The 57,671-nt window shown below is 45.5% G+C and carries 51 protein-coding genes and 1 pseudogene (1 of these 52 running past the window's edge); 36 read left to right on the top strand and 16 right to left on the bottom strand.

The annotated features are described in order from the left end of the window. From BM283_RS19865 to BM283_RS05350, 4 genes are all read left to right on the top strand, one after another. Positions 1–2,077, top strand: the final stretch of a protein-coding gene (locus BM283_RS19865; protein ID WP_139225197.1) for a calcium-binding protein. 5,585 nt of this gene lie to the left of the window's left edge; the window shows 2,077 of its 7,662 coding nt (coding positions 5,586–7,662); its start codon lies off the left edge, out of view; its stop codon occupies positions 2,075–2,077. A gap of 295 nt (positions 2,078–2,372) precedes the next feature. Further along, positions 2,373–3,173 (top strand): alpha/beta fold hydrolase, encoded by an 801-nt coding sequence (locus tag BM283_RS05360; protein ID WP_090690484.1) that lies wholly within the window; start codon positions 2,373–2,375, stop codon positions 3,171–3,173. Between the two features lie 308 nt (positions 3,174–3,481). Further along, positions 3,482–4,693 carry a cell division protein ZapE gene (gene zapE, locus BM283_RS05355; RefSeq protein WP_090690482.1) on the top strand — a complete coding sequence of 404 codons (1,212 nt, stop codon included), beginning with the start codon at positions 3,482–3,484 and terminating at the stop codon, positions 4,691–4,693. 390 nt (positions 4,694–5,083) lie between these two features. After that, complete coding sequence (locus BM283_RS05350) at positions 5,084–6,286, top strand: type 1 periplasmic-binding domain-containing protein (protein WP_139225196.1); 1,203 nt, start codon at positions 5,084–5,086, stop codon at positions 6,284–6,286. Positions 6,287–6,734: 448 nt separating this feature from the next. On the opposite strand, the gene BM283_RS05345 is transcribed toward BM283_RS05350, so the two are convergent. After that, on the bottom strand, positions 6,735–9,443 hold the full coding sequence (locus BM283_RS05345) for a UvrD-helicase domain-containing protein (RefSeq protein ID WP_090690476.1): 2,709 nt from the start codon (positions 9,441–9,443) through the stop codon (positions 6,735–6,737). Between the two features lie 375 nt (positions 9,444–9,818). Beyond that, the gene (locus tag BM283_RS05340) at positions 9,819–10,613 is read right to left on the bottom strand and encodes a class I SAM-dependent methyltransferase (protein WP_090690474.1); all 795 of its coding nucleotides are present in this window, start codon (positions 10,611–10,613) and stop codon (positions 9,819–9,821) included. A gap of 583 nt (positions 10,614–11,196) precedes the next feature. Between BM283_RS05340 and BM283_RS05335 the strand changes: the two genes are divergently transcribed. From BM283_RS05335 to bfr (BM283_RS05320), 4 genes are all read left to right on the top strand, one after another. Beyond that, positions 11,197–12,867 (top strand): protein kinase domain-containing protein, encoded by a 1,671-nt coding sequence (locus BM283_RS05335; protein ID WP_090690472.1) that lies wholly within the window; start codon positions 11,197–11,199, stop codon positions 12,865–12,867. 175 nt (positions 12,868–13,042) lie between these two features. Beyond that, the gene (locus BM283_RS05330) at positions 13,043–13,324 is read left to right on the top strand and encodes a cupin domain-containing protein (protein WP_254776197.1); all 282 of its coding nucleotides are present in this window, start codon (positions 13,043–13,045) and stop codon (positions 13,322–13,324) included. Positions 13,325–13,990: 666 nt separating this feature from the next. Next, a complete protein-coding gene (gene bfr / locus BM283_RS05325; protein WP_090690465.1) occupies positions 13,991–14,455 on the top strand; it encodes a bacterioferritin in 465 nt (154 codons plus the stop codon). A 16-nt stretch (positions 14,456–14,471) separates the two neighbouring features. Beyond that, complete coding sequence (gene bfr, locus BM283_RS05320) at positions 14,472–14,939, top strand: bacterioferritin (RefSeq protein ID WP_090690462.1); 468 nt, start codon at positions 14,472–14,474, stop codon at positions 14,937–14,939. An 88-nt stretch (positions 14,940–15,027) separates the two neighbouring features. Here bfr (BM283_RS05320) and BM283_RS05315 read toward each other — a convergent pair whose 3' ends face one another. Continuing rightward, a complete protein-coding gene (locus BM283_RS05315) occupies positions 15,028–15,513 on the bottom strand; it encodes an LEA/WHy family protein (protein WP_175492040.1) in 486 nt (161 codons plus the stop codon). Positions 15,514–15,935: 422 nt separating this feature from the next. Further along, entirely contained in the window at positions 15,936–19,322 is a 3,387-nt protein-coding gene (locus BM283_RS05310) for a M20/M25/M40 family metallo-hydrolase (protein ID WP_090690456.1), read from the bottom strand. A 147-nt stretch (positions 19,323–19,469) separates the two neighbouring features. Between BM283_RS05310 and BM283_RS05305 the strand changes: the two genes are divergently transcribed. After that, on the top strand, positions 19,470–20,588 hold the full coding sequence (locus BM283_RS05305) for a TolB family protein (RefSeq protein WP_254776195.1): 1,119 nt from the start codon (positions 19,470–19,472) through the stop codon (positions 20,586–20,588). Between the two features lie 261 nt (positions 20,589–20,849). Here BM283_RS05305 and BM283_RS05300 read toward each other — a convergent pair whose 3' ends face one another. After that, positions 20,850–21,125 (bottom strand): RNA recognition motif domain-containing protein, encoded by a 276-nt coding sequence (locus tag BM283_RS05300; RefSeq protein ID WP_090690449.1) that lies wholly within the window; start codon positions 21,123–21,125, stop codon positions 20,850–20,852. 1,105 nt (positions 21,126–22,230) lie between these two features. Here BM283_RS05300 and BM283_RS05295 point away from each other — a divergent pair. The 4 genes from BM283_RS05295 (at position 22,231) to bamC (ending at position 28,517) form a co-directional block, all read left to right on the top strand. Next, a complete protein-coding gene (locus tag BM283_RS05295) occupies positions 22,231–23,709 on the top strand; it encodes an FMN-binding glutamate synthase family protein (RefSeq protein ID WP_090690447.1) in 1,479 nt (492 codons plus the stop codon). Between the two features lie 79 nt (positions 23,710–23,788). Beyond that, positions 23,789–26,389, top strand: coding sequence for an ATP-dependent chaperone ClpB (gene clpB, locus BM283_RS05290; RefSeq protein ID WP_090690445.1), 2,601 nt, complete (start codon positions 23,789–23,791; stop codon positions 26,387–26,389). An 82-nt stretch (positions 26,390–26,471) separates the two neighbouring features. Then, complete coding sequence (gene dapA / locus BM283_RS05285; protein ID WP_090690442.1) at positions 26,472–27,350, top strand: 4-hydroxy-tetrahydrodipicolinate synthase; 879 nt, start codon at positions 26,472–26,474, stop codon at positions 27,348–27,350. Between the two features lie 9 nt (positions 27,351–27,359). Continuing rightward, positions 27,360–28,517 (top strand): outer membrane protein assembly factor BamC, encoded by a 1,158-nt coding sequence (bamC, locus tag BM283_RS05280; RefSeq protein ID WP_090690440.1) that lies wholly within the window; start codon positions 27,360–27,362, stop codon positions 28,515–28,517. 168 nt (positions 28,518–28,685) lie between these two features. On the opposite strand, the gene BM283_RS05275 is transcribed toward bamC, so the two are convergent. Beyond that, positions 28,686–28,904: a hypothetical protein gene (locus BM283_RS05275; protein ID WP_090690438.1), complete on the bottom strand. Its 219-nt coding sequence runs from the start codon at positions 28,902–28,904 to the stop codon at positions 28,686–28,688. A 422-nt stretch (positions 28,905–29,326) separates the two neighbouring features. Here BM283_RS05275 and BM283_RS05270 point away from each other — a divergent pair, with 422 nt between their 5' ends. Together BM283_RS05270 and BM283_RS20490 are read left to right on the top strand one after the other, a co-directional pair. Then, entirely contained in the window at positions 29,327–29,614 is a 288-nt protein-coding gene (locus tag BM283_RS05270) for a plasmid stabilization protein (protein WP_090690436.1), read from the top strand. Then, positions 29,581–29,745 carry a transposase gene (locus tag BM283_RS20490; RefSeq protein WP_139225194.1) on the top strand — a complete coding sequence of 55 codons (165 nt, stop codon included), beginning with the start codon at positions 29,581–29,583 and terminating at the stop codon, positions 29,743–29,745. Before BM283_RS05270 ends, BM283_RS20490 begins: the two co-directional genes overlap by 34 nt. A gap of 268 nt (positions 29,746–30,013) precedes the next feature. Here BM283_RS20490 and BM283_RS05265 read toward each other — a convergent pair whose 3' ends face one another. Then, a complete protein-coding gene (locus BM283_RS05265) occupies positions 30,014–30,463 on the bottom strand; it encodes a hemerythrin domain-containing protein (RefSeq protein ID WP_090690434.1) in 450 nt (149 codons plus the stop codon). Between the two features lie 253 nt (positions 30,464–30,716). On the opposite strand from BM283_RS05265, the gene BM283_RS05260 reads away from it, so the two are divergent. Then, on the top strand, positions 30,717–31,493 hold the full coding sequence (locus BM283_RS05260; RefSeq protein ID WP_090690432.1) for a tellurite resistance TerB family protein: 777 nt from the start codon (positions 30,717–30,719) through the stop codon (positions 31,491–31,493). A 256-nt stretch (positions 31,494–31,749) separates the two neighbouring features. Here BM283_RS05260 and BM283_RS18680 read toward each other — a convergent pair whose 3' ends face one another. The 3 genes from BM283_RS18680 to BM283_RS05245 form a co-directional block, all read right to left on the bottom strand. Continuing rightward, positions 31,750–31,905: a hypothetical protein gene (locus BM283_RS18680; RefSeq protein ID WP_175492039.1), complete on the bottom strand. Its 156-nt coding sequence runs from the start codon at positions 31,903–31,905 to the stop codon at positions 31,750–31,752. A 44-nt stretch (positions 31,906–31,949) separates the two neighbouring features. Further along, positions 31,950–33,674: a DNA polymerase/3'-5' exonuclease PolX gene (polX, locus tag BM283_RS05250; RefSeq protein ID WP_090690428.1), complete on the bottom strand. Its 1,725-nt coding sequence runs from the start codon at positions 33,672–33,674 to the stop codon at positions 31,950–31,952. Between the two features lie 178 nt (positions 33,675–33,852). After that, a complete protein-coding gene (locus tag BM283_RS05245) occupies positions 33,853–34,602 on the bottom strand; it encodes a Mut7-C RNAse domain-containing protein (protein WP_090690426.1) in 750 nt (249 codons plus the stop codon). 163 nt (positions 34,603–34,765) lie between these two features. Here BM283_RS05245 and BM283_RS05240 point away from each other — a divergent pair. Further along, positions 34,766–34,912, top strand: a pseudogene (locus tag BM283_RS05240) (transposase); the annotation flags it as partial. Between the two features lie 79 nt (positions 34,913–34,991). Here BM283_RS05240 and BM283_RS18675 read toward each other — a convergent pair. After that, the gene (locus BM283_RS18675; RefSeq protein WP_175492038.1) at positions 34,992–35,156 is read right to left on the bottom strand and encodes a hypothetical protein; all 165 of its coding nucleotides are present in this window, start codon (positions 35,154–35,156) and stop codon (positions 34,992–34,994) included. Positions 35,157–35,389: 233 nt separating this feature from the next. On the opposite strand from BM283_RS18675, the gene BM283_RS19860 reads away from it, so the two are divergent. The 17 genes from BM283_RS19860 to BM283_RS05160 all read left to right on the top strand — a co-directional run bounded on the left by BM283_RS19860 (position 35,390) and on the right by BM283_RS05160 (position 52,076). Then, a complete protein-coding gene (locus BM283_RS19860) occupies positions 35,390–35,962 on the top strand; it encodes a YukJ family protein (RefSeq protein ID WP_254776193.1) in 573 nt (190 codons plus the stop codon). Then, positions 35,931–36,425, top strand: coding sequence for a lamin tail domain-containing protein (locus BM283_RS19855; protein WP_254776192.1), 495 nt, complete (start codon positions 35,931–35,933; stop codon positions 36,423–36,425). Before BM283_RS19860 ends, BM283_RS19855 begins: the two co-directional genes overlap by 32 nt. A gap of 119 nt (positions 36,426–36,544) precedes the next feature. Beyond that, positions 36,545–37,225: an ABC transporter ATP-binding protein gene (locus BM283_RS05230; RefSeq protein ID WP_090690656.1), complete on the top strand. Its 681-nt coding sequence runs from the start codon at positions 36,545–36,547 to the stop codon at positions 37,223–37,225. Next, the gene (locus BM283_RS05225) at positions 37,222–39,771 is read left to right on the top strand and encodes an ABC transporter permease (protein ID WP_090690424.1); all 2,550 of its coding nucleotides are present in this window, start codon (positions 37,222–37,224) and stop codon (positions 39,769–39,771) included. The genes BM283_RS05230 and BM283_RS05225 overlap by 4 nt, the downstream gene beginning before the upstream one ends. A 6-nt stretch (positions 39,772–39,777) precedes the next feature. Beyond that, positions 39,778–40,848 (top strand): lipocalin-like domain-containing protein, encoded by a 1,071-nt coding sequence (locus BM283_RS05220; RefSeq protein WP_090690422.1) that lies wholly within the window; start codon positions 39,778–39,780, stop codon positions 40,846–40,848. Positions 40,849–40,880: 32 nt separating this feature from the next. Beyond that, positions 40,881–41,075 (top strand): hypothetical protein, encoded by a 195-nt coding sequence (locus tag BM283_RS05215; protein WP_139225193.1) that lies wholly within the window; start codon positions 40,881–40,883, stop codon positions 41,073–41,075. A gap of 262 nt (positions 41,076–41,337) precedes the next feature. Further along, positions 41,338–42,018: a hypothetical protein gene (locus BM283_RS05210; protein ID WP_217646445.1), complete on the top strand. Its 681-nt coding sequence runs from the start codon at positions 41,338–41,340 to the stop codon at positions 42,016–42,018. Positions 42,019–42,216: 198 nt separating this feature from the next. Beyond that, on the top strand, positions 42,217–42,672 hold the full coding sequence (locus BM283_RS05205) for a type VII toxin-antitoxin system MntA family adenylyltransferase antitoxin (protein ID WP_090690418.1): 456 nt from the start codon (positions 42,217–42,219) through the stop codon (positions 42,670–42,672). Then, positions 42,669–43,082 (top strand): type VII toxin-antitoxin system HepT family RNase toxin, encoded by a 414-nt coding sequence (locus BM283_RS05200; protein ID WP_090690416.1) that lies wholly within the window; start codon positions 42,669–42,671, stop codon positions 43,080–43,082. The genes BM283_RS05205 and BM283_RS05200 overlap by 4 nt, the downstream gene beginning before the upstream one ends. A 117-nt stretch (positions 43,083–43,199) precedes the next feature. After that, positions 43,200–43,856 carry a DUF938 domain-containing protein gene (locus BM283_RS05195; RefSeq protein WP_090690413.1) on the top strand — a complete coding sequence of 219 codons (657 nt, stop codon included), beginning with the start codon at positions 43,200–43,202 and terminating at the stop codon, positions 43,854–43,856. Continuing rightward, positions 43,856–44,590: an SDR family NAD(P)-dependent oxidoreductase gene (locus tag BM283_RS05190; protein WP_090690412.1), complete on the top strand. Its 735-nt coding sequence runs from the start codon at positions 43,856–43,858 to the stop codon at positions 44,588–44,590. The genes BM283_RS05195 and BM283_RS05190 overlap by 1 nt, the downstream gene beginning before the upstream one ends. 20 nt (positions 44,591–44,610) lie before the next feature. Next, the gene (locus BM283_RS05185; RefSeq protein ID WP_090690409.1) at positions 44,611–45,219 is read left to right on the top strand and encodes a DUF1326 domain-containing protein; all 609 of its coding nucleotides are present in this window, start codon (positions 44,611–44,613) and stop codon (positions 45,217–45,219) included. Between the two features lie 215 nt (positions 45,220–45,434). After that, positions 45,435–46,190, top strand: coding sequence for a DUF2182 domain-containing protein (locus BM283_RS05180; RefSeq protein WP_090690407.1), 756 nt, complete (start codon positions 45,435–45,437; stop codon positions 46,188–46,190). Between the two features lie 95 nt (positions 46,191–46,285). Then, positions 46,286–47,254: an ankyrin repeat domain-containing protein gene (locus BM283_RS05175; protein ID WP_090690405.1), complete on the top strand. Its 969-nt coding sequence runs from the start codon at positions 46,286–46,288 to the stop codon at positions 47,252–47,254. A gap of 231 nt (positions 47,255–47,485) precedes the next feature. Then, complete coding sequence (locus BM283_RS05170) at positions 47,486–49,894, top strand: DNA translocase FtsK (RefSeq protein ID WP_090690403.1); 2,409 nt, start codon at positions 47,486–47,488, stop codon at positions 49,892–49,894. Between the two features lie 252 nt (positions 49,895–50,146). Then, complete coding sequence (lolA, locus tag BM283_RS05165; RefSeq protein ID WP_046851421.1) at positions 50,147–50,761, top strand: outer membrane lipoprotein periplasmic chaperone LolA; 615 nt, start codon at positions 50,147–50,149, stop codon at positions 50,759–50,761. After that, positions 50,754–52,076: a replication-associated recombination protein A gene (locus tag BM283_RS05160; protein WP_090690401.1), complete on the top strand. Its 1,323-nt coding sequence runs from the start codon at positions 50,754–50,756 to the stop codon at positions 52,074–52,076. Before lolA ends, BM283_RS05160 begins: the two co-directional genes overlap by 8 nt. A gap of 56 nt (positions 52,077–52,132) precedes the next feature. On the opposite strand, the gene BM283_RS05155 is transcribed toward BM283_RS05160, so the two are convergent. Together BM283_RS05155 and BM283_RS05150 are read right to left on the bottom strand one after the other, a co-directional pair. Then, positions 52,133–53,344 (bottom strand): CapA family protein, encoded by a 1,212-nt coding sequence (locus BM283_RS05155; RefSeq protein WP_254776190.1) that lies wholly within the window; start codon positions 53,342–53,344, stop codon positions 52,133–52,135. Between the two features lie 24 nt (positions 53,345–53,368). Beyond that, a complete protein-coding gene (locus BM283_RS05150) occupies positions 53,369–53,908 on the bottom strand; it encodes a THUMP domain-containing protein (RefSeq protein ID WP_090690399.1) in 540 nt (179 codons plus the stop codon). A 481-nt stretch (positions 53,909–54,389) separates the two neighbouring features. On the opposite strand from BM283_RS05150, the gene BM283_RS05145 reads away from it, so the two are divergent. Both BM283_RS05145 and BM283_RS05140 read left to right on the top strand, forming a co-directional pair. Beyond that, positions 54,390–54,908 carry a DUF2780 domain-containing protein gene (locus BM283_RS05145; RefSeq protein ID WP_090690397.1) on the top strand — a complete coding sequence of 173 codons (519 nt, stop codon included), beginning with the start codon at positions 54,390–54,392 and terminating at the stop codon, positions 54,906–54,908. A 309-nt stretch (positions 54,909–55,217) separates the two neighbouring features. Beyond that, a complete protein-coding gene (locus BM283_RS05140; RefSeq protein ID WP_090690394.1) occupies positions 55,218–56,540 on the top strand; it encodes a pyridoxal-dependent decarboxylase in 1,323 nt (440 codons plus the stop codon). Between the two features lie 38 nt (positions 56,541–56,578). On the opposite strand, the gene BM283_RS05135 is transcribed toward BM283_RS05140, so the two are convergent. From BM283_RS05135 to BM283_RS19265, 3 genes are all read right to left on the bottom strand, one after another. Beyond that, positions 56,579–56,911, bottom strand: a complete 333-nt coding sequence (locus BM283_RS05135) for an SMR family transporter (RefSeq protein WP_090690393.1) — start codon at positions 56,909–56,911, stop codon at positions 56,579–56,581. Between the two features lie 37 nt (positions 56,912–56,948). After that, positions 56,949–57,332: a hypothetical protein gene (locus BM283_RS05130; protein WP_175492037.1), complete on the bottom strand. Its 384-nt coding sequence runs from the start codon at positions 57,330–57,332 to the stop codon at positions 56,949–56,951. Between the two features lie 155 nt (positions 57,333–57,487). Continuing rightward, a partial coding sequence (locus BM283_RS19265) for a hypothetical protein (RefSeq protein WP_217646444.1) occupies positions 57,488–57,671 on the bottom strand: 184 nt, incomplete at its 5' end.

Here is a 57,671-nt window from a genome sequence, read left to right as displayed (position 1 = left end):
AGATGACACGCTGAGCGGGGGCGCAGGTGCCAACGACTCTCTGACAGGCGATGCCGGCAACGACACCTATTTATTTGCCGCTGGCGAAGGCAATACCAGCATCAATAACTATGACACTGGTGTGGGCCGCCATGATGTGTTGCACTTTATGCAAGGGATCAATCCTGGCGAGGTAGCTGTAACGCGTGATAGCAGCAATCTCTACCTGACTCTGACTAGTACCGGCGAAAAAATTACTGTCGGCAGCTACTTTTACCAGGATGGAGCCGGCCCTTATGTCCTGGATGCGATTGAGTTCAGTGATGGTACCAGCTGGGATGTCACCACTGTCAAACAGAAAGTACTGCAGGGCACGACAGGAGCTGACAACCTCACCGGCTTTGCCAGCAACGATACGATTGACGGCCTGGAAGGCAACGATAACCTGAATGGCGCGGCAGGCAATGATACCTTATTGGGTGGTGCGGGTAACGACACTCTGTCTGGTGGTAATGGCAATGACATGCTGGAAGGAGATGACGGCACTGATATGCTGTATGGTGGTGCTGGAGATGATACGCTGAGCGGGGGCGCAGGTGCCAACGATTTTCTGACAGGCGATGCCGGCAATGATACCTATTTATTTGCTGCCGGAGATGGCAACACCAGCATCAATAACTATGACACTGGTGTGGGCCGCCATGATGTGTTGCGCTTTATGCAAGGGATCAATCCTGGTGATATTTTAGTAAGCCGTGATAGCAGCAGTCTCTACCTGACCCTGACTAGTACCGGCGAAAGAATCACCGTCAACAGCTACTTTTACCAGGATGGAATGGGTCCTTATGTCCTGGATGCGATTGAGTTCAGTGATGGTACCAGCTGGGATGTGTCCACCGTTAAGCAGAAAACGCTGCAAGGGACGAGCGGAGCTGACAACCTCACCGGCTTTGCCAGCAATGATACGATTGACGGCCTGGAAGGCAACGATAACCTGAATGGCGCGGCAGGCAACGATACCTTATTGGGTGCTGCGGGTAACGACACTCTGTCTGGTGGTAATGGCAACGACATGCTGGAAGGAGGCGACGGCACTGATATGCTGTATGGTGGTGCTGGAGATGATACGCTGAGCGGGGGCGCAGGTGCCAACGATTCCCTGACAGGCGATGCCGGCAATGATACCTATTTATTTGCTGCCGGAGATGGCAGCACCAGCATCAATAACTATGACACTGGTGTGGGCCGCCATGATGTGTTGCGCTTTATGCAAGGGATCAATCCTGGTGATATTTTAGTAAGCCGTGATAGCAGCAGTCTCTACCTGACCCTGACTAGTACCGGCGAAAGAATCACCGTCAACAGCTACTTTCACCAGGATGGAGTGGGCCCTTATGTCCTGGATGCCATTGAGTTCAGTGATGGCACCAGCTGGGACGTTACCACCGTCAAACAGAAAGTACTGCAGGGTACGGCAGGAGCTGACAACCTCACCGGCTTTGCCAGCAATGATACGATTGACGGCCTGGAAGGCAATGATAGCCTGAATGGCGCGGCAGGCAATGATACCTTATTGGGTGGTGCGGGTAATGATACCCTCTCCGGAAGTGATGGCAACGACGTGCTGGAAGGAGGTGACGGCACTGATATGCTGTATGGTGGTGCTGGAGATGATACGCTGAGCGGGGGCGCAGGTGCCAACGATTTTCTGACAGGCGATGCCGGCAACGACACTTATTTGTTCAAAATTGCCGATGGGAAAGATACTATCAATAATTATGATACCGATGTAAAAAGTTTTGATGTTTTAAGAATTACTGAGGTGTCTTTTGAAAATCTTTGGTTCAGCCGCAATGGGAGCAACTTACAGATAAATATAGCAGGCACAGATGATCAATTAACAATAACTAACTGGTATAGCGGTAACACTTACCAATTGGATCAGATCACTGCTGACTCTTCCTCCTTATTGAAGGAACATGTTGATCAGTTAGTTTCCGCCATGTCTTCGTATAAGGTGCCAAGCGGTGAAGGCAATATCATTTCTCAAGATGTGATGAATGCATTGCAACCAGTATTCAATGAAGTATGGCTGTAAGATAGAGATAATCAGCTTACACACAAGGATAAAACAAATTATTTTGTACGCAGACGAGATTATATGAATATAACGATTTTATTTGACAATTTTGATAAATTGATATGTTTTCAATGTATTGCTGATGATTCTACACACGAAGTGACATTCCCTGCCCATTATAGATAGGTACAAGTATGCCAAATAATTAAACTTAAAATAGATAACTCCTTAACTACTCAGCAGTAAGTTTGACCAAATATACAACTTTACGTATATTGCACTTGTGCAAAAAACGCTATTTTTCCTACCTCTCATGCCAAAAATTCAAGTCAACGGAGCGAAATTACATTACACAGAAGAGGGAACGGGGTCAGAGACTATCCTGTTTGCCCATGGCCTTTTGTGGAGTGGGCAGATGTTTGAGGCACAGGTCAATGCGCTTAAAGATCGCTACCGTTGCATCACGTTTGATTTTCGCGGACAAGGGCAAAGTGAAGTCACACGAGGCGGCTATGACATGGAGACTCTCTATCAGGATACGGTTGCTTTAATTGAGGCGTTGGGCTGTGCGCCTTGTCATTTTGCCGGGCTTTCGATGGGTGGATTTATGGGGATGCGGTTGGCAGCCCGACGGCCAGAACTTCTGCGATCGCTGATCCTGCTGGGAACGACAGCTGATGCTGAGCCAAAAGAAAATATTCCGCGCTATAACCGGCTCAACTTTATTGCGCGCTGGTTCGGCTTGAGATTGGTCGCTGCGCCGGTTATGCGCATCCTGTTCGGCCAGTCCTTTCTTGCCGACCCTAACCGTGCCGCATTGCGTGATGAGTGGAAAAAGCATCTGATCGCCAATCATCGCATCGGCATCACGCGTGCGGTCAAAGGCGTAATAGATCGCCAGGGCGTTTACGATGAGATTAACAAAATTACTACGCCTACCCTGATCATGGTCGGTGAAGAAGATGTCGCCACGATACCGGCCAAAGCCGAGCGTATTCAAGCTCGGATTGCTGGATCACGTTTAGTCAGGATTCCCAAGTCAGGACATTCTTCCACCATAGAAGAGCCTGAAGCGGTTAATGAGACTATTAAAACATTTTTGAACAGTCTGTGAAGACAATACCTCGGTCTTCCCTTTGTGCTAATCAAAACCAAGAATAAATTTTATCTGTAAAAGCACTCCCCATTGCTAGAGACTATTTCTTGGATTTATACCGATATCATGAATAACATGATTTTTGACTGAGAAAAGATGTTAGCTGGCCGATATCGAGCTGATTCTAGTGAGGGAGCCATGCTAGATGGAATCTTTGTGGCCTTAGGAGATTTATGACTGTAATTCTCATCCCAAAACACTGAACTCTTTCGTTATTTCCCCTCATGTTAAAATTGCTGATCCTTTTTGCTAAAAGGTAGCACCTCATGAAACACCCCATAGAAGAAAATGGACCTGAAGCTGAATATCAAACATTGATGCAGACTGGGGAGCTCAAGCCTGATGCTGATCAGGCCAGAGCAGTCGCTTCATTGGAACGATTGCACCGTGAGTTGGTTATTTACCCGGCGATAGGGAACCAGAACAATAAGTTCTCGTTCAAGAATTGGTGGCCGACTGGCTGGTTTCGTAAGTCAGGCAATAAACCCGCTCCCAAAGGGATTTATCTTTATGGGGGGGTAGGGCGCGGTAAATCGATGCTGATGGATCTGTTTTATTCTGTCGCTCCAATGACATTCAAACGACGGGTGCATTTCCATGAATTTATGTTGGATATCCACGCCCGGCTTAAGCAGGCGCATGATCTTTCTGCACAGAAACGAAGGCAGCATGGCGGAGGACGTGCCAGTGCTGCTGATCCCATTCCGGTTATTGCACGGCAAATAGCCGGTGAAGCGACCCTGCTGTGTTTTGATGAGCTGCAAGTGACCGATATTGCAGATGCCATGGTACTGGCCAGGCTGTTCAATGCGCTGTTTGAGCAAGGTGTCATTGTGGTGGCGACTTCTAACAGGCCGCCTGACGAGCTTTACAAGCATGGCCTCAACCGCCACCGCTTTCTGCCTTTTATCGAGCAAATCAAGGAAAGGCTTGAGCTGGTTGCGCTTGAGGGGCCGGTTGATTATCGCTATAACCGTCTAAAGGGTGCGCAAACGTATTATTTTCCGGTCAATGAGGAAACGACAGCTCAATTATCTGCCACCTTTTTCCGCCTGACCGATCGGCGCATAGAAGACCGTGCGAAGGTGCCCAGTGAAACGCTGAATGTGCAGGGGCGTACGTTGTTTGTGCCCAAAGCAGCACGCGGTGTAGCCGTCTTTTCATTTAAACGGCTATGCGCAAACCCGGTAGGTTCGGCAGACTATCTGGCCATTGCCAGAACTTATCATACCGTTATCATGGTTGCGATTCCGCAATTTACCCCGGAAAACAGCGACCAGGCTAAGCGCTTCATCACTTTTATCGATGCGCTTTATGAGCATAACGTCAAATTCTTATGCTCGGCCGCTGTACCTCCTCAATCGCTTTATGCAGGGGGAGGGATCAGTTTTGAATTTGAACGCACGATTTCCCGTTTGATGGAAATGCAATCGGAAGATTACTTGACGAGAGGGCATGGTAAGGTTGTAGCCGAGTAAAAACTCCTGTTTTGATTGGTGGCAGCGAATCCTCAATACTCGAGATTAAGGCAAACCGATAGCAAAACAAGAAGAAATAATCGAATCTTACCCTTTGTTTTATTTTATGAAAAGAAATTGTATGCCTTTGTATGATTGCGTTTCTCTTGTGATTTCTTATCATATTTAGAGAAAATGGATGGATCAGCTAACTCTTTTTGCTGTGCTTCCAATGTCAATCAGAAAATTACCGTTAATCATTGGATCAGTCTGTCCATCAATTCATAAATTTATGTGCGTTAGTTTTTCTGGTGCTGGTCAAAAAAAGAACACTTCACACCTATGCTAGATGCGACCAAAGGACTATTTAAACGCGTTTGGACCATTTTCTGGAAATGGATCCTTACCCCTATGTTATCTATCATCGTGGGTATAGCAATTATTCGCCCGCTAATTGATAATTACGTGCGGCCTGAGTCTTACACAATTTATTTTGTTGGCAATTTCGATAATGATGATGTTAATAAAATATGGAAAAAATTTAACCAGGAATATAAAGATGACTTAGAGATCGATGGTGTCAAGATTAAGCTACGGAAATTCGATGGCAAGGAAACGGATGCAAAGCGTATTTCCGAAAAGCTTGCCAAGGAGCACGACACTTTGATGGTAATTGGGCATCTCTACAGCACTCCCACTCAAATTGCACTACCCAACTATTTACAAGCTGATCCGCCTATTCCCGTTATTCTGGCTTTTGAAAGCAACCCGAATGTGCTTCCACCAAGAATTCCCATCGATACCTTCTATCCAGTATTTCGTCTCTCCCCGACTGATGACAAGCAAGCAGAAACGGCCGCAGATTTTATAATTAGCAATAAAGGTAAAAAAATCTGGGTAGTGGAGGATGCCTCTAACAATGTTTATTCCAGTTATTTGGCAAGTGAATTCATTAAACAAATTCATATAAAGAATGAATCCAGTAAGGTAATCCTCTGGAGCATGGATAAAGAAATTCTATCCTTTGATACTGTGAAAACGTTAGGGATCGACTGGATTTTCTATGCTGGGAATTGGTCAAACAGCCTTATTTTGATCCATCAGATCAGTGAAATATGGAAGAACCAAACCATGCCATCAATTTTATTAAGTGACTGGAATGTCGATAAGGCTTTTCTCAATCAAGAAGCAGTTAATATGAAAAAGGTATTTTTTACCCATACCATGAAAGCTGAAGACTATAATAAAGAAGGCTATGGCTACTGGGGTAAACTTGCTCATCAGTTATTAAAACAATTGGTTCAAAACGCGGATGAGGAATTCGATGAACTAGTAAGCGAGAGAAGTGGGCCTGCATACTATATACGCCGGTTGGTTAATTTCCGTGATGTAGCTGATGCACGTAACGCCCTGTATAGGGTGATGGAAAAATCAGTAAATCTGGAGAAACCCTTTGATTTAGGGGAACAGCAATATATATTTAGGAGAGATGGGGCAGGAATAAAAAACTTGTACCATGTGTGGAGAGTGTGTAAGCATAAATTTATAGATTTTCCACGAGAAAACTGGGAAATTCATGGAATAGAAGAGTGTGACCCCGATGTATCCCCATGAAATCAACAGCCTTCGTTAAAAAAGCCTTACTCAATTGAGTAAGGCAGCGCATTACATCGACGTCGCATTTTGAGAAGCGCGATACTTCCTATTTTGCTGATTTCGATATTACAGCACGGGTTTTCCTATAGCTAATACATCATAAAGATTGAGTTATTCATCTTCCACTTTGAGCAAACGTAGGGAGCGGTCGTTATTGTACCTAATTAAAAAAATACGGGTGCAATGCGCTTCGCTTATTGGCACCCTACGTCTACAAATCATTAGCTGCAATCGAATAGTCGGACAAGATCCATCGTTTGAAGTAGATTAAATCTACTACTGATTCAAAGATTCAGCCAATAATTATCCCACCTGTATCAACCCGATCTGCACACTGATAGTGTAATTCGTTTTTTTGTTCGTATCTCAGCCGGGCTAGAAAGTAAGGTCCGATAAATTTCAGTTATTACAGTACCGGTTTATCAATGGCCAATAAATCATAAATATTGATCCATTCTCCTTCCACTTTGAGTGCCAGACAAGGATTGAAAACATAAATACCGCGCATGACACGATAAAACAATTTGCGGTTGTATTTATCGTCTTTGTTGATTTCGTTCTTTGACAGAATACTGGACAGATAAGTCCGTTGTTTGCGCCGCTCCGGCAAAATGCTATAGGGAATGTGCTGCACTGCATTGATAAAATCCTGGCTGGAGAATCCTGCTGGTCGGTAAAATAATTTTTTCGACATGACGCGATAAGACATTGCGACCATCAGATTGAGCATGAAGAACTCCATAGTGTGCTGGTCGAGCTTCACCAGGCGCCCATCGACCTGAATACTCATGCTGGTGGGTTCGAGCTGCTCATAGATGTCGGCCAGTTTCTTTTTGGCGTAGCTTTCGTTGCGAACCGTTTGCGCCAGAGCGATTTGAAAAGCTGTGAGACCATTGCCATCTACTTTTTCAGTATCAGCGCCCAGCTCAATCAGCGCCTTGATTACTTCGGTATTGCCCATCCAGGCAGCGACCATTAATGACGTTTGATTAAACATATTGCGAAAATCCGGGCCATATTGATCTACCTGCCTGAGGACGGCATCGGGTTTTTTAAAGCTATAGGCGCTATAGTGCTTCTGTTGCAGTAGCTGCAAGCTTTTTTCAGGGTGTTGCGCTGCTTTGAACCCGGCTTTCTGCAGGCTATCTAGAATGCCTCGATCTTCATAGACTAAACCATACTCAAGCAGGGTCATTCTGGCGTTTTTGTCGGCATTGTCAATGGCTTTTTGTTTTAGCTCAGCCAGGACAGATCCAGCGATGACTTGCCAGTCTGGTGTTTTTTGTTTGAGAATTTCCTGGCGAATTCGCTCAGCTTGCTCCTGCTTGCCCTGAAGTTCGAGTTTATGGGCTTCCTGACGCCAGGCATCCAGACTGGAATTCTGGCTGGCAAGCTGCAGGCTTTCCTGAGCATTACGCAAACCTAACAGATCCAATAAAGATTGTTTGGGATTGTTTTCAATCCAGTACAGGTTTTTAACTGCTCTTGTCAGCGCAACGTACAGGGCATTGATATAAAATTTGTAGACTTCCAGTGATTTGTCAGTTTTATCCTTGGCACGGGCATATTTAATGTCTTGATCGAGATCAGCCAGACTGACGCCTTTGCTGATTTCACGATAGCGGCTTTCTTCCTGACTCAGAAAGTTATAGAGAATGATGTTTTCATATTCCAGTCCCTTGGCTTCCTGAATGGTAAAAACCAACGGCGTGCTGAAATATTGTTGTGCGGCTGGTTTTTGGTCGGCCGTCATTACGATGACGGCAAAAAGAGTGGAAGTTCTGGTTTTGCTGTCCAGTTCCTTGCGAACCGAAGCTGTGTCCTGCAAAAACAATACTTCGCCCTGGTTGTGGCCGTTGCTTTCTACTAAATAATGACTTTCCTTGTCGATGGAGCCAAAGCGCTGGTTTTTTATTTTCAGAATCTTATTTGCAATATCAGTGACTTGCGGGGAATTGCGGTAATTGGTATTTAGAATCCGGATCAGCTCATCGGATGTCTGGAGATCATCCTGCCGGTAAAACAGGCTTTTGACTTTCGACCAGGAAAAGAAGTTGGGGTGGACGATCTGGTTGGAGTCGCCACACAAGATAAAATTCTGCGTTTCACGCAGCGATTTGATGATCAGATAGAGTTGAATATTGGTCAAATCCTGTACTTCATCCACTACGACAAAGTCATAACATGGCTGAATGTATTGAAGATACTGATGGCTGACGATATTGCTATCATAAAATTGTTCTTTCTGAAGGAAAGCCAGGTATTTTTCAAACACGTCATAGGCTAATTCGCGTTCTTCCGCCAGAAAAATCGATTCTTTGACGCCCAGATTCAGATAATCTTCACGGCTTAACCAGCTTTTATCGGTGGCAGGGCCAGTAATGACGCCGCGAAACTCCTCGAATAATTTGTGCGCATCTTTCAATGGACCTTGGCGATAACGGCCAAACCACTGCTGGAAAGCCTGAAAGGTGACAGGCTTGCCTTCCGGTACGCGAATACTTTCCAGAAATTCCTGGAGCGATAAAAAATCAATCTGCTGATCGGGGTTATCGTAATGGTGCGCATAATATAAATCGCGGGAATTTTTAACCAGATAGGCTGATTGAGTGACATACAGGACATCGCCTATGGCCTGTTTCATTTTTTCCAACGTCAGGGCCGTCTTGCCGCTGCCAGCTGAACCTATCACAATGAGCGGTGGATGTAAGTCATAAACCGATTGTTGGTAATCATCAAATGAGATGATTTTGTCCAACAGATTAAATGAGTTATGGTTAGGATTAAGATAAACCAGTTGCTTTCCAGCAGGCTCTTCGAGTTTGGATATGACTGGAATTTTATCTTCATCAATATTGCTAACCTGACGCAGAAAACGCGAATCCTGATAAGCATGGCTTTTGATAAATTCCAGAATCAGCGCATAATTTTCTTCCTGATAACGATACACCGAAAATAGCAGCCGATCACGTTGATTAAGCTTGGCTCGATACAAATTCTCCCCAATCTTTTTAACTTCGGCTGATTTGAAGTTATCTTCTTCCAGGTATTGTTGTAACTTGGAGAAACCAGGGATAGTATTGGGGTTAAGCTCGTTGTAGAGAAGTACTTTCATAACAACCTACTGATAAAAGTCATGCGACGAGGATGAGAAGGTGATTAAGCAATGCGGGGTATTCAAGAAAAATGAATATACGCAAAGCGGGTTGTTTAGTCAAAGCACATTGCTGAATGATCAAAATGGGTTCTGTTTTCGATTGAGGGTAATCTTTAGAACTTGAAAAAAGTTCCCATAACCCTCCTTGAATTCCATTTCTAAATCAAAACTGACTTGGTCGGCTTTACCTGGCTGTATTATTGATTCTGTCTGCAGCTCGCCTTCGTGTCATTTTTGATTTGCAAATGGAACAAGAAAATACTTGAAGACGGTAGATTGCATCAGTTTTTAATAGTTTGGTGCTCGTATTGCCAAGTATTGGCGAACCCAAATTCAGGATTTTTCCGCTTCAAACAGTATAGCTTGCATCGGATAACGTGTGGGATTGGAACCAAACTTCTGGATCAGTGCTTGCGTTAGCGCCTGTGCGATTTCCTCGGGGTCGACGTCACCGCGCTCTCTTATTTCAAAGATGACCGGACTGAAAATAAGCGCCCGTGCGAAGGATGACACATCCATAATATCATGTTCACGTGGCTGAATCGAGATGGTTATTCGCTTAAAGCCGGAACCCACAAGTTTTTCTTTGATGGGATCAATTTCATGACAGGAAACAGGATCAAACAGGAACCTTGGGGTATCCGACGGGAAGAACTGCTTTAGCACCTCAAAACTTAGACTCGCGAAAGGATTGTAGTACTCTGAGTCCCAGACACTGAACAAGTAGCACCCTCCGCCCCTCAGCGTCCGGTTAGCTTCGCGAAAGGCGGCATTTTGATCGAAGAACATCACTCCAAACTGGCAGACCACCGCATCGAAGGTTGCATCGTCGAAAGGCAGTGCTGTAGCATCTGCGATTTGAAATGTGACCTGCTCATGAGGAAGAAATTTTGCGCGCGCGACGTCTAGCATGGCATCGCTGATGTCAACTGCAGTCAGCCGCGCATCCTTGCTCAGCACGTCGCGCAATTTCCGCGTGACTATTCCCGTACCTGAGGCAATTTCGAGTACATCGCGCACCGATCTTTGCGTGGTGCGTTGCGCGATGTCGGCTCCATAGTGTTCGAAAAGCACAGGGCCAAGATCTTGGTCGTAAGGGGTGGCGACATCGCCCACATAACCTGCCATTGCAACTCTCCAGAAAGATAACTAATTATAAAAACCAAATAAACACCTGATTGACCTTCTCAACGAATCATAAATTTCAAGTAATGAAATGATAACCAGATAAAACCAGATTGGTTATTTTGAAAGGCATACTAATTAATTCAGTGATAAGTTACAAGAAAAGTTCTATTATCTAAGAAATAGTCGATTACCTGTTAGCGGTAAAATATTATTTATGGATTACCCCAAATATCCTTACAAAAATGCTTGAGTAAATAATACTTTAAAGATCAAGTCTGATGCGAATGGATCCGAAAAGTTATCTCATCAAATAACTCATAAATAAAATCACTTTATTTGCATCTACGATCTCAAAAGCTACTTAAAATGCTGCGAAAATGAATGATCGCATCGTGCTCAGATGGCAGCGATAAGGAAATAAAATAGCAAATTTCACTAAAATTCTTTTAGCGAAATGCATTTCGGGGTAGTCGCCTATCCAATAGATAGGTGGAGAAGGGAGCACGAAGTAACACTGTGGAGAGTGTCACAGTAGTTTTTAACAGTTTCATTGAACGAGATTAGGGAAAGAGATATAAAAACCATGGCATCTATACACGATCAAATTCTGCCTGAGGGGACCCAAATCGGTGTCTTCGAAATTAAAGATACCTTAAAAATTGGCGCGTTCGATATCATTTATCACGGCTGGAATCGTCATATTAAGGAGCAGGTAGAAATACACGAGTATTTTCCCCATGACTTCGCTACTCGTGCAAGCGATGGTTTGGCTGTCGAACCTAAGTCTCCAAGCGATAAAGAAAATTTTGAATATGGATTAAAGGTTTTCTTGCATCAGGCCGAGATTCTCATGCAAATCGAACATCCTAATATTGCTGGCGCAGAGAATGTCTTGCAATTCAATGGGACGGCTTACCAGTTGATGGCTCACCAGGAAGGCTTGTCGCTTAACAAGCTGGTCCAGCCTGACACAATAATTGCTGAAACAGAATTAATATTCATTCTGATATCGATCCTGGATGCGCTACAGGAGGTTCATAAATGCAAAATTATTCATGGCGGAATTCAACCGTCGGCCATTTTGCTGGACAAGAATGGTGAACCGCTGCTGACCCATTTCTCTGCTGCACGCTTGGCTATTGCCGCGCGTACCTCTAATCTTGCTAACGAATTAGCAACCGGTTATGCCGCTGTAGAGCAATATGAGCAAGCGAGTGTGCCTGGGCCTGCAACAGATTTTTATGCGTTGGGCGCAACCCTATATTATTGTATGACGCAGCGTCATCCGGATGCGGTCCAAAGCCGGATAATGGCTTTAAGCAAAGGCGAGCCCGATCCGATGACTTTACCTACCGAATCAGCAGGTACTGCCTACAGCGCAGAATTGCTGCAAGCGATCAATTGGATGTTACGGCCTGACTATAACGATCGGCCACAATCAGCAGCAGAGATTTTAATGCTACTCAAATCAACGCATACCGAGAGCCAAGCCAAGCCTGCCACTACCGAGCAGAAAACTGTGGATGATACCAGGAGTAGTGCGGTAGCCAGGCGTTTTATAGGGATGGGGCTCATGATCGGAATAATTGCAGCGATTGCCGCTGGTTTGTGGTTTAGTGAAAAAGCTTCAGAACCATTTGATGATCAGCCAGATACCATCGCTACTCAGCCTCCAGCTACGCACCATAACGATCAAACCAGCCTTGCACCAGAAGGGCCAGAAGATCAAACTGTCGCCTTGGCCCGTAATCAAGCCAGCCAGCCAGAAAATCGCCAGATACCAACACAGACGCCTTCATCAGCAGCAAATAGATCAATTAACAAAGGTGAGCTGCAGGATAATGCCGCCACTGCATCGAAATCTAATGCGGGCCAACAACAGATGGCGGTTAAGTCGTTAGTTTCTCAGCCTGCGGATCAGGATTTGTCAGCAAAACCTATGAATGAAGATGCCATCAAAGTGTATCTGGCTATGGCTGAAAAAGCCATGAAAGCGATGCGTTTCACTACACCGCGTAGAGACAATGCTTATAAATACTACCAGATGGTGCTCGCAATCGATCCAGACAACGTAGAAGCACTTTCCGGGCTGCGAAGAATCGTCGATCAGTATGCCCAACTTATCGACAAGGCTAGAATTGACGGTAGACTGGAACAAGCCGGACTGTATCTGCAAAGAGCTGAATCTGTTTTACCGGACGATCCCAAATTACATCGCATTCGAGCAGAGTTGGCTGTTGCAAAGAAAAATTGATCCGATGCTTGATTTCGATTTTAAAGCCGGTCAAGTGGCTCTGAGGGATCTCTGTCAAATCGTCAACTGATATGATTTTTATCATTAACTTGTAACTGACTTTCGACCACTTATGAAAGCAACTCTATCTGATCTTTTAAAACGAATACCCGGTCCAGTTACTCAGGAATGGCCAATGGGTGAGCCATTTGCGCTAGCGTTTGCACATGGTTCAATGTCTGTCGAATTATATGCGCCTCGTGGCACAGATATACAAACGCCGCACGAGCAAGATGAGCTTTATTTTATTCATTCTGGACATGGTGAATTTGTCATGGCAGGAGAACGTCATCCATTCGAAGCCGGTACTGTCTTTTTTGTTCCAGCCCATGTCGAGCATCGTTTTGAGAATTTTTCACCTGATTTTTTAACTTGGGTGGTTTTCTGGGGGGCTAAAGGTGGGGAGAAATCAGAATAATACGCCAAAAAGCCAATGCGCTCGCTTGCAATGCTGCTTACGGTCTAATGAATTAATATAAATCGATGAGATGAGATGAGATGAGATATAGAACCGGCAGCGCTATGGCAAACATGGTTATTGTCTCTTAATGCACTACATGCGCAAATCACGGTCTGTGCGTTGACTAAGGAAACGGATGGCGGCGATGCGTAGAGAGTAAAAAATGCTTGGCGTATTCAAACCTAATGGTTCAGTTAGTTTCGGAGGAGAGTCATCCGCGCAAGGTGCTGACTGAGGGACGCATCCCTGTTATTGCCTTACCAAGTCACAACTGATTTTGTCGGCTTGGCTGGCTTCATCTGGCTGATAGATAGCCCTAATCCAAGCCATCATATCTTGTAGGATCGTTCCCTTTTCTGCCCTTCTTCTTCCAATATTTACAAATTGACAAATTGCTTCATGGCACTGTGATCATACTCCATCACGCTTTTGGGTATGTTAGAACTCCCGACTCGACTATGTCGCAGACGCGAGCAGAAACAATATTAAGAATAGTTTTCATTTATTAATCAATATCTTAGTGTTGTTTTTGTATTCTACAGGCTTTATAATGCATAAAACCTGAATTAAACATCGCGCTGTATTTACAGTCAGGTGCACGATTAACCAAATGGAGGTATCAAGTTGAAAGGCGACAATCAAACAGTAAACCTTCTGAACAAGGTATTGAAAAACGAGCTTACTGCTACCAACCAGTTTTTTCTCCATGCCAGAATGTACAAAAACTGGGGGTTGGATGGATTGAATGAACACACTTATAAAGCCTCAATCAAGGCGATGAAACAAGCAGACAGCCTCATCGAAAGGATTCTTTTTCTGGAAGGCCTCCCTAATCTGCAGGATCTTGGAAAATTGCTGATTGGGGTGGATCCGCTAGAAATGCTTCAGGGAGATCTGGAGCTGATGACCGCTATTCGAGCGCAACTTATAGAGGCGGTCGATCATTGCGAATCTGTGCTTGATTATGTCAGCCGTGAGCTGCTTGAGGAAATACTGGAACATACCGAAGATCATCTCGATTGGTTGGAAACCCAGTTAGAGCTGGCTGAAAAAGTGGGTATTCAGAACTATCTGCAATCCAAAATATAATTTAAGGAAATATCTTATGAAAGGTAACGCAAAAATTATCGATATCCTGAACCAACTCCTTGCCGGAGAGTTGACCTCAATGGATCAGTACTTTACCCATTCGCGTATGTATGATGATTGGGGTTTCAATAAGCTTTATGAACGCATTGACCATGAAATGGATGATGAAAAACAGCACGCCGATCTTCTGATCAAGCGAATTTTGTTCCTGGAAGGCGTACCAGCAGTGGGTAACCGCAGTCCACTTAGAATCGGTAAAGACGTGCCGGAAATGCTGGAAAATGACCTGGAATTGGAACGTTCCGTGATTACTTCATTGCGTAACGCCATTGCCGTTTGTGAGCAGGAGCAGGATTTCCAGACGCGGGAAATCCTCGAAACAATGTTGGAAGATACAGAGGAAGACCACGCGCATTGGCTGGAACAACAGTTGGGGCTCATTAAAAAAGTTGGATTGCAGAATTACCTGCAGACACAGATGTAAAAGCTGAGCGGCGATCCAAAGCTTGTGAGACAGCTAGCATTGCTGTCTTGATGTTTGTGCAATATTCGAATTAGCTAAGAAAAAGGCGTTAAAATTTTTCTAAATTTTCAACGTTATTAAATGGCAAAGATACGTCACCTTTCTGCTCAAAAGGAATACTACTGCTCAGACCTCGCAGGAAAAGTCGCCCAAAAAGCCGGTAATCTACCTGATCATGACCAGATTTCTGCAATTGGCTCAATTGCTTCCATACCATTCCAAGCGTGCTGGTCGCTTCCACATCTATTACTGTTTCACCCATGCGCGGCACGGTCACGGCCTTATCTGACAGGCCCTTGGCGAAGGATGTCCCGTTAAGTTCAACATCAAAGGTCATGCCATTGATATGCAGTGCTACGTCATTTGGATTACGGATGCGCAACTTGACGAGGAATCGCTGCTCCAAGAAACCAAGTTTTACAAGTTCGATATCAGCCAAGGTGATATCGGGACTCTGCTTTATTCCAGCCAGTTGCGTGCAACCAGCTACTAAAACAGCCATGCCCAGTAACAGTATCAGAACAATGCGTTTCATGTTACTCTCCAAATAATCAACATAAATGCCTCTTTTAACTCGAACTAAACTTAGGTGAAAGATAGCTGAGGTGAAAGATAGGTGGATCAGAGACGCTGCATTTTTTAGTCTGGTGGTGATGATTTTGTTGACGATGTAACCTACAAAGGTAGACCAACAATCCATTTTTGACAACTGAGGCGTATTCTAGGTCATGCGTAGTGTAACCACTCTATCCCCATTGATGCTTCATTCCATCAAAGCCATTCTCACAATCTGCCCAGTTAGTGTATGCCAGTCGAACATTGCTAATCCAGCCATTCCATTTCACAATCCCTTTGGCTTTGCCGGCTTCACCTTGCCGTATTATATATGCTGTCTGCGGCGCGCCTTCGCGTCATTTTTGATTTGGAAATGGAATAAACCCATCCCCACTGGATCAATTACCGCTCAACTAAAACTACCTCAACCGTATTTACTTTACCGTCCCGCAGGTATTGCAGAATAGTTTTCTGTCCAGCCTCAAGCGTTCTCAAGATATTGGCATATGCTGCCAGATCGCTGATCATTTCTCCAGCTAATTGAATCAGGATGTCGCCCGCCTTTAGCTGTGCCTGATGTGCTGGGGAGTCGTGAATAACGTTATCCACGCGTACGCCTTCACCTTGATGGGAGAAATCCGGCACTGTGCCCAGGCTGGCTTTGCGTTTCTCCTTAACAGTTGTGGATTTTGGCTGCGCATGTTGCGATGGCAAAGCCGCGGTCAAAGGTTCGGGACGATTAGCTAGATATTCGGTTGCTTCCTTGAGGATGGCAGCCACTTTAACTAGTCCAGCTGTATCGATTTTATCTACCGTATCGCCGGGGGCATGATAATCTTCATGTGCGCTGGCAAAGAATTGGACAGCTGGTATGCCGGCTTGGATGAAAGCCGCCTGATCGCTGGAACCGAAATCGTCCTGCACCGTGTTGACCGGAATACCGGTGACAAAGCCTGCGCCGCGAAATACATGCACCAGTTCACGCGCCGTGCCGGTGCCGAACAGTGTTACCGGATTGTTACCCAGTCGTCCTACCGTATCTAGATTGAGCATGGCGATTATTTTCTCTGCCGGATAGGTGCTGGTATTGTTAATGAAATGCTTTGAACCGAGCAGATTGGCTTCTTCACCCGTGAAGGCAATAAAAATAATACTACGCTGCGGTTGCCATTTGGTAGCGATTTGTCGCGCAAACTCTAACATAACGGCTACTCCACTGGCATTATCATCTGCACCGTAATGTATTTTTCCATGGTTAGCAGCACGCACATCCGGCCACCCCGTGCCCAGATGGTCATAATGCGCACCAATGATTAAACTTTGCCCAGCTAATTCCGGATGAGTGCCTGGCAAAATTCCGATCACGTTCCGCAAAGTGATCTTTCCTTTCGGTGCACCTACCTCTTGCTGCCAAGTCTGGTAATAGCTATTGTTATCCCCACCGGGTAATAGACCAGCTTGCTGGAAATTTTGTGCGATATAGTCTGCAGCAACTTCCAATTCTGGACTGCCCAATTCACGCCCCCTGAAGGCTTCGCTGGCTAAATGGGTGATATCAGCCAGCATACGACTTTCCGAAAACAACGACGGCAATTCCGCCAATGCGCGGCGGAAGGCTAAAGTGCCAACATGAGTGGAAGTAAACGAAGCATCATCCTTTTGCTTAATCAACCGAGACAAGGGTGATTGGGTAACAGGCCATTGACCTTTGTTGATATTGGTCAATTCGTCGCCTTCAAATGCCAGGTAACTATATTTGCGATAATGTGGCAGCTTTCTGGCTAATTCTGTAATTGCATTGGGATGATCGGATGCTACCCATAGCAGTGTTTTATCCGGACTGGCTGGCTGTCTGGCTGTCAGCACAATGGCATGCCTGGTTGGTTGATAAGTGTGTTGATCCAGTTGCAGTGCGCCTGAGTGATAGGCAACATTCTGTTCTGCCAAAGTTGTAACCAACGCCTGGCTGAATTTATTTTGCCAGCCCATAATCCAGACTGTTCGATCGGCAGGAAGCGTTGCTAGCTGATCATCGCGCACCACTTCCAGCTGACTGGATTGGGTTTTTTGCCAATTTGCAGCCAAAGACTGATACGCTTGCAATATGGCTTTATCCGCATTGGCTGGCAGCACTAATAGCGGTTTTTCCGCGCCGAAGCCTTGTGATAGCGCAGCAGGAATTTCGCGGTTATCGAGGCGCCTGAATACATCAAATTGAGGATCAATATCAATGCGCACCGGGCGTGCTTTAAAATCCATTTCTATTTCATTGGTTAACTGACCAATGCTGATGTTCGCTTGGTAAGCCTGTGCTTCGCCTTCCAGATGAACAGCAATAGGTACAGTTAACTGATAGGGTTTGCCTTGCTGGGTTTGTTTGATTGCTGCCTTGAGCTTAAATCCTTGGGCTGTGGGTTCAGCCTGTGCCTCCTGTATTAATAAATTGGGCGCACCACTATGGTAGATCCACTGCTCAAAGAACGCAGAAAAATCCTTGCCCGTAAGCGAGTTAAAGGCTGCCTTCAAATCCTCAAAGGTCGCTTGTTTGAATCTGAATTGTTTATAAAAAGTGCGTAACACCCGCACAAATTCCTTATCACCTAATTGCTGTCGCAGCATATGAAAAAACATCATGGTTTTCCCATAGCCGACTGCTTCTGAACTGGAACTATGGCGTGAAGTAAACTGGGCAATGGGAAAATCCTTTTCTTTGCTCACAAAGTCCGTATATTTTTGCAGCACGTCACGCCGGTATTCCTCTCCTTTACCCCCTTGTTCACTCACCAGATGGTCAGCAAGATAAGCCGTCAATCCTTCCGACCAGTTTCCTTTGCTGTAATCGACGAAGACGCCATTGCCCCAGTAATTATGCAAAATCTCATGCGGATAGGAAGAATGCAGGATGAAAGGGAAGCGCACTACTTTGGGGCCGAGCAGCGTAAAAGAGGGCATGCCGTAGCCGGTCTCCCAGAAATTCTCAACCAGGGCAAATTTGGAATAAGGATAAGGCCCCAGCAGCTTGTTATACATGGCAATATATTGTGCGGTAGTATCCAGGTATTTCTGGGCTAATGCTTGATCAGGACTACGCAGGTAAACGAATGCCTTTACTGCGCCTGTTGACTGTGTATAGCGCTGATAACGACCCGCAACGATATAGATATCGTCCTGAGGTTGTTTCTCTTCCCAACTTACATGGTGGGCGGTTGCTGTTTTTTGCTCATGTACCAAAGTGCCCTGGCTGACGGCATCCCACTCGGCAGGCATTTGGATATTCAGAAGAAACGATACCATCGCATCCTCAAACTGGGGATACCAGGCGGTGGATGTGGCCAGAAAAATGCCTTCATCAGAGATGAGTCCGGGTGTATAACTGAAACTGCGAGCGTATTCCAGACCCGGGCCCTGCACGGCGTGATTGATTTTTCCGCTGAAGGTTAAAGTAAATTCCTCTTGTTGGGGTGGCAAGGTCAAGGTGTACAGTTTTAAAGGAACCGGCCTGGCGCTCAAAGCCGTTTTGCTTTGCTGGATGGTTATCTGCGCACCTTTTACTTCAGTCACGGTCAAATCGGCATGCAGACTGAAATCAAGCTGGATCGCTGTTTTATTATTTCGGTAGCGTTCGGGCACACGTACTTGATCTTTTACCCGAATTTCAGAGGTATCTGGCAAGAGTGTAATTTGCATCTGATGATGGAATGGCTCACTGCTGGCAAATAGGGTTGCCCCATAGAGTAAGCAGCTGATGAGGAAACCCCATGTCACGCTCAATTTGATTGATTTTTTCATTCTTTAAATTTTATCGCTATTTGTTATCGACTTATTTTGCAGTATTTTGACGAGATCACCAAACCCATTGGGAACAACTTGTTAAGCTTATATCTTGTATACTTTGTTTTTAATGTTTTGTTTAAATGTTTTTTAGCAACTTGACTTATGAGCGAAATGAAAAGTTTTACACACATGTTTTCTAATATTAACGCGCTACTATTTATGAATGGGCTACTCTCAGCATTTGTTTTCTTTACAGTAAATCAGGCTAGTGCAGCCGATTTTATCAGCGAGGAGCATCAGCTTTCAGACAAAGAAGTCAGGGTCGGTGAGGCCTATTATCGCGCAGACATGAAATGGATGGCTTATCAGGCAGAAGTAGCTGAGGAAAATCCATTTTATCAAATTTACCTGAAGAATCTTGAGAATGGAAAGGTACAGCAGGTATCACCAGGAACAGGTAAAACGACTTGTTCATGGGTACATCCTTTACAAGAAAAAGTACTGTTTTCTTCAACCCATGACGATCCTGATGCTAAAGCCAAGATGACCGCCGAGATTGAAAGAAGAAAATCCGGTGAACGGCAATCGTATGCCTGGGACTATGATGAATTTTATGACATGTATGAAACTGACTTTCAAGGTGGGAAAATCAAGAATCTTACCAATACGCTGGGTTATGATGCGGAAGCCTCCTGGTCACCTGACGGCAAACTGATCGCGTTTGCTTCCAACCGCAGGGCTTACACTGAGCAATTATCCGCGGAAGAAGCCGCGCTGTTCAAAAAAGATCCTTCTTCTTTAATCGATATTTACATTATGAATGCGGATGGCTCCAATGTAAAAAGATTAACTCAGAACAATACTTATGATGGCGGTCCATTTTTCAGTCCGGACGGCAAAAGAATTGTGTGGCGCCGCTTTTCAGCCAATGGCAGAGAGGCAGAAATATTCACCATGAACATCGACGGCTCAGACCAGAAGCAAATTACCCATCTCAATATGATGTCCTGGGCGCCTTTCTATCATCCTTCCGGGAAATATATCATTTTCTCAACCAATGTCCATGGACACCGGAATTTTGAGCTGTACATCGTCGATGTGGATGGCAAAAAAGAGCCGGTGCGGGTAACGGACAAAGAAGGTTTTGATGGATTGCCGGTATTTACGCCTGATGGCAAATATCTCACTTGGACCAGTGACCGTACACCTGAGAAAAAAGGCCATCTCTTTCACGCAAAATGGAATCATGAGAAAGCGTTAGCAAGCCTTTCCTTAAATTGAATTGAAACAAGAAAAATGAAAGCAAATGAATTTAATATATTCAAGGGCTAGAAAAGGAGAGTGAATTGAGCTTGATTCTTTTCGTGTTTCATTGATACTTGCACACAGACATTATTTTAGGGTTACTTCAATGCGAACTATCTGGTATGAGGTAACCCTTAATGAAAAAGTAAGGTAGGAATAAGTTGTTAAACCTGCACAGCTAAACTGTATAGGATATTTCTAGATATCTATTTTAACAACAGATTGTGCAGGTGGGAGTTACCATCTGCGTTGCTTGGATTGCGTACGTTCTCCCCGTGGACGTGCGAGATTAACAGTAATATTCCTTCCATCCATAGCACGTCCATTTAACTTCTTGACTGCTTCTTCAGCTGCAGATTGTTTTTCCATTTCTACAAAGCCAAATCCTTTGGATTGACCAGTGTATTTATCCTTAATAAGGTTAATACTCATCACTTTTCCAAATTCTCCAAAAATAGTATGAAGCATGGTATCAGTGACATTATAAGATAGGTTTCCAACATAGATATTCATTCACATCTCTCATGTTTGTGCGGTGATTAGTTAAACCTACCAAATAACTCACCAAAATTAATTGATAGTGGTTTGTCATCAACTGACAAATATTTATAAAAATATCTAAGGAAAATTAGAGTGAGTCATATTTGCATCCTCTATTTTCCTGAAGGACGTTTCTTTGTTTTATTATGGCTGTCGAGTGCCCTATTAATTCAGGGCAAACGCGGTATTATTCTGTTGTCAGATAATTAGAATAATTGATCTTGTAACAAATGCAGGCCATTCGAATCGGCCAATATACAGATCAATGTATAAGTCTTTGCTAAACTTGATTGACCAAGAATATCTTTAATCGTGGGGCAAATTATTGAGTATGTCCTGCTATGCATTGTTTTTTGTGGATACATAGTCAGACTATTTTTGAGTTTGCTATGAATTTGGTAATTGTACCCTTAATATGGCATGAAAATAAGTATTTAATTTATAACCCCCATTAATGGCATCACAATTCCATTATCTACGTGATCTTATTAATGTAAGAAGCCTGAGGACTATAATAAATTGCTGTAGCACAAATAATGGAGAGATTAGTTTTTTTTGTTGAATTTATGAATGAGAAGAATACTATAGTATAGCACCCTCCCTTTTTCTTCGTACTTATCGCAGTTATTTGCCTTTTTCTTGTAAAAAGCTTTTGCTTGAAGCTGCACGTTGATAGCTATATCAGCTAGAACCGGAGAAGCTAATGAGATTTGGTCGAGAAGAGGGAAGAGGATGCAATACAAGGTAAAGCTATTTAGGAAGTAGAGGTAGAGTAGGCAGTGTCAGTTTGTTATGGATCAGCGGATAAGAATTATCTCAAGAAAATTTTAATCAGAATGTTATTCCATTTCTAAATCAGAACTGACTTTGTCGGCTTTACCTTGCCGTACGATTGATACTGTCTGCGGTTCGCCTTCGCGTCATTTTTAATTTGGAAATGGCGTTAGACTGATTATACGGGCACCTAAAATTTTTTATCTGCAGAAGCCATTGATGCGGTTTGAGTTCATGATGTTTTCAATGAATTTGCCAAAATCAGGATGTATCGGATTATTTTGAGAAGGTAATTGAATTCTGTATGTCTAATGTAATAAACCCGGTCGTATATAGCATAAGTACTATCTTGGGGTTGGTCTTCATTGGAGCTATTGTTGCGTTGTTTATCCACGATATTATCCAGAAAGAGCACTCGATATTACGCAATTATCCAGTGATTGGCCGATTACGCTTTCTTTTCGAGCTTCAGGGCAAGTACTTTCGTCAATATTGGTTTGCCGGTGATCGAGAGGAACAGCCTTTCGATCGTGCTACTCGCGCCTGGGTATACAAGAATGCCAAGAATAAAGGGGGCATCATCGGTTTTGGCTCCACTTATGACTTGCGTGAACCTGGGGCAAGCATTTTTGTCAATGCCGCTTTTCCCATTCAGGAAGAAGATCAGTTACCAACACCTTCGCTACTCATCGGGGAAGGTTATTGCCAATATCCTTTTGAAGCGAAGTCGATTATTAATATTAGCGGTATGAGCTATGGTGCCATTTCAGCAGCCGCAGTACGTGCGTTGTCGCTGGGTGCGGCCAAGGCTGGATGTTGGCTCAATACAGGAGAGGGGGGGCTTTCTCCTTACCATAAGGAAGGTGGTTGCGATGTGATCATGCAAATTGGTACCGCCAAATATGGTGTCCGCGATGAAAACGGTAATTTCTCCTCTGCCCGCGCCAAGGAAGTCGCCCAATTTGTGAAAGCTTTTGAGATCAAACTTTCACAGGGTGCGAAACCAGGTAAAGGGGGATTGTTGCTTGCTCCGAAAGTAACTCCTGAAGTGGCTGCTATTCGCGGTATTCCCGTTTTTCAGGATTCTATCAGTCCTAATCGCCATCACGATATTGGTAGCATCGAGGAATTACTTGATAAAATTGCTTACATTCGTGATTTAACCGGACGTCCGGTAGGGGTTAAAAGTGTTATTGGTGGCTGGCATTTTATCAATGAGCTTTGCGATGCCATTCATCGGCGTGGGTTAGAGTATGCACCTGATTTTCTGACTATTGATGGCGGAGAAGGGGGGAGCGGTGCCGCTCCCCAAACACTTATGGATTATGCAGGACTACCTATTGCAGAGGCTTTGCCGCGCGTGGTGGATACACTGATCGAATCTGACCTGAAGAAACGGATTCGTGTGATTGCGGCCGGAAAGCTGGTCACTTCAGCTCATGGAGCGTGGGCATTGAGTATAGGTGCGGATTTTGTTAATACTGCGCGCGGGTTTATGTTTGCCTTAGGCTGCATACAAGCGTTGCGTTGCCATCTGAATACTTGTCCTACTGGCATTACAACGCATGATCCGTGGTTACAACGCGGCCTGGTTGTTGAGCAAAAATACCTGCGGGTTGCTAACTATGCCATAAATGTTAACAAGGAGATCGCCATGCTTGCTCATTCGTGCGGACTTAAACATGCCCGGGAGTTCCGGCGGGAACATGTGCGTATTGTGCAAACTCCAGGAAAAAGCGCTGCATTGAATATGTTATATCCTTATCCTGAAGTAAAGCGTTAAATAAAGAAGAACTCAAGGGTTGAAATTCTATCCTACTCCCATATAGTAGGGGCAATAGATATTCTCATCAGGAGCTTGTATGCGTCTCGACAAACTTACTACCAAATTTCAACAGGCACTGGGTGAAGCGCAAAGTATGGCGTTAGGCAAGGATCATCCTTATATAGAGCCTCAACATTTGCTGCTTGCGCTATTACAACAAGAAGATGGTGGAACTTCTTCGCTGTTGCAACGTGCGGGCGTTAATGTCAACCCATTGCGTGAGGCGCTCGTAAAAAGCCTGGAACGTCTTCCCAAAGTGGAAGGGGTGGGTGGAGAAATCGGTATTTCGCGCGATCTTAACAACCTGCTCAATTTAACAGACAAGGAAGCGCAAAAGCATGGAGATCAGTTCATTGCCTCCGAGATGTTCCTGCTCGCTGCACTTGAGGACAGAGGCGAAACCGGGCAACTATTAAAGCAGTATGGGGCTAATCGCAATGTGCTGGAGCAAGCGATCAAATCGGTACGGGGTGGTGAGAGTGTATCGAGTGCAGAGGCAGAAGGCAGCCGTGAGGCATTGAAAAAATACACCCTCGATCTCACTGAACGCGCACGCATGGGTAAGCTTGATCCAGTAATTGGACGTGATGATGAAATTCGGCGAACCATCCAGGTATTGCAGCGACGCACCAAGAATAATCCGGTACTGATTGGTGAGCCTGGGGTGGGTAAAACTGCCATCGTAGAAGGATTGGCTCAGCGCATCGTAAATGGAGAAGTCCCTGATACACTGAAAAATAAGCGTGTACTATCGCTCGATATGGCCGCATTATTAGCAGGTGCGAAATATCGTGGTGAATTTGAGGAGCGGCTGAAAGCAGTACTCAAAGAACTCGCACAAGATGAGGGACGTACCATCGTATTTATTGATGAGTTGCACACCATGGTAGGAGCGGGAAAGGCAGAAGGTGCCATTGATGCTGGCAATATGCTCAAACCAGCACTTGCGAGAGGAGAGCTGCACTGTGTGGGCGCAACTACTTTGGATGAGTATCGTAAGTATGTCGAGAAGGATGCAGCGTTAGAACGCCGTTTTCAGAAAGTACTGGTAGACGAGCCGACGGTAGAGGCAACGATTGCTATTTTGCGCGGCTTGCAAGAGCGCTATGAGCTACATCACGCTGTAGATATTACTGACCCCGCTATTGTAGCGGCAGCAGAGTTATCTCATCGTTACATTACTGACCGTTTTTTACCAGATAAAGCTATCGATCTGATCGATGAGGCTGCTGCACGGATTCGTATGGAGCGGGATTCAAAGCCTGAAGTGATGGACAAGCTTGATCGCCGTCTGATCCAACTGAAGATTGAACGGGAGGCGATGAAAAAAGAAAAAGATGAGGCCTCGCAAAGACGTCTGACATTGCTGGAAGATGAGATAAGGAAACTTGAGCGAGAGTATGCTGATCTTGAAGAAATCCTGAAGGCGGAAAAATCACGTGCCCAAGGCTCACAGCACATCAAGGAAGAATTAGAAAAACTCAGAAAAGAGGTAGAGACGGCGACACGTAAAGGAGACTGGCAAAAAGTCTCTGAGTTGCAATATGGCCGTATTCCTCAACTGGAGGCACAGCTGGCTGAGCAGATCCAGCAGAGTGAAACTACTGCACAAGTTAAAGAGGTCAATCGCCCGAAATTATTCCGTACTCAGGTCGGTGCTGAGGAAATTGCCGAGGTGGTCTCTCGTGCAACAGGGATACCGGTTGCCAAAATGATGCAAGGAGAACGGGAAAAACTGTTATTGATGGAGCAAAAACTGCATGAACGCGTGGTTGGGCAAGATGAGGCAGCACGTCTTGTTTCCGACGCTATTCGCCGTTCACGCTCAGGATTGGCTGATCCCAACCGACCTTATGGTTCTTTCTTATTTCTGGGGCCTACTGGAGTAGGTAAAACGGAATTATGTAAAGCATTAGCTGAATTTTTGTTTGATTCCGAGGAGCACTTGGTACGAGTCGATATGTCGGAATTCATGGAAAAACATTCGGTGGCACGCTTGATCGGTGCTCCGCCAGGTTACGTAGGCTACGAAGAAGGGGGGTATCTCACCGAAATGGTGCGGAGAAAACCTTATTCGGTGATTTTGCTCGATGAGGTTGAGAAAGCACATCCTGATGTATTTAATGTTTTGCTGCAGGTACTTGATGATGGACGTATGACAGATGGGCAGGGGCGTACCGTAGATTTTAAAAATACGGTTATTGTCATGACTTCCAACCTTGGTTCGCAAATGATCCAACAAATGAGTGGGGATGATTATCAGGTTATCAAACTCGCCGTGATGGGAGAGGTGAAAGCTTATTTCCGCCCCGAGTTTATTAATCGTATTGATGAAGTTGTCGTGTTTCATGCGTTGGATGAAAAGGATATTAAATCGATTGCACAGATTCAATTGCGGAACCTGGAAGCACGCTTGGCTAAAATGGAAATTAAACTGGAAGTAACCGATGCGGCCTTATCAGAACTTGCACGTGCCGGTTTTGATCCTGTATTCGGTGCTCGTCCATTAAAGCGGGCTATTCAGTCACAAATCGAGAATCCGCTCGCTAAAGAACTTTTACAAGGTAATTTTGCCGCTAAAGATACAATCAGAGTTGATTGTGTAAGCGATGTTTTAACTTTTTCCAAGGTGGCATGATTTTCCTGGAAAGAAAGCGAAGCGATAATGCATGAAAAGTGATGGTTTCAGGTAGAATATTGTTTTTTTTAAAGAAGATTCTATGCTAAAAGGTAGCTTGGTTGCGATTGTTACACCAATGTTTGAAGATGGCGCTCTGGATCTGGAGAGGTTTCGTGCGCTCATTGATTTTCATATTGCGCAAAAGACTAGTGGAATAGTGGTGGTTGGAACCACGGGTGAATCTCCTACTGTAGATTTTGATGAGCATAATTTGCTGATACGGACCGCGGTATCGCATGCGGCTGGACGAATACCGATCATTGCTGGCACTGGCGCGAACTCCACGAGGGAAGCTATTGATCTGACCATCTTTGCCAAAGATGCAGGAGCGGATGCCTGCCTATCGGTCGTTCCCTATTATAACAAGCCAACCCAGGAAGGGCTTTATCAACACTTCAAGGCAGTAGCAGAAGCAGTGGATATTCCAATGATTTTATATAACGTACCCGGTAGAACGGTCGCAGATATTTCCAACGATACCGTTCTGCGGCTTGCGCAAATTCCTAATATCATTGGAATAAAGGATGCGACGGGTAACATTGCGCGGGGTTGTGATTTACTGCATCGTGTACCGCTGGATTTCTGTGTGTATAGTGGGGATGATGCCACTGCACTGGCATTGCTGCTGTTAGGAGGACATGGCGTTATTTCAGTGACCGCAAATGTTGCACCTAAATTAATGCATAAAATGTGTCATGCAGCGTTTGCAGGAGATTTGATTGCCGCGCGTAGTATTAACAATAAGCTGTTAAAGTTGCATGTAGACTTGTTCGTTGAAGCGAATCCTATCCCGGTAAAATGGGCTGTCATGGAAATGGGTTTGATAGGCTCGGGAATTCGATTACCTTTAACACCACTTTCAAGTCAATTTCATCAATTGATCAAAGATGCAATGAAACAAGCTGAAGTAATGATTTAAAGGTTTGCGATGTCGAGAGTAAAATGCCAAAGAACGCTCATGCTGAGCGCAGTGTGGATATTGGTGATTTCTGGCTGTAATTCATTTAGTTTATTTCCAGAAAGTAAAAAAATAGACTATAAATCAGCGGGGAAAATACCCCCACTAGAAGTGCCTCCTGATCTGACTGCACCTTCTGCAGATGAACGCTACGCGGTACCTGATATCTCCTCTACAGGAAGTGCCACATTTTCTACCTATAACAGGGAGCGGGCAGAGCAACCACAAGCCTATGGTAACTCTTCTATACTGCCTGTAACAAAGAGTCCCGCCCAAATTGCCCGATCAGGCACCCAGCGCTGGCTAGTGGTTCATCAAGCTCCTGAAGATGTCTGGCCAATAGTTAAAGAATTCTGGCAGGATTTAGGGTTTCTAGTTAAGGTTGAGGCCCCTGATGTGGGAATTATGGAGACTGATTGGGCAGAGAATCGGGCAAAAATACCCCAAGATATTATTCGAAGCGTTCTGTCGACTTTTCTCGACGGTTTGTATTCAACTGCTGAGCGTGACAAATTTCGTACCCGACTAGAACGAAGTGAATCAGGTGCAACCGAAATTTATATTAGCCATCGTGGAATGGCTGAAGTGCTTGCTGACAGGAGTACGCAGCGTACCATCTGGCAACCACGTCCTGCTGATCCTGATCTGGAAGCTGAAATGCTTGCTCGACTGATGATACGCTTTGGCGCAGGGGAAGAGCTCGCCAAACAAGAAGTCGCTTCTGCAGCGAACGGGGCCAGTGCCGTTAAAGAGCAGGCTTATATAGATAAAGCGAGGAGCGGCGTGCTAATAATTAACGAAGCTTTTGACCGCGCATGGCGTCGTGTAGGATTGGCGCTTGATCGGGTAGGTTTTACTGTTGAGGATCGAGATAGATCAAGTGGTGTTTATTTTGTTCGTTATGCTGACCCTGATCTTGAAAGTCAGAAAGCGAGTGAGGGCCAGGGGATTCTTTCAAAACTTGCTTTTTGGCGAAGTGATACTGATTCAAAAGCAGAACGATACCGTATTCAGGTAAACGGAGTCGGGGCTAACAGCGAGGTTCAGATTCTCGATCAGGATGGTGCGCCGGATGAATCAGAAGCAACTAATCGAATTCTTAATTTATTATATGAGCAGCTTAAATAGCTCGGTGTGGTAAATGATTAGCTGCGATTGTACTAATTAAATAAATAAAAGGATAAGTAAGAGGATAAGAGAAGAAAAGCAAGCCTTGTTTTGTGCAAAGCAAAAAATAGTTAATAAAAAAACCGCCTACGAGGCGGTTTTTTTATTAACTACATGGTTATTATATTATTAATGACCTGGTTTGCCGGTACCGCCATAGGGACGTGCATCTCCACCTTCTTTAAGGCAGTTACCATTAGCATCCAATCCATGAGGACAATCCATTTTTTGACCAGAGATGATTTTGTTATAGGCTTCTTTCTCGGTTTCAGGTAATGCTTGACCTGGTTTGCCACATCCTGCCAATGTCAGAGCTGCTAAAGCGGCGGCGATCAGAAAAAATCTCATTATATTGATTCCTTATTAAAATTTGTAACTAACAACATCTTGTGACCAGTCCAGTATATAACGAAAATACTTGATTGCTCAAGCAATGATTTGCAAAATTATCATGGCGCTATGATTCACAATTGCTCTTGCTAAGCTAAATAGACCTTCAAGGATGTGTCCAATTACTTCTCCATCAGCATATTTTTCTTATAAATTATCCTCCATAACAATAACATCCTTAACAAATATTGCGTGTGCTTTCTACTAATTTTTTAGTTTTTTCCTTTCTCTGATGTTCTATACTGACAATTCCTATTGAAATCGGTATGAACCACTCGCTCAGTATAATTTGGAACTCAACTAACGCTTGTTCTGTCATAAGGTGTATTCCAACAACCCGCTGTATCGAGATTTCTTATGAGACACAGACAGGAGGATCTATGGCACGGGGTGAAAAGAGCAAGTATACGGACAAGCAGAAAAGAAAGGCCGATCATATTGCCGAAGGATATGAAAAACGTGGAGTATCAGAAAAAGAAGCTGAACGAAGAGCTTGGGCAACCGTCAATAAAGAATCGGGCGGTGGTAACAAACCCGGTGGCAGTGGCTATGGGGAAAAAGATACTCATGCATCATCCCGTAAGGGTGGACACAGCATGACAACGGAAGAACGGAGCAGAGCCGCAAAAAAAGGTTGGGAGACCCGCCGCAAAAAAGAAAAGGCATAATACCCGATTTTAATGATGCGGTACAGCTCGTTATCAAGGTACGCAAGAACATGAAAAACAGGCTGTTGCTGCTGTTTGGTAAATTCCTGTTACGTAAACCCTTGATTATTGAGACTCACAATGACCTATGAAGGATACCTCGCAAATCGAACATTTCCGCCATCATAGCCCATTCAACTTTATTTCTAAATTAAAACTGACTTTGTCGGTTTCACCTTGCCGTATGATTGATACTGCCTGAGGCTCGCCTTCGCGTCAGTTTGATTTAGAAATGGAATGAGGGATATGCTTCTTTAATGATCATGAATAAACTTCGCAATGTCATTGCACCATAAATAATCGTATTAAGGAAAGCTGGGGTCAGCTGACTGTGAATCTATAGGCTTGCTGCTAGCTTCCTTATTTCTCAGTCAAGTGACGATTTATTTTCCATAAAGTTTCCTCGGGTACAATTTCCTGAATAGCGGGAAATAAATATTGCTCCTCATAGCGAATATGCATACTGAGCAGTGCCGATAGCTTCCGGCCTTCTTCAGCCAGCCCCGCTCCTTGCTCAATGTTTTTTCTCAGCTGACTCACGACTTGTCGGATGTTATCGTGTTGTTTTAAGGTTCCGATAATTTCCAGATGGTCTGGTGATGAGTACTGAGATAAAACGGGTAGCAGAATTTCTTCTTCTTGACGAAAATGGAGTTGAAGACTGGTATCCCAGTACGCAATAAAATCAATGGCAATCCGATGAAGTGATGATATATCGGAGCTGGAAGAGGCCATACGCAGATTTTTTGCCTGGACGAGAGCATGATGATGATCATGAGACAAAGGATAAAGACTTTTATGACGTTTCATGAGAGATCATTTGTAACTCGGATTATTGTTGAGTTTATCAATGCTAAAAAAGGGCAGGGATGCCAATGGGTCAGAAAGACAAGAAAGCATATGAAAAAATAATGGATACAGCAATATCTATGGAATACGTGTTTGCACGTATTTACTTAGTTTTTTATGTCCGATTAACTGTTACCACTTGCGTATGAAAGCTTAAGCAATCTTAATGTGATACTGATCTTCACAGAGATGTTTTAACCAAGGAGGTAATACCATGAGCTATGGTGATATTGTAGGACGTTTGTTAAACGAAATGACTAATAAGGGGGAGGCTAAACTTAAACATATGAGCGATTCTGCCCAGTCTTCAACTCAGTCTACAAGTAAGTGGATGGACTTGATAGAAAAGTTCGTTCATTCCAAGCAAGCCGGTAATTTAACAGGCGGACAATTAGGAGGCATAGGCGCACTAGCAGGCGCTTTGTTAAGTGGTGGTACGTCTGCAGCAAGAGGTGCGCTAGGTGGAAGTGCACTTTCTATGTTAGGTGCTATGGCCATCAATGCACTCCAGAAAAAATATGGGGATCAGCTTTCTGGTTTACTGAAAAAGGAAACGACCCATTCCTTGCCTAAGGAGCAATTAGAAAAGGAAACGGCTCATTCCTTGCCTAAGGAACAATTAGAGGCAATGATTTCATCAGACACAGAAAAGCTCATACTGCGGGCGATGATAAATGCTGCCAAAGCGGATGGTCAACTTGATCAATCTGAGATGGACAAAATTATGGGTAAGTTAAATGAAGATGGGATTACGGACGAGGAACATCAATTTATCCGTAATGAGTTAATGCAACCCATGGATCTAAATAAGCTGATTTCTAGCATTCCTAATCAAATTGTTGCGACTCAGGTTTATGCAGCTTCTTTGTTCGCAATTAATATAGACACCGATGCCGAAAAAGCTTATTTGCGTCAATTGGCACATTCACTTAAGCTGGACTCGGATACTGTCAGAAGCCTTCATGAGATGACAGGCTCTCCAATAATTTGACTTTAGGCCACCTCTAAAAATTCAGCATCCTAAACAAGACTAGGTGAGAACAAAAAATGTTGACGCAGCCTATCACTGATAGGTAAGAAACAAATATGAATGTTTAGAGGTGTTCTTTATTTTCTGCCAGCTCTTGGTTATGTCTTAATCAATATTTTATGGCTCTATGTAAGTTTTAATGGGTATGGCATTATTAAAATAATGAATAGTGAAAGCTTGTTTAGTCTGGCTTTGAACCTTCAGTTTCCATGGGAAATTAAAGAAATAAAGTTTGATCATGCTGAATCAAAGTGAAAGGAATGACCTCTACGCATCGGGTTTGCTGTAGGGGCACGACATTGGGCAATGTAGTTAATGTGGCGGTGCCGTAGTCGCGCGCTAATCGCAAGAACACAATGCGCTTAAAAGTCATCAATATACTTCTTTAAAAAGTGTAGCGCATATTTCAGCTTCGCCCTACATCGTACGTTTAAGAAGCGGTTTGAGTTCCTGTAATGAGCGGGTATTGAGTACATTTTGTTTCTCCAGCCAGCCACGTCGTGCTTGGCCAATACCGAAACGCAGGTTATGGAAATCCAACACACTGTGCGCATCCGAATTGATGCTGATAAGAACACCTTCATCCTTGGCTGCCTGGCAATAAATGTCGAGTAAATCCAGTCTCTCCGGATGAGCGTTAAGCTCTAGGTAACAACCGCGCTCTTTAGCTTTGCGGATAATACGCAACATATCGACATCGTAGGGTTTACGCCTGGCGATGAGTCGTCCACTAGGGTGAGCGAGCAGCGTGAAATGGGGATGATCCATGGCCTTGAGAATACGTTCAGTCTGCTTGGCGCGTGACAACTCAAAGCGACTGTGTACGGCGCCGACTACCAGATCCAATCTTGCTAGTATCGAATCAGGTAGATCCAAGCTACCGTCTTCGAGAATATCGACTTCAATCCCTTTGAGCAGCGTAATTTCCGTTAATTGCTCGTTAAGACGATCAATCTCGTCAATCTGCTTGGCTAGCTGTGTCGGATCGAGGCCATGGGCAACGGTGAGCTGGCGCGAATGCTCCGTAATAGCCAGATATTCAAAGCCACATTGTTGCGCAGCACTAGTCATTTCTTTAAGCGTAGCATGACCATCACTTGCCTTGCTATGCGCATGCAAATCGCCCTTCAAATCACCCAGCTCGATAAGTTCAGGTAAATGCCCACTTCTGGCAGCTTCAATTTCACCGCGGTCTTCGCGCAATTCTGGCGGAATAAACGACAGCCCTACAGACTGATAGACAGATTCCTCCGTTTCCCCAGCGATTCGCCGTTGACCCTTAAATACACCATATTCATTGATTTTGAGCCCTCGTTCCTGACCCAGGCGGCGGATAGCAATGTTATGTGCCTTACTGCCTGTGAAATAATGCAGGGCTGCACCATAACTCTCGTGTTCTACTACACGTGCATCCACTTGTAGCTTGCATTTAAGGATGACACTACTTCGGGTAGAGCCGTGAGAGAGTACCTCCGTTATATCGTCATAGCTGCAAAAGCTTGCCATGACCGGGCTATTCTGGGTAGCCGTAATCAATATATCGATATCTCCTACCGTCTCCTTGGCTCGTCGATAGCTGCCTGCTATTATCGCCTGCTGCACTTCGGAAATCGTCCGGAGCCAAGCAATCAGAGGCTCAGCATACTGAGCTGCAGTAGCCAATTTAAAGCGGCTGGCGCTGCCAGCATAAATGGCTAAGGCATCAGCAATGCGCATCTCAGTTTTTTCACCAAAGCCCGCCAGACTCTGAATACGATGATCGCGTACCGCCCGTTGCAATTGCTCCATAGTATGGATATCCAATTCCTGATACAAAGTTTTTACCCGTTTGGGCCCCAGTCCAGGAATTTTTAGTAATTCCGTAATAGTCGACGGTAATTGCTTATGTAGCTTATCCAGCACAGAGCAGTGACCGGTCTCAACGATTTCCTGTATTTTGTTAGCGAGATCTTCCCCAATGCCAGGAAGAATCGTCAAATCTTCTCCTCTTTGCACCATGGTACGGATATCTTTACCCATTTCCTGCAAATAACGGGAAGCATTACGATAAGCACGCACACGGAATACGTTGCTATTCTCAATTTCCAGCAAATCAGCGATCTCTTCGAAGATGGCTGCGATATCAGCATTATGGATAGGCATCGCGCCTCCTTTATTTTTTGGACAAAAGTAAAGGAAAACCAGTTATGAACGTAGTGAATATATGTTCATAGTTCTTAGGAGGGTTCTATGATCATAGTAGTTTCCTAATGCTTTGACTAGGTTACTGAAAATAGTGCCAAGAAAGTTTCATTTTTGCGCTCACTAATTGATGCCTTGCTCAGTTTGTCAGCAAGCCGGCGAAGCGTCGTCGCATGTTTTCCAAGTGGGAGCCCTCCCAGTAGATGCGCTGGCAATTGATGCACTGACGGAAGACTTCATAGTAACGTTTCGTCTTGGGTTCAAGATGATCCAATATCTTGGTCTTGTCGACGGGAGCAAGCATACCGTTACAGACCAGGCATCGTGCAAAAGGATGAATCAGGCTGCATAAACCAAAGCGGCGCACGACTTCATTGATCTGGCTTTCAACATCAACTGCACGCACCCAATAGCCATGCTGAATCTGTTTGGCGTGCAGCAGGCGACGATCCCGGGTCAGCACGATACGCTGCTCGTTTACTGCAATCTTCACAACCATCGAATCATGATAGTCATTACGATAGAGGCTGTCGAAGCCCAATAAGCGCAGGAATCGTGCGAGCTTGCCCAAATTGACATCCAGGATAAAACAAGGATCAGATGGGATTCTTTCGCGTAACCTAAGCAAGGGGCTGATGTCCAGTCTTTTGAAAACCGGGTAGACGGCGACACGATCGCCAGCCTGCAGTTGATAATCGAATCTTACCGATTCACCATTTACAATAATCAGCTCAACTTCGGTATGAGGTACACTAAAAGCTTCAATCGGGTCTTTGATTCCTGGGTGACCACTGAAGTAATAGGGAATCGTTTTCTGCCGTTGCTTGGCAGAAAGGAAATCATTCAACTCGGCGTAAAAACGAAATTCAGCTAGCTTATCTGGTTGCACTTTTCCTGCTCTTGGAGGATTATCATGCGGTAAACTATCAGAAAATCCGGTTTGATGCGTTAACCTTGTGATCTCTCTTTAATCAGGTCAACACAATTGGTAATGGAGCGTACCATGTTATTGCCGTCAAAATCAAAAGGAACAAAAAAACAGGTCATTGGGGACCAATGGTATTCTTGAGGGCATCAATAAAAAGATTCAGCTTGCCAAACGACGAGCCAGAGGTTATCGAAATATTAACAACTTCATCAATATGATTTATTTCTTATGTGGAAAACTTCGGTTTACTTACCCACGGTATTTCACATAGAACCAAATCAGCATTATTCCGAGAGTTATGTCAGCAATGGTGTAACCAACTATTACTATGCTGCAATCACCTGCAAATATTATTCGATTTCAAGCTCTAGCACAGCCAATGCATCGTAATGTTTGACGGCGTGAATTTGGATTAAACGGTGGGTACGCAGATATATCACATACTCAATATGTGAATAAGGAAAAGGGGGATAATCTCTTACTGTTTCGAACTTGGTGGCGGACTGGTTAACCATAGGTTTACAAACTCATCTACAGCATGGAATAGTCGAGACCGCCACTCTGTAAACTGTTGAAGCTAGAATGATTTTTTCAAGGCAGACCATAAAAGCTTGGAAAAATCTTTCTAGCTTAAGAATAAATCCTTTTGCTTGAACCAATATAGAAAGAAACTAATCATAAAAAAAGAATATAGATCTGAATAGCAGCTTTTAAATGCCAACCTACCGCAACATATTTAGGAAAAGTCATGGCTTTAAAGCAATACGGCGTTCTTAAAGGCAAGGCGCTCAATAAAATCGTTGGGAAAGGTTCAAGCCCGCATTACGAAGTGCATGTTATCGACGATACCACAGACTATCGTATTGCTGTGAATGTAAAATCCAAACTAGCTCCCTCTGAGCTTTTATATTTACTCATTGATGATTTTCGCCATCCCATTCTGGAAAAACTGGTCAAACTAGGTAAAGGATTTACTCAGCTTGAGAATGCACCAGACAAAATGGCGCTCGATTTCATCCGCGGCAATCTATTCGATCCAGGACAAATGCGTCCTTTACCGCATAACATTCCTGGTACGGATAATGATCTCAATGAAAAAATAGATGCTTATGTACAACGCGCCATTGGCGACGAACGGGCAAGTGTTTATGCTTTTGGTGAACGCTGGGGACCTGAAGCAAAGATAAAAGATCAATATTTCGGCTTTCTACCCGGAAACGGTATTCATAATATCCACATGAATCAAGGCAATGTAGGGCAATATGTGGAGGAAGAGGGTGTTTGGCAGGATGGGCGTTACTTTTTCATTTTCCGAGCATAGAACAGGTGGGGGCTGGCACGGAGATTTGCCGGAACAGTGGGTGGCGGTATTTTTAGCCTTCCAATCCCAGTGTTGGCATAGCGATGATCAAACAGGTCATCGATTGCCTGAATGTGAGGGCAATATTCCGCCTAAAATAGAATCTGACGTACAAATCATAGCGGCACTGGTTAATCCAGCAGGGGACGATCAAGGGAATGAAACAGTGACCTTGATTAATCGCTCGCCCAATAGCGTAGATCTGTCCGGTTGGTTAATTGCAGATAAAAATAAAAAACGATCCTTTATCACCAACCTGCAGCTTAACCCAGGCGCAACCGGTGTCGTGAAACTGGATGGTCAGGGCGCGCAGTTAAGTAACAATGGAGGCATTATTACCCTGCTCAATCCGGAAGGGCTTAAATATCAAGGAGTATCTTATACCAAAGAGCAATGTCATAGCGGCTGGACGATTGTGTTTTAAGGCGTAATCTTTTATTTGCCAAACATTCTGAATTGGTCCAGGTCTAGCTAAACTGACATATATTGGTCTAATCTATTCTGCTGCCTTTCGGGTCTTTTTCATGGGACAATGGTTTTATGATGAAAAATACTGCTGCATTGGAACTACGTGGCATCAGCAAGACTTACGCGAATGGAAGGCAGGTGCTGTCCGATTTATCTTATGCCCTGGCTGCAGGGGAGTACGTGGCTATCATGGGGGAATCGGGTGTGGGTAAATCGACGCTACTGAATCTGATTGCCGGATTGGATATTCCTGATACCGGCGAGATATGGGTTGATGGCGTAGTGCTGTCAGCAGAAGATGACGAGGCCGCCACCTCCCTGAGGCGTCGTGATTTTGGCTTTGTCTTTCAGGCATTTCATGTCTTGCCTCATTTGACGCTGTTGCAAAATGTCGCATTGCCGCTGCTGCTCAATCATTTGCCGTTTGATCGTGCCCAACAAATGTTGGTGGCAGTGGGATTGCAGGGGCGAGAGCAGGATTTCCCGCGCCAGTTATCGGGAGGGGAATTACAGCGTGTCGCGATTGCGCGCGCACTGGTGCATCGGCCTCGCCTGGTTCTGGCTGATGAGCCGACAGGCAATCTAGATCCCGATACCGCTCAGGAAATTCTTCAATTGATGCGCAGTGAAATCAAAGCCAATGGTGCTGCCGGCATTATCGTTACCCACTCGCAAGCAGCCGCAGCAACAGCAGATCAAATCCTGCTGCTGAGCAAGACTGGCTTACAACCCGTGCTATCTCATCAACGCGTATGAGTCGTAGTCTTCTGTCCCGTTGGCTGTTGCTGGGAGAGTGGCAAGCGCATCGGCTACAAATCGTGGTTGCGCTCATTGCGATTGCGCTGGGCATTGCCATGGGTTTCTCGATTCATCTGATCAATACTGCGGCAGTCAATGATTTTTCTGCGGCCGCCAAAAGCTTGTCTGGTCAATCAGATTTCCAGGTGCGCGCAACGCAACCGACCTTTGATGAAATGCTTTATCCTCTTTTGGCACAGCATGAAAGCGTGGCAGTTGCCAGTCCGATACTGGAAATCCAGGCGGCCGTTCCTGGCGTGCCAGAGACTGACAAAAACAATACCCTGAAAATTCTGGGAATCGATGTGTACCACGCGGCTGCTGTAACACCCGATTTAGTCGGCGTGCCTGCGGAAGGGCGCGCTTTCGACATGCTGTCAGACGATGCCATTTTTCTGTCACCTGCAGCGATGGAATGGCTGGCAGTCAAGCAGGGTGACCAGCTGTCATTACGTCTGGGCACCCAAACTGTGGCATTGCGGGTAGCAGGTGGCCTCGTCAGAGCGCATGCCGGGCAGCGTATTGCGGTGATGGATATTGGGGCAGCACAGTGGCGCTTTAATCACGTTGGGTTGTTATCACGCATCGATCTTAAATTAAAACAGGGTGTCAATCACCCTTCATTTAAAGCGGCTCTTGAAGAGGAATTGCCCGTGCAATACCTGGTAACTGAAACGGTCGACCAGGAAAGGCGCATCCATAATATGTCGCGCGCCTATCGCATCAATTTGAATGTACTGGCACTGGTTGCGTTGTTTACCGGTGCTTTTCTGGTATTCTCGACCCAAGTGTTGTCCACTTTGCGGCGGCGACCGCACTTTGCGCTGCTACGCGTGCTTGGGTTGACGCGCAACCAAATTCTGCTGCAGATACTGCGTGAAGGTGGTCTGCTTGGAATGATGGGTTCTCTGCTGGGGCTCGGGCTGGGTTATGTATTTGCCGCAACCGCATTGCATGTTTATGGCGGGGATCTTGGCGGGGGATTTTTTCCTGAAATCAAACCGACTATTCAGATGAGCCCGCTGGCAGCTTTGCTTTTCTTTATACTCGGGGTGAGTGTGACCCTGTTAGGCAGCCTGCTGCCTGCCTGGGAAGCAGCTCAAGCCCATCCCGCGTCCGCGCTCAAATCGGGTAGTGAGGAGATGGCATTGGCAAAATTGCGAACTCCCTGGCCAGCACTCATCTGTTTACTATTGGCAGCTGTTCTCACGCATCTTCCGCCTGTGGCGGAACTGCCCCTTTTTGGCTATTTTGCGATAGCTTTGCTGCTGATCGGCGGCATTGCCTGGATGCCATCCTTGACTGCCTTGTTTTTTTCCGGGTTATTTCGCGTCTTTAACCGCCTGACAACGGGCGCGCTGGCTACTTTGGCATTAGCCAGACTGGCGAATGCGCCACAGCAAGCTGCGATTGCACTAGGAGGGGTCCTAGTAAGTTTCAGCCTCATGGTGGCCATGGCGATCATGGTGACGAGTTTCCGCATTTCGGTAGAAGATTGGCTGACGCGTATTCTGCCAGCTGATCTCTATGTGCGCACAGAGGTTCGCCAGGATGCGCTTGGCTTCACGCTGCAGGAGCAACAGGAAATTGCGGCAACAGCGAGCATTGAACGTATCGATTTCATCCGCTCACTGCAGCTTACCCTCGATCCAGCCCGACCGACTGTTACATTGATTGCCCGGCCAATCGATCAAGCTGATCCAGGCCACACTCTGCCGATGATAGATAATGCGCTAAATCCTGCAGAAATTCCTCTGGAGGCGATTCCCATTTGGGTATCGGAAGCGATGGTTGATCTTTATGATTACCAGGTGGGCAAGCGTGTGGCGTTGCCGTTGAGTGAGGCGCAGCAGGACTATATTGTGGCTGGTGTATGGCGTGACTATGGGCGTCAATATGGTGCTATCCAGATGCAGCTGACTGATTACAAAAAGATAACCGGGGAACGGCATGTCAATGAAGTAGCGCTCTGGCTACAGGCCGGGGTTGCGCCCGAGGAAATGATAGCCTCGTTGAAAGCGCTACCATTTGGCGAGTCGTTGACCTTCTGGCAACCGAATGTAATCCGGGCAATCAGCCTTAAGATTTTTGATCGCAGTTTTGCCATTACCTACCTGTTAGAGTTGATGGCGGTCGGGGTAGGTTTGCTCGGGGTGGCAGCCAGTTTCTCCGCGCAGGCACTGAGGCGTGTCAAGGAATTTGGCATGTTACGCCATATCGGGGTGACACGCGGTCAAATCTATCGCATGCTGGCACTGGAAGGGGGCTTGCTGGCTGGCTTTGGTATTACCATCGGATTTTTATTGGGAGGAAGTATCAGTCTGATTCTCATTTTTATCGTTAATCCGCACTCATTTCACTGGACGATGGAACTTCATCCACCTTGGCAGTGGCTGCTCATCATGGCGCTCGCCATGATGATGGCGGCGGCAGTGACGGCGTTGCTTGCCGGACGGCACGCGGTGGCGGGCAATGTGATACGTACAGTCAAAGAGGATTGGTAAGAGTCTATGTATAAGCTGGTATCGCTACTTCTTTTGTGGTTGACGTCACTGGGAGTATCTCTGGCAGCCCCGCCGGTATATACTTCTGTGACGCCACGAGCGCTGGTTTTTCCAGAGGATTTTGGGGCGCATGAAAATTTCCGCATTGAATGGTGGTATGTGACAGGCTGGTTGGAAACGCCCGATCAGCAGCCGCTGGGCTTCCAGGTTACTTTCTTCCGTCCGACCACTGAGCACGATGAGGATAATCCCAGCCGGTTTGCACCCAAACGGTTGATCATCGGTCATGCGGCGCTGACCGATCCAGCGGTCGGTAAACTGTTGCATGCAGAGAAAAGCGCGCGTGAGGGTTTTGATCTGGCTTATGCCAAGGCTGGTAATAGTAATGTGAAACTGGATGACTGGTATTTTATCCGGGGAGCGGATGGCCATTACCGCACCTATGCTAAAGGGGCTGATTTTACCCTTGAGCTTTCATTGACGCCGACGCAACCGTTGATGTTGCAGGATATGAATGGCTTTTCGCGCAAAGGGCCGAAACCAGCGCAGGCCAGCTATTATTATAGTGAGCCGCATTTGCAAGTCAGCGGCACGGTCACACGTGATGATCGGGTTTTACCTGTAAAAGGCAGCGCCTGGCTCGATCACGAATGGTCTTCGGAATTACTTGATCTGGATGCGGAGGGGTGGGACTGGACCGGCATCAATCTGGACGATGGTTCCGCGCTAGTGGCTTTTCAGATCCGTAGCAAGGATGGCAAGAAAGCATGGGCGTATGCCGGTTTGCGCAACCCCTCCGGCCACATGACCATTTTTTCGCCGGATGAAGTCAGTTTCCGCCCCGTGCGCACCTGGCGCTCTCCCCACACTGATGCGGTTTATCCGATCGCCATGCGCATCAAAACGGGGGATATCGAATGGCAGCTCGAACCGTTGCTGGATGATCAGGAACTCGATGCACGCCAATCGACGGGTGCGGTTTATTGGGAAGGGGCCGTTACCGTGACACGGGGTGGCCAGCCGGCAGGTCGCGGTTATCTGGAATTGACCGGATATGACAAGGTGCTGTCTATGTAGCTGAGGTCCATGTGGCTGATAAGAAGAGCAAGATGAAACTGACTGACAACGAAATTCGCGATATCACGCAGAGCCTGGAAGCGGGGACGCTGCCGGACAAATACCGTTTCCTGCTATTCGAAGATAAGCGCGAAGTGGAGTTGGTCTGGAATAGTAAGACGAACGAAGTGTGTAACATCGTGCTGCCCTTCAGACTTTTTGCTTGGCAATACAAAAATAATTGCTGAGTTCTGAGTAAGCCCTATGTGGGAAGCATCGAAGCATGCAAAATTCGACCATAACATTCCGCTGCATGCAGCGGGGATAGTCGTTTTTAGGTCGCTATTATTTTATTCGTGTCCGTCAATAAAGGATTACTCTTACGTGTTTGCACGTATTTCTTTGACCAGTGTTTTTCTATAATCTATTGAAGCACCAGAGCTTGATCAAAAAGAGCGTTTATTTTACTTATACACTCACAGCAGCAATTTGCATAATGGAGGCAAACCGTTGAATCGACAACCTGTACATATTAGCAAACACCTGTTATGGGCATGCGTGTCTTTTATGGTCTTGTTGTTCAGCATGCCATCCTCCGCTGCAACTACAGCTGCCATCTCTCCAGAACCCGGGAACTACTGCCCGAGCAGGAATATCCTACTAATCTCGGCGGAGGAACTCTCTGCCAGCTTGGGTTTGGTCATGAGTTCCAGAGCGGCGCTGGTAGATAAGGACCAGAAGACTGCGATCAGTAAACTGGCTTCTGCTGGAACCATATTGCGGCTAGCCGCCAGTCGCGGGGTAGCGGCACGAACCATTTTGTTGATTGATGCCATCATACAATCAAGAACGGGTGGGGATTATGCCCAGATGCTTGCATGGTTCCCCTTGTTACAGACATACCTGCTAACCCTGCCGAATGAAACGACTGTAAGCACTGCCGATGATTTGATTGGTCGCGCCGAGGACATCATGCAGGGAGAAGAAGGCGGCGATCCTTTGGTGCTGCTCAAGAAGGCGCGACACATGCTTGCCTGTGACGGCCTTGATATTCCACTTCAGGAAGCAATACAGGCACAAGACAATCTGATGAAACAACTCGATCAGAACACAAAAAGCGGTGCCTACGATACCCTCCTTGATTCACTACGCAGGGCGCTGGCATACACCGTGGGAAACAGTGAGAAATGATCCTCAGCTCAACATTACAGTTTAAGATATCGGCGCACCGCACAGCCGCATAATGGCACTAAAGTTTCACCAACCATTGTATTATAGCTACTCCATGGCCACGTCCCAGGTTGATCTACCAGTTTTACCCGTACCGGGTTCAAAACAGCATAACGGTTTAACTTTAACTTTATCAAATCGGGTTTCGTGAGTATAAGAATGATTAATCAGCGATACCACAGCGAATGTAGGGATGATATCGTGAACAGCGCGGAACAGCTGGTTCAGTGGATTTTGAATGCCTGGCCGGATACCCAGGCGGTTTACCTGTTTGGATCATGGGGTACGGAATATGAACAACCTGAAAGCGATGTAGATATCGCCGTGTTGTTGCCGCCCAAGCAGGCGAAAGAGACGGGTTCGCTTTTATTCAGTGAGCTACATCAGGCGCTGCAAATAGCGGTGAACAAGGATGTAGACTTGATCAATCTGCGCCTGGCTCCGACAGTGTTGCAAAAGGAGATTATTATGAGTGGTGAGCGGCTTTTTCAGAGCACTGGAACGGCTGCCGATGAATTTGAAATGCTGGTGCTCTCGTTCTATCAAAAGCTCAACGAGGAACGTGCGGATATTTTAGCGGAAGGTTTACGCAGCGGAAAATTCTACGATTCATGAACGATATTATTCTCAGTAAGAAAATCAGTATTGAACGTTGCCTCAAGCAAATCGATCAATATTACCGCATGGAAACCGGTTTGCCCTTTGTCAAGGATCAGCTTCGTCTGGATGCGGTGGCGATGAATTTGCAACGTGCCGCCGAATTAACAATCGATATAGCCAATCATCTGGTGAAAATTCGCAAACTCGGCTTGCCACGCGATAGCCGTGAATCCTTTACCCTGCTAGCGCAAGCCGGGATAATCGATGAGGCAATGATGCGTAAACTGCAAGGTATGGTTGGATTCCGAAATATTCTGGTGCATGAATACCAGGATTTAGATATGCATATCTTAATTGATGTGATCGAGCATCGTACCCAGGATCTGCTTGAATTTGCTAACCAGGCGCTGCATTGGGCAGGCTAAGTCTGATTCGCTTCGGATCGGTAGTTTTTATTTTGCCTTAATGTTTCTTATAATAATCAGTTAAATGTCAACGAATCGATTCCTTTGATATTACTTCATAATCAGGAGAAGTTGCGTATGAATCAAGAAATGCCGCCTTTAGATCCCCATCCGTTAAGCGAGTACGTTGCCTGGGCAGGCTCGCGCAACCGCGAACCCATTCTCGGTTTGCTCAAAGAGAAGTTACCCAAAGATCCTGAACGCATCCTGGAGTTAGCTAGTGGCAGTGGCATGCACATCAATTATTTTGCACCCCATTTTGATCATTTGCATTTTCAGCCATCCGATAAGGATACCGAGGTGTTTGACAATATCCAAAAGCTGACCAGTGAACGCGGCAACAACAACATTGCTGATCCTGTTCATCTGGACTTAACCAAGCCGGAGACCTGGTTTAATCCGGGACCGGAAAAATCATTTGCTGCAATTTTCTGTATCAATATTTTTCAGGTGGCACCTGTTTCGATTGCGGATGGCATGATGAAATGTGCGCAACATCTGCTTAAAGACGATGGATTTTTGTTGATTTATGGTCCTTTCCAGGTTCATGGAGAATTTTCTACCGATTCAAACCAAGAATTTGATGCAACACTTCGTTCGGCAGGTGCTGAAGAATGGGGGCTCAAAGATATAGCGGATTTAAAAAAAGTTGCGGCAAAGTATGGGCTGGAGCTTAAAGAGCAGATCGAGATGCCGAGCAATAACTTTTCGCTGATCTTTGGCAGAATAGGATAGTGAGTCAAGTGATTTCAGCCATCGTCGCCGGTGTCGGGCCAGTACGCGGATTAGGTGCAGCGCTTGCCAGTTGCTTTGCTGAAAAAGGTTTGCATGTCTTTATTGCTGGCCGCAGTGGAGATAAGCTCAAAGAAGTGGCGCAGCATATTGAACAAAGAGGAGGGTCAGTTACTCTCGTTGTGGCGGATATCACAGTCGATGAAGATGTGAGGCGATTGTTTGAAATCGTACGATCACGTGGTGATCCTATCGATATTGCCGCTTATAATGTGGATAGCAACATTCCCGCTCCCTTCCTGAAAACGGATACCAAAACATTTGCTGTCTTGTGGCGGCAGAATTGCCTGGGCGCTTTTTTGTTTGCCAAGCAAACAATTGGTATCATGCAAGCACAGCGACATGGTACTTTATTTTTTACCGGTGCAACCGCTTCCTTGAGAGCCAGACCTCCTTTTACGGCATTTGCATCTGCCAAGGCTGCTTTAAGGGCACTGGCACAAGGGTTGGCAAGGGAGTTTTCTTCTCAAGGCATTCATGTCGTTCATACTATTATTGATGGTGTCATCGATGGTGATCGAGCGCGTAGTCAGTTCCCGCAATACGTGGAAGCAAAGGGCGAGGCGGGATTACTGCAGCCCGATGCGATTGCACAAACCTATTGGGCAATTCATCAACAACCACCCAGCGCATGGACGCATGAATTGGATTTGCGGCCTTTTAAAGAACCTTTTTGATATCCCAACCAAGAAAAAATATGAATAAGACAACAAATTGGAGTTTACAGGGGAGTTATTTTGAAACCTGTAATTGTGTCACATCCTGCCCTTGTATCTGGCTGCAACCTCCCTCTGAAGGCAATTGCAAATTACTGGTTGCCTGGCATATCGAATCCGGTCACCTCGAGAATCAATTGCTGGATGGATTAAATGTCGCTTTGGCCTGTTACTCTCCCGGTACTATGATAGAGGGTAACTGGCAGGCTGCCCTCTATGTGGATGAGCGCGCGAATGATGAGCAGTTCAATGCGATTACCCAGATATTCAGTGGCCAACAGGGTGGACATCCCGCGCTTTTAATGAGTTTTGTCGGTGAAGTATTAGGAGCCAAAAAAGTTAAAATCGATTACCAGGAACAAGGTAATAAGCGGCAGCTGAGTATTCCTGGCATTGCTCAGGCAGAAATCGAAGGTATTCAAGGCATCAAAGGGGGCGATGCCACCATTGACAATCCACCGTTATGCGTGGTAACCAGTCACCCAGCTGTAGTCGCACGATCCAGCAATTATCAGTATCAGGATTACGATAAGGTCTGGAAATTTACAGAGCGCAATGGATTTTATTCTCCTTTTGTTTACCAACCTTGAATAGTGGCAAGAATGGCGCAGAATCTAAATGAAGCTGTTATGACATTCTGAACAGTAATTTCTTCATTTTTGCAGTTTGTTTATCGAGAATAATTTTGTTTTCAAATCAAATTGACGCGAAGGCGAGCCGCAGGCAATATCAACCATACGGCAAGGGAAAGCCGACAAAGTCAGGTTTGATTTAGAAATGGACTAAGAACCGTTATGTGCTTATCATGCTTAATACGCCATCCGTGATTTTGCTATGCTTATCAGCTGTCGTGATCGTTGCTTGGGCCCATTTGTTTCATCAGCATTGGCAGATGGCTTCACTACCGATGTCGGACATGTGGATGCTTTCAGCAGACATTTCATCATGGCAGCTTATCGATTTCGGATGGGTTTATTCCATGTGGGCAGTGATGATGGCTGCCATGATGTTGCCCTCAGCTATTCCTATGTTTCTGGTATTTTCCCGGATCTGCAAGCAACGGTATCAAACTTCTTATCATTTAAATCTCCTGTTTATTCTGGCTTACCTGGTAGTATGGTCTGTGTTCAGTATGGTAATGACAGGATTGCAGTGGCAAATGCATGGGCTGCATTTTTTGTCTCCCATGATGGATAACCAGAATGAACGTTTGGCAGCTGCCATTTTTATCGGTGCAGGCATCTATCAATTGACGTCCTGGAAAAGTGGTTTTTTACAATCCTGTCGATCACCGATGGGTTTTTTATTAACCGAATGGCGAGAAGGTGCGCTGGGTGTTTTTTATGTAGGGTTAAAGCACGGCAGTGTTTGCGTGGGATGTTGTTGGGCGCAGATGCTCATCATGTTTGCAGTAGGCGTAATGAATTTGCCAGGTATGGCACTGATCACCTTACTTGTTACGGCAGAAAAAATTGTGCCTGGCAAGAGCCAGCTAATTTGCAGAATAGGCGGAGTTCTGTTGATAGCATGGGGAAGCTGGTTAGTCGGAGCACAGCCTTGATTGAGTGTTATTTTGCTTATAAAAAATAGCCCGACTTGAAAGGGGGTGCGTTATACTTGGCCCCTATTAAAGGTCACGTTATTTCAGGTAGATTAATGAAAGATATCAAAATTTTGCTTGGAGAGAAATTCAAGTGCTTATACTTTATAACGATAGTAACCACCATGCTGCTCATTCAGGCATCGGTGAGCTTTGCTGACAATAAGGAAGTCGATTTCCTCAAGGCAGCCATGACAGGCGATATCGCAACTGTCGAAAAATCATCAAAAGAAGATATTAAGATCGATCTGCAGAACCCTGATGGGTTTACCGCACTGGCGGTGGCTGCGCAGAATGGCCATGCTGCTGTCGTGAACTTACTATTAAAAAATAATGCGGCGGTTGATCTCCAGAATGTTCAAGGAGGAACCGCGTTGCTGCTAGCAGCTAAGAATGGCCATGCGGATATAGTTGATGCCTTGTTGGCTAAAGGCGCCAATCCCGATCTGCAAAACAAAAACGGTTTATCACCTTTGATGATTGCCTCTGCTCTTGGTCATACTGCTATCGTCAACACTTTATTAGCAAAAGGAGCCAATCCGAATTTGCAAGACGAGACTCAAACAACTGCACTGCACTTGGCTGCTCAGAATGGTCATTTGGAAATTGTCAAGGCATTGCTAGCAAAAGGGGGCAAGCCTGATCTGCAAGACACAAATGGTGCTTCTGCGCTGATTTTAGCTGCTTTGTCAGGTCATCAGGCAGTGGTTGAAACACTGCTGGCCAGTGGTGCACAGCCTAATCTAAAGGCGGTCAACGATTTTACCGCACTGATATTGGCTGCCCAGAATGGTCAGACAACTGTGGTTGAAACCTTGCTGGCGAAAGGTGCCAATATAGACCAACAGAATCAGGATGGCGTCACGGCATTGATGTGGGCGGCCCTCCACGAGCATGAGGATGTGGTTAAATTGTTATTAGCAAAAGGTGCGAATCCCGAGCTTAAAAGTGCGAGCGGAAAAACTGCATTGGATATGGCCAAGAATCCAGCGATCATTGAGTTGCTTAAAACTGCCAACAATTAGATAAGCTTTTCTGAATTCAACCATTGCTCAGATTTCGTAAGAAGGCTGTTTCACCAGAAAGTTTGACCATAGACCATAATAGCTTACTTATGATGAGATACTGATCCATATGCTTATTGTTTCTCTGATTCATAAGGGTATGCACGGATAATGGTAAAAATTTGCTTAATAATTTCTTTATAATTTTCATAACCTCAAACTGGGTTTTGTTTCTTTATTTCTAATATTCGCATGGCCGCTGTCAATAAACCAATGGCGAAAAAGGCTAATACTAATCCTTTGCCGCCAAGAATCGCCAAATTGTTCCGAGAAGCAGGCTGTCTGATACTAAGCGGCATTGCCTTGTATCTGATATTGATTTTTATTAGTTTTGATCGTGCTGATCCTGGTTGGTCACATAGCGATCATATCGATCAGATCGGTAATGCCGGGGGAAGAGCCGGTGCATGGCTGGCAGATTTGTTGCTCTACCTGTTTGGTGCTTCAGCGTGGTGGTGGGTGGTTTTTTTCCTTTCGGCAGTCTTCTGGAGCTACCGCCGCATCGATATTGCCAGTATCTTTGATCCACGTGCACTGCTCATTTCACTGACAGGCTTTATGATTCTGCTGACAGCCAGTAGCGGTTTCGAGTCACTTCGTTTGAATACGATTAACCTATCACTTCCCTTGGTACCGGGAGGAATACTGGGCGAAACCCTGAGTAAAAGTCTTTCCCTGATACTCGGTTTTACTGGTACCTCGCTCATTCTGGTCATTTTGATGGCGATAGGATTCAGTCTGTTTTCCGGGTTATCCTGGGTACGCATCACTGAAATGATAGGCGAAGCTATTGAAGAATCTTGCCTATCTCTATGGAACCGCTTATTGGCTCTGCGAGATCGTCGCCATGAAGTAATTTCCTTCTTGATGCGCTTTAAGAAAAATAAACAAGACAATGAGTCGATCAGAGAGGCTCCCATGCGTTTTAAGGAAGATAAAGAAGACAATGAGCCGATCAGGGAGGTGCCGAGAAAGCCTGTCAGAGAGAATCAAAAAAAGCCTCCTGCCGAGCCTTCTTCCCCACCGTTTCGGATAGAGCTGCCTGAAACCGCTATTCAGAAACCGGCTCGCCCTGTTAAAGAAAAAATAACCTCTTCTTTTACCGATTCATCTGATCCGCTGTTGCCACCGCTTCATTTGCTGGATGAGCCGCAAAAAGATGTTGAGCTGTTATCTAATGACACGCTGGAATTTACTTCCCGTCTGATTGAACGCAGGTTGCAGGAGTTTGGGGTTGAAGTCAAAGTAGTGTCTGCCCATCCTGGGCCGGTCATTACGCGTTATGAAATTGAACCTGCTGTCGGTGTTAAAGGCAATCAAATCATTAATCTCGTCAAGGATCTGGCGCGCGCGCTTTCCGTTGCCAGCATTCGTGTGGTCGAAACCATTCCTGGCAAAACTACGATGGGTCTGGAGATTCCTAATCCCAAGCGGCAAATGGTTCGGCTGTATGAGATCCTCAGTTCTCAGCCGTATGCGGATATGGCATCACCTTTGACCATTGCACTCGGCAAGGATATCAGCGGTCGCCCGATTGTATCTGATCTCGCGAAAATGCCGCATGCACTGGTGGCAGGTACGACCGGCTCGGGTAAATCAGTGGCGATCAATGCAGTCATTCTGAGTCTGCTTTACAAAGCCACACCTGAGCAAGTCCGGCTCATTCTGATTGACCCGAAAATGCTGGAGCTGTCCGTTTATGAAGGAATTCCTCATTTGCTGACTTCGGTGGTGACGGATATGCGTGATGCAGCCAATGCGCTCAACTGGTGCGTGGCTGAAATGGAACGGCGTTATAAGCTGATGTCCTCGCTCGGAGTGCGTAACCTTGCTGGCTATAACCAGAAAGTCCGTGATGCCAAAAATAATGAGGAAATCCTGACTAATCCTCTGAGTATAGCGCCGGATGGACCGGCGCAACTGGAAGAAATGCCACTGATTGTGGTGGTGATCGATGAGCTGGCTGATCTGATGATGATCATGGGGAAAAAGGTCGAGAAACTGATCGCGCGGCTTGCACAGAAAGCTCGTGCGGCGGGCATCCATCTGCTACTGGCAACACAACGGCCTTCGGTCGATGTTATCACAGGTCTGATCAAAGCCAATATTCCTACTCGAGTCGCTTTCCAGGTTTCCAGTAAAATTGATTCGCGTACCATTCTTGATCAAATGGGTGCAGAAGCCTTGCTTGGTCAGGGTGACATGCTCTACCTGCCACCAGGCAGCGGTTATCCGCAGCGGGTCCATGGCGCATTCGTGGCTGACCATGAAGTGCATCAAGTGGTGGAATATCTCAAGGAACACGGCGAACCGTGCTATGTTGAGGAAGTGCTCAAAGCAAGCGATGAAGACAGTGAATTGAGCGGTGAGAATGGTGAAACGGGCAGGCAGGCAGGAGGGGAATCGGATCCACTGTATGATGAAGCAGTAGCCATTGTGCTCAAATCACGCCGCGCTTCGATCTCACTGGTGCAGAGACAATTGCGTATCGGTTACAATCGCGCAGCGCGCCTGATCGAAGAAATGGAACGCGCTGGTCTTGTTTCTGCCATGCAAAGTAATGGTAACCGGGAAGTTTTAGCCCCTAACCGAGATGACTAAGGAAGCAGTGATTAATTGCCTGTGCAAGTGAATGGCCGTGTTGAGGTGGTACTCAGAAACTCGCAAACTCGCAAACTCGCAAACTCGCTTTGCTCGTTTTGTCGTTTCTCACGCTCTGTCCACCTTGCACTTGATCTTAGCTCGACTAATTAATCAAAGTGTTCGTGCGTGAATAATGATCAAATTGAATAGGATAATAAAAACATGCCTAACCATACCCGCTCCATTCGAATATTATTTTTAAGGAGCAGCATGATTCGATTTAGCTTATATTGGTTACTTTGCTTACTTCCTGTTTTTGCTCAAGCCTCTGCTATCGATAGCCTGAGAACATTCGTGCAGAAAGCACAAACTTTCAAAGCGGTATTTTCACAAACTTTGCTTAATAAAAATATTCAGGTAATGCAGGAAGCTACTGGCGTGATGATGTTTGAACGACCGGGCAAGTTTCGCTGGACGTATGAGAAACCCTACCAGCAATTGATCGTCGGTGACGGCAGCAGGGTATGGTTCTATGATCAGGATCTCAATCAAGTGACAGTACGCCGGCTGGATGTGGCGATCGGCAGTAGTCCGGCTGCTTTATTAGCGGGCAGCAGCACGATCGAACGAAATTTTGATCTTGCAGAAATCGAGGTGAATGATGAGATGGAATGGCTGGAAGCTATCCCCAAAACTAAGGAAAGCACCTTTGAATTGATCCGCATGGGATTTTCTCAAAAAGGAGAATTGCGTGAAATGGTTTTACGCGATAATTTCGGTCAATTTACCTTATTGGTATTTACTGATCTCGAAACCAATCCCGTTCTTTCCCCCGATTTATTTCAGTTTACTCCACCCAAAGGCGCCGATGTGATCAGTGACTGATCTATTTACCCAGCAAAAACCCATTGCACCACTAGCTGAGCGCTTACGTCCCCAATCCTTGAATGAGGTCATTGGTCAAACGCACCTGTTAGGTGCGGGCAAGCCCCTCCGTCTTGCTTTTGAATCGGGCAAACCGCACTCCATGATTTTATGGGGGCCACCGGGCAGTGGCAAAACGACTCTGGCACGTCTCATGGCGCACGTGTTTGATGCTGAATTTATTGCGCTGTCGGCAGTACTGTCCGGGGTAAAAGATATCCGTGAAGCAGTCGAACGGGCGCAGCAGATATTGCAGCAATCAGGTCGCCGCACTCTATTGTTCGTGGATGAAGTCCATCGCTTTAATAAGGCGCAACAAGATGCTTTCCTGCCCTATGTCGAGCAGGGATTGATTACCTTTATCGGTGCTACTACCGAAAACCCCTCCTTTGAAGTCAATCGCGCACTGCTCTCGCGCGCGCAAGTGTATATGCTGAGCCCTTTATCCGAAGAGGAGCTTAAGCAATTGCTTGAGCGCGCCTGCCAGTTAGCGCTGCAGAAAATACATTTCTCAGAGGAAGCAAAACATCTCCTGATCACTTTTGCCGATGGCGATGCGCGGCGTCTGCTCAACTTGCTCGAGCAGACGGATATTGCTGCCGAGACTGAAGAAATAAGTGAGACCAATGCAGATTTTGTGCGCAATGTACTATCGCGCAGTATGCGTCTTTTTGATAAAGGTGGTGACGAATTTTATGATCAGATTTCAGCCTTGCACAAATCGATCCGTGGTTCTTCCCCGGACGCCGCTCTTTACTGGATGTGCCGCATGCTCGATAGTGGTGCCGATCCGCTCTATATCGGCCGACGCCTCATTCGTACGGCCACCGAGGATATCGGCCTTGCTGATCCGCGTGCACTGACCATTACGCTCGATGCCTGTAACGCTTATGAACGCCTCGGCAGCCCGGAAGGTGAATTGGCGCTGGTGCAGGCAACGCTCTACCTGGCCTGTGCCCCAAAAAGCAATGCAGCCTACCTTGCTTACAAAAAAGCCCGCTCATATGTCGAGCACGATCAATCGCGCCGTGTGCCGCTACGATTACGCAACGCACCTACCAAGCTTATGAAAGACATGGGTTTCGGGCAACACTATCGTTACGCGCATGATGAGCCGGAAGCTTATGCCGCGGGGGAAAGTTATCTCCCAGATGACATGCCGCCAGTGGATTTCTATCACCCTACCTCTTACGGGCTGGAGGCGAAAATTGCTGAAAAATTGCAGTATCTAAAGAAGCTGGATGAACAGGCAAAAAAGCGTCATACAAAACCTTGAGTGATGAATAAAAACATCATACAGGACGAATATGCTTGCATCATTCTGCTAGTATTCTAGTAAATAACTTTTAATGTCTGGTCTGATGTGAGTTCGATTCTGCAATTGAGTTTGTTGCTGTGTTCATCCAAGGTGCCCTGCAGCCAATGTGCATCTTCTGCTGAAGCGCGGTTCAACCGGAAATGCTTGATTTGCAGCGGCACCATTTCCAAGCTAACCAATTTACCCGTAGCAGGTGCAATGCTGACAAAATACATCAGGGATAAGTCGCCACGATAATGCTCGTGACCACCTATGCCTTCATAATCATTCAGGAAATCACCGCATCCATACAAAATAAGTTTTTCTTTGTACACTTCCAGTCCGATAGGGTGATGGGAAGAATGTCCATGCAGCAAGTCTATCTCGGCAGAATCAATCAGCATGTGAGCAAAATCAATGTGTTCCTCGGGAATACGGTAACCCCAATTTCCGCCCCAGTGGATGGAAACAATGACAATATCGCCCGGGTGCTTGTATTGACGCACGAGCGTTGCAATTTGATCAACCGTTTTGCGGGATAAATCGGTTAAAAAGTAAACACCTGCTTTCCTGGCCGAAGCTGCCCATTCATACGCAATGCCGCTGGATTCCGTGCCACAGGAAATGATAATGATTCTTCCTTTTAAGGGAATATCTAGAATAGCCGGCGATTGTGCTGCCTGCAAGTTTGCACCGGCACCGGCAGTTTTGATATGAGCATTTGCCAGGATGCGTAAGGTTTCGGTCAAACCGGCATATCCCCAGTCCAGTACATGATTATTTGCCAGTACACAGCAATCAATCTTTGCAACGGTGAGAGAGGGCATATTTTGAGGATGCATGCGGTAGTGGATGCCTTTATTCACCCAAAACTCATCGCTGGTAGTAATGCTCGTTTCCAGATTAATTATGCGTGCATCGGGTGCTATTTTTTCCAGTTCAACCAGTGCATCGCCCCAAATATAATCGAAGCTTACCGGTCTGGGAATTTTGCCATTGATTGCTTCGGCCAGTTCGACATACTCTTGCGCATTTTGTACATAGGGTTCATATAATTGCGGTTTGCTGGGGTAGGGCAATATTTGATCGATTCCTCTACCCGTCATCACATCACCGCATAAAAATAGTGTAATGGGCGTTTTTTGTGTGGATGCTTCAGAGTCGGTTATTGCCATTGCTTTCTCGATATCGGTAGTCAATGTCAGGAGCGCTGCGGATGATTGGATTAGAAAATCGCGTCGTTTCATTTGAACTCATCAGTCATTGCTGAATTATCTCAATTTCAAGAACGGATAGCAGTTGCGTTGTTCACGGGTCCATAACGAGAAGCCTGCCTGCTGTGCGACGATTTCAACATCCAGAATGACGTCAGGATCATCAAATGTTACTTTGCCCTCAGCTCCTTGTGATCGTAATTGCTCATTCAGATAGTCGCCAAGTAACCCTGCTTCATCCTGGCTTTTTATCGTGCCATAGAAGCCACGCCGATGCATACGTACATGAAAACTGCGATGGGCCAATTGGGGCAGAAATGACTGAATGCACTGTTTGGCCTTTTCCTCGAATGCTGAGAGTGTCTGAAAAAAGAAGCAGTGAGTACAAGGAATGACTCGACAGAATACGCGCCTATAAGCTGGGTCTTTTTGCATGCCCTGAAGAAAAGATTTGAGAAAGGTTTCGGTATTCTCAACCTTGAGGGTCAGCACGTTGCGAAAAGGTGTCTTTGCCACATGATCATAATGCGATAGTAAAGAGAAAGCTTGCTTGAAGCCATTTTCTGCGATAGTGACCACAACGTTCCAATCTTTCATTATGGTTTACCTTCGAATGATAAGGAGATGAGGGTATGCATGGTTAGGCTTTAGAGAAATATGCCAAGCCTCAATAATTAGTCCATTTCTAAATTAAAGCTAACTTTGTTGGCTTTGCCTTGCCATATTATTTATACTGTGTGCAGTCTGCCTTCATCTCATGTTTGATTTAGAAATAAAATCAATCATTGGAATAGGCGTGCATGATGATGGTTCCTGAGTTTGTTGGGTTTGTGAGAACGAAATTTGATGATATCAATCAAATAAAAATAGCAGGCGCCTAACCTTCAAATAGTATTATTACTGTGTCCAGCCACATCATTCTTTATCAAAAATCAGCAGAATCGGTGTAAGCTAATCATTCCTATAAAGTTTTGATGATTACGAAGATAGAGGAAACAGTATTTATCTCATTATCTAAATTATTCGTGTGATTCTGATTTCCTATCAAGAACAGTCTTTTTATAGAGGAGTGTGAGTGATGAAAACAATCAGATTGATAAGTGTATTTTTTTCTTTGAGTATTACGCTATTGGTGTTCGGTCATGCCAATGCAGTCGATTTGGGGCAACTCCCAAGTGCTAGTGAAGCTTTAGAGCAGGGTAGACAAGTTTTACCAGGTAGTGAGGCTGCAAAAACGGTTGTGCCAGCCGAAATTCCTGCGACTGGACTGACCAAGGAATTAATGCAGCAATTTGGCGTCAATCAGCGGCAAGCTGAAGCGGGGGCAGGTTCTCTGTTCCAGTTAGCCAAAACCAAAATGTCAGCAGAGGATTTTACCGCGCTGACTGATGCAGTTCCTGAAGTCCCCCATTTAATGACGGTTGCACCACCGCCAAGTCCACTTGGAGGAGCTGGTATGACAGCTACTTTCTTGGAAATTGGCATGAAGCCTGAAATGGTCAAAAATTTTATACCTACCATAGTGCAATATGTTGAAAGTAGTGGCGGCAGTGCCGTTGCGGCCGCACTTAAATCCGCATTGATGAGTGGCATGTAGCCTTTTCAATGAAAGAAGGTCTGCCCGGCTGACGCTATTTACTGCAGTAAGCGGGCAGATTACTGATCTTGTTCATAGCAAACTGGGATAATGCTGTTCTTGCGTTATTTCATTTCTAAAGCAAGCCTGATTTTGTCAGCTTTGCCTTGCCATATGAGTTATATGATCTGTGACTCGACTTTGCATCATGTTTGGTTTGGAAATGGAATGAGCTAATTAAAAAAAGAAACGAAAAGAATGAGTCTCTTTTTTGCTTCACTTTCTTATTTATTATAATTCAATAAAATAATTGTCCAGGAAATGAACGCTATGTTGATGAATCGACGGCAATCCCTTGGTTTGAGTGGCCCTACTGCCCTGATGGCTACTTGCTACCCCAATATAACGCCGGGTCACGCTCTTCTGTCTCATCCGCAACAACCTTCTGCTGAACTGCTAAAAAGTATGAAAGAGCTGCCAAAGCAAAAAAATATGCTTCTGGGGTATCCACTCAATATGGCTACGCCGCCGGAGGAGTTTTTCGTCTGGCGCAAAGAGTTATTTTCAGCTGGTCTTAATCAGTTTGGTTTTAACAACGTCGGCAATCCCTACGCTCATAGCCACATCCCTTTTAATAGTCATCTGTTTGAAAGAGAGCTTATAAACCGGTTCGGAACAGTATATGGTTTTTCACAAGACAATATCTGGGGTTTTCTCAGCAATAGTGGTACTGACAGCAATATGCACGGACTGTACATGGGCCGTACGCTGCTAAGAAGCCAGACAGGGGTGATGCCTAAAATATATTTCACGAGAGAAGCGCATTACTCCATCCAAATTCTCACAGATTTATTGAATCTGGAATGGGTAGTAGTCGGTACCGATCGCGATGGCAGCATGGATATAGATGATCTGGAAAGGCAATTAAAAGCAAATGACAATTATCCTGCTTTGGTAGTGGCAACGATTGGCACAACTTTCAAAGGTGCGGTCGATTCCATAGACGGTATCCAGGCAAAGCTTAAAGGCCGCACAGCTTATCTTCATCTGGATGCAGCGTTGTTTGGGGGTTATCTACCGCATACCCAGTTTGCGGCTGAGCTATTGCATGAGATCCCAGATGAGGGAACAGGGAGAAAAGTAAAACGTTATGATTCTATTGCCGTCTCATGTCATAAATTCTTCGGATTCCCTGCACCAGCAGGCTTATTCATCACGACCAGAGCAAACTTTGAGATGTTCCTTACTCAGTTTGGTCAGATTCATGACCCTGAATATATTCTGCAGATTCCTGGAACGGTTACTTGTTCGCGCGATGCGACGAAAGCTGCCGAGTTTTATTTTTTCAGCTCGGAAGCGGCTTTTAGCAAGCAAGCTGCTGATGCCAAAAGCATGCTGGATAATACGAGCTATTTATTAAAGGAAATGATGGCGCACTACGATTATTTACAGCCTGTGAGAGCCAATCCGCAATCCAATACGATTTATTTCAGAAAACCAAGTGATACCGTGGTCAATCGCTATAGTTTGGCGGCCATGGGAGTGGAGATCGATAAGGAACGTGTTCCTCATGTGCATGTGGTCGTGATGCCGCATGCCAGCAAGGAAATTCTGGATCGATTTCTAACTGATCTGGGTAAAAAGAGGGAGTAAGATTACTGCTTCTTGTTAATGAATTTCTTGTTAATGAATTAATGTGAAACCGTTTTGGAAAAGACATTAATGATCAGGACACCTGCAACGATCAGCAATAGGCCAATAATGGCTGGTATATCGAGGGATTGTTCTAAAAATAGCCACCCGATAATCGCAATGAGTACCACTCCTGCCCCTGACCAGATAGCGTAGGCGATACCTACCGGGATTATTTTGAGTGTGAGGGATAAAAGATAAAAAGCCAGCAAGTATCCGACCACAACGACCAATGATGGCCAAAAGCGAGTAAATCCTTCTGTTGCTTTGAGAAATGAGGTGGCAATTACTTCGCTTAGGATAGCGAGTGAAAGAAGAATCCATTGTTGCATTGATATGATTCCATGAAGATAAGGATTAAAGAATTGATTAGTTGATGTGCTTGAGTACAGTGAGGACTGAGCGAAGCCCTCCTTCAATGAATCCCTGGAAATCAGAATAAGCTTCGCCGCAAATATGTATATTCCTCTGGGAAATAGAATCAGCTACACCAAAACTTGCAAGCGCAGCGATTGACTGATCAACGAGTATCCCTGGCTTCCAGATATGGCAACCCGCTTCGAAGGGCTCTTTGCCCCAGTCACGGATGCCGAAACAGGTAATAGCCTGTGCCTGTTCTTTCTGTTCTTTTGGGCTGAGGCTTGCAGGGTGCGGTGTTAAATATTGCAGATATTGTTCGATAAGTCGCTCGTCGTGATTGATTTCTGCTCTTTCATGAGGTTCATTTTTAACAAAAAGCTTCCAATAATTCATGGAAGGGGCATCGCCATAAACCATCACCATGCCCCGTTTTTGATCGCCTTCTTCACGGTAATAATAATGGAGCTCTCGGGTTGGAATGGACGAGGCACGAGTTTTTGGTTTGGTTTTGGCGTGCCACCAAGGTGTTTTTGTGACAAAAAAACATTTTAATAATGGAATAGGGTCTGTTGACGTTTTAAGATAAGTATTTCATAGGTAGAAACAAACTCGTAATATTGGGGTTCCCATACCACCAACAAAACGAGTTTGCGATGCCCCGAATAATGCTCAATGATGAGTACTGGTCGAAGCTGGAGAAGATTCTGCTTCAAGAATCGATTTATAACAAGC

This window comes from Nitrosomonas sp. Nm34 (assembly GCF_900113925.1).
Taxonomy (GTDB): Bacteria; Pseudomonadota; Gammaproteobacteria; order Burkholderiales; family Nitrosomonadaceae; genus Nitrosomonas.
The sequence above is the reverse complement of the archived record's forward strand: the minus strand, read 5'-3'. Positions and strand labels throughout refer to the sequence as shown.

Bases quoted from the DNA above. Each gene is read 5' to 3' on its own strand.
- BM283_RS05360 (WP_090690484.1), top strand. From the start codon at position 2,373: ATGCCAAAAATTCAAGTCAACGGAGCGAAATTACATTACACAGAAGAG.
- zapE (WP_090690482.1), top strand. From the start codon at position 3,482: ATGAAACACCCCATAGAAGAAAATGGACCTGAAGCTGAATATCAAACA.
- BM283_RS05350 (WP_139225196.1), top strand. From the start codon at position 5,084: ATGTTATCTATCATCGTGGGTATAGCAATTATTCGCCCGCTAATTGAT.
- BM283_RS05345 (WP_090690476.1), bottom strand. From the start codon at position 9,443: ATGAAAGTACTTCTCTACAACGAGCTTAACCCCAATACTATCCCTGGT.
- BM283_RS05340 (WP_090690474.1), bottom strand. From the start codon at position 10,613: ATGGCAGGTTATGTGGGCGATGTCGCCACCCCTTACGACCAAGATCTT.
- BM283_RS05335 (WP_090690472.1), top strand. From the start codon at position 11,197: ATGGCATCTATACACGATCAAATTCTGCCTGAGGGGACCCAAATCGGT.
- BM283_RS05330 (WP_254776197.1), top strand. From the start codon at position 13,043: ATGGGTGAGCCATTTGCGCTAGCGTTTGCACATGGTTCAATGTCTGTC.
- bfr (WP_090690462.1), top strand. From the start codon at position 14,472: ATGAAAGGTAACGCAAAAATTATCGATATCCTGAACCAACTCCTTGCC.
- BM283_RS05315 (WP_175492040.1), bottom strand. From the start codon at position 15,513: ATGAAACGCATTGTTCTGATACTGTTACTGGGCATGGCTGTTTTAGTA.
- BM283_RS05310 (WP_090690456.1), bottom strand. From the start codon at position 19,322: ATGAAAAAATCAATCAAATTGAGCGTGACATGGGGTTTCCTCATCAGC.
- BM283_RS05305 (WP_254776195.1), top strand. From the start codon at position 19,470: ATGAGCGAAATGAAAAGTTTTACACACATGTTTTCTAATATTAACGCG.
- BM283_RS05300 (WP_090690449.1), bottom strand. From the start codon at position 21,125: ATGAATATCTATGTTGGAAACCTATCTTATAATGTCACTGATACCATG.
- BM283_RS05295 (WP_090690447.1), top strand. From the start codon at position 22,231: ATGTCTAATGTAATAAACCCGGTCGTATATAGCATAAGTACTATCTTG.
- clpB (WP_090690445.1), top strand. From the start codon at position 23,789: ATGCGTCTCGACAAACTTACTACCAAATTTCAACAGGCACTGGGTGAA.
- dapA (WP_090690442.1), top strand. From the start codon at position 26,472: ATGCTAAAAGGTAGCTTGGTTGCGATTGTTACACCAATGTTTGAAGAT.
- bamC (WP_090690440.1), top strand. From the start codon at position 27,360: ATGTCGAGAGTAAAATGCCAAAGAACGCTCATGCTGAGCGCAGTGTGG.
- BM283_RS05275 (WP_090690438.1), bottom strand. From the start codon at position 28,904: ATGAGATTTTTTCTGATCGCCGCCGCTTTAGCAGCTCTGACATTGGCA.
- BM283_RS05270 (WP_090690436.1), top strand. From the start codon at position 29,327: ATGGCACGGGGTGAAAAGAGCAAGTATACGGACAAGCAGAAAAGAAAG.
- BM283_RS05265 (WP_090690434.1), bottom strand. From the start codon at position 30,463: ATGAAACGTCATAAAAGTCTTTATCCTTTGTCTCATGATCATCATCAT.
- BM283_RS05260 (WP_090690432.1), top strand. From the start codon at position 30,717: ATGAGCTATGGTGATATTGTAGGACGTTTGTTAAACGAAATGACTAAT.
- BM283_RS18680 (WP_175492039.1), bottom strand. From the start codon at position 31,905: ATGACTTTTAAGCGCATTGTGTTCTTGCGATTAGCGCGCGACTACGGC.
- polX (WP_090690428.1), bottom strand. From the start codon at position 33,674: ATGCCTATCCATAATGCTGATATCGCAGCCATCTTCGAAGAGATCGCT.
- BM283_RS18675 (WP_175492038.1), bottom strand. From the start codon at position 35,156: ATGGTTAACCAGTCCGCCACCAAGTTCGAAACAGTAAGAGATTATCCC.
- BM283_RS19860 (WP_254776193.1), top strand. From the start codon at position 35,390: ATGGCTTTAAAGCAATACGGCGTTCTTAAAGGCAAGGCGCTCAATAAA.
- BM283_RS19855 (WP_254776192.1), top strand. From the start codon at position 35,931: ATGGGCGTTACTTTTTCATTTTCCGAGCATAGAACAGGTGGGGGCTGG.
- BM283_RS05230 (WP_090690656.1), top strand. From the start codon at position 36,545: ATGAAAAATACTGCTGCATTGGAACTACGTGGCATCAGCAAGACTTAC.
- BM283_RS05225 (WP_090690424.1), top strand. From the start codon at position 37,222: ATGAGTCGTAGTCTTCTGTCCCGTTGGCTGTTGCTGGGAGAGTGGCAA.
- BM283_RS05220 (WP_090690422.1), top strand. From the start codon at position 39,778: ATGTATAAGCTGGTATCGCTACTTCTTTTGTGGTTGACGTCACTGGGA.
- BM283_RS05215 (WP_139225193.1), top strand. From the start codon at position 40,881: ATGAAACTGACTGACAACGAAATTCGCGATATCACGCAGAGCCTGGAA.
- BM283_RS05205 (WP_090690418.1), top strand. From the start codon at position 42,217: ATGATTAATCAGCGATACCACAGCGAATGTAGGGATGATATCGTGAAC.
- BM283_RS05200 (WP_090690416.1), top strand. From the start codon at position 42,669: ATGAACGATATTATTCTCAGTAAGAAAATCAGTATTGAACGTTGCCTC.
- BM283_RS05195 (WP_090690413.1), top strand. From the start codon at position 43,200: ATGAATCAAGAAATGCCGCCTTTAGATCCCCATCCGTTAAGCGAGTAC.
- BM283_RS05185 (WP_090690409.1), top strand. From the start codon at position 44,611: ATGAATAAGACAACAAATTGGAGTTTACAGGGGAGTTATTTTGAAACC.
- BM283_RS05180 (WP_090690407.1), top strand. From the start codon at position 45,435: ATGCTTAATACGCCATCCGTGATTTTGCTATGCTTATCAGCTGTCGTG.
- BM283_RS05175 (WP_090690405.1), top strand. From the start codon at position 46,286: ATGAAAGATATCAAAATTTTGCTTGGAGAGAAATTCAAGTGCTTATAC.
- BM283_RS05170 (WP_090690403.1), top strand. From the start codon at position 47,486: ATGGCCGCTGTCAATAAACCAATGGCGAAAAAGGCTAATACTAATCCT.
- lolA (WP_046851421.1), top strand. From the start codon at position 50,147: ATGATTCGATTTAGCTTATATTGGTTACTTTGCTTACTTCCTGTTTTT.
- BM283_RS05155 (WP_254776190.1), bottom strand. From the start codon at position 53,344: ATGAAACGACGCGATTTTCTAATCCAATCATCCGCAGCGCTCCTGACA.
- BM283_RS05150 (WP_090690399.1), bottom strand. From the start codon at position 53,908: ATGAAAGATTGGAACGTTGTGGTCACTATCGCAGAAAATGGCTTCAAG.
- BM283_RS05145 (WP_090690397.1), top strand. From the start codon at position 54,390: ATGAAAACAATCAGATTGATAAGTGTATTTTTTTCTTTGAGTATTACG.
- BM283_RS05140 (WP_090690394.1), top strand. From the start codon at position 55,218: ATGTTGATGAATCGACGGCAATCCCTTGGTTTGAGTGGCCCTACTGCC.
- BM283_RS05135 (WP_090690393.1), bottom strand. From the start codon at position 56,911: ATGCAACAATGGATTCTTCTTTCACTCGCTATCCTAAGCGAAGTAATT.
- BM283_RS05130 (WP_175492037.1), bottom strand. From the start codon at position 57,332: ATGAATTATTGGAAGCTTTTTGTTAAAAATGAACCTCATGAAAGAGCA.